36 protein-coding genes, 1 tRNA gene and 3 pseudogenes are annotated in these 41049 nt (G+C 69.7%); 23 read left to right on the top strand and 17 right to left on the bottom strand.

Translation table 11 applies throughout. From position 1 onward, the window contains the following. The 3 genes and pseudogenes from ACWGJB_RS34415 to ACWGJB_RS34405 form a co-directional block, all read left to right on the top strand. Window positions 1-598 (top strand): annotated as a pseudogene (locus tag ACWGJB_RS34415) (hypothetical protein); the annotation flags it as partial. Between the two features lie 152 nt (window positions 599-750). Next, window positions 751-1443 carry a hypothetical protein gene (locus ACWGJB_RS34410; protein WP_453383958.1) on the top strand — a complete coding sequence of 231 codons (693 nt, stop codon included), beginning with the start codon at window positions 751-753 and terminating at the stop codon, window positions 1441-1443. A 783-nt stretch (window positions 1444-2226) separates the two neighbouring features. After that, on the top strand, window positions 2227-2862 hold the full coding sequence (locus ACWGJB_RS34405; protein ID WP_453383957.1) for a hypothetical protein: 636 nt from the start codon (window positions 2227-2229) through the stop codon (window positions 2860-2862). A 392-nt stretch (window positions 2863-3254) separates the two neighbouring features. Here ACWGJB_RS34405 and ACWGJB_RS34400 read toward each other — a convergent pair whose 3' ends face one another. Continuing rightward, complete coding sequence (locus ACWGJB_RS34400) at window positions 3255-3434, bottom strand: hypothetical protein (protein WP_453383956.1); 180 nt, start codon at window positions 3432-3434, stop codon at window positions 3255-3257. A gap of 20 nt (window positions 3435-3454) precedes the next feature. Between ACWGJB_RS34400 and ACWGJB_RS34395 the strand changes: the two are divergent. Next, window positions 3455-3647: pseudogene (locus tag ACWGJB_RS34395) on the top strand (3'-5' exonuclease); the annotation flags it as partial. 34 nt (window positions 3648-3681) lie between these two features. On the opposite strand, the gene ACWGJB_RS34390 reads toward ACWGJB_RS34395, so the two are convergent. Together ACWGJB_RS34390 and ACWGJB_RS34385 are read right to left on the bottom strand one after the other, a co-directional pair. Beyond that, window positions 3682-4581 carry a serine/threonine-protein kinase gene (locus tag ACWGJB_RS34390; protein ID WP_453383967.1) on the bottom strand — a complete coding sequence of 300 codons (900 nt, stop codon included), beginning with the start codon at window positions 4579-4581 and terminating at the stop codon, window positions 3682-3684. A gap of 137 nt (window positions 4582-4718) precedes the next feature. Further along, a complete protein-coding gene (locus ACWGJB_RS34385) occupies window positions 4719-4868 on the bottom strand; it encodes a hypothetical protein (protein WP_453383968.1) in 150 nt (49 codons plus the stop codon). Between the two features lie 47 nt (window positions 4869-4915). Between ACWGJB_RS34385 and ACWGJB_RS34380 the strand changes: the two are divergent. Further along, window positions 4916-5315: pseudogene (locus ACWGJB_RS34380) on the top strand (integrase); the annotation flags it as partial. Here the strand turns inward: ACWGJB_RS34380 and ACWGJB_RS34375 are convergent. Continuing rightward, the gene (locus ACWGJB_RS34375; protein WP_453383955.1) at window positions 5293-5799 is read right to left on the bottom strand and encodes a hypothetical protein; all 507 of its coding nucleotides are present in this window, start codon (window positions 5797-5799) and stop codon (window positions 5293-5295) included. The pseudogene ACWGJB_RS34380 and the gene ACWGJB_RS34375 sit on opposite strands and share 23 nt — an antisense overlap. Window positions 5800-5890: 91 nt before the next feature. Beyond that, the gene (locus ACWGJB_RS34370; RefSeq protein ID WP_453383954.1) at window positions 5891-6133 is read right to left on the bottom strand and encodes a hypothetical protein; all 243 of its coding nucleotides are present in this window, start codon (window positions 6131-6133) and stop codon (window positions 5891-5893) included. A gap of 96 nt (window positions 6134-6229) precedes the next feature. On the opposite strand from ACWGJB_RS34370, the gene ACWGJB_RS34365 reads away from it, so the two are divergent. The 4 genes from ACWGJB_RS34365 to ACWGJB_RS34350 all read left to right on the top strand — a co-directional run bounded on the left by ACWGJB_RS34365 (window position 6230) and on the right by ACWGJB_RS34350 (window position 10319). Then, window positions 6230-6550: a hypothetical protein gene (locus ACWGJB_RS34365; RefSeq protein ID WP_453383953.1), complete on the top strand. Its 321-nt coding sequence runs from the start codon at window positions 6230-6232 to the stop codon at window positions 6548-6550. 109 nt (window positions 6551-6659) lie between these two features. Then, window positions 6660-7136 (top strand): DUF3293 domain-containing protein, encoded by a 477-nt coding sequence (locus ACWGJB_RS34360; protein ID WP_453383952.1) that lies wholly within the window; start codon window positions 6660-6662, stop codon window positions 7134-7136. 97 nt (window positions 7137-7233) lie between these two features. After that, a complete protein-coding gene (locus ACWGJB_RS34355; RefSeq protein WP_453383951.1) occupies window positions 7234-7368 on the top strand; it encodes a hypothetical protein in 135 nt (44 codons plus the stop codon). A gap of 1241 nt (window positions 7369-8609) precedes the next feature. Further along, window positions 8610-10319: a recombinase family protein gene (locus ACWGJB_RS34350; protein WP_453383950.1), complete on the top strand. Its 1710-nt coding sequence runs from the start codon at window positions 8610-8612 to the stop codon at window positions 10317-10319. On the opposite strand, the gene ACWGJB_RS34345 is transcribed toward ACWGJB_RS34350, so the two are convergent. The 4 genes from ACWGJB_RS34345 to sucC all read right to left on the bottom strand — a co-directional run bounded on the left by ACWGJB_RS34345 (window position 10284) and on the right by sucC (window position 14188). Next, window positions 10284-10368: transfer RNA gene (locus ACWGJB_RS34345), tRNA-Leu, on the bottom strand. The genes ACWGJB_RS34350 and ACWGJB_RS34345 overlap by 36 nt on opposite strands. 221 nt (window positions 10369-10589) lie before the next feature. Further along, entirely contained in the window at window positions 10590-12143 is a 1554-nt protein-coding gene (locus ACWGJB_RS34340) for an aldehyde dehydrogenase family protein (protein ID WP_453383949.1), read from the bottom strand. A gap of 3 nt (window positions 12144-12146) precedes the next feature. After that, a complete protein-coding gene (sucD, locus tag ACWGJB_RS34335) occupies window positions 12147-13043 on the bottom strand; it encodes a succinate--CoA ligase subunit alpha (RefSeq protein WP_453383948.1) in 897 nt (298 codons plus the stop codon). Window positions 13044-13057: 14 nt separating this feature from the next. Further along, window positions 13058-14188 carry an ADP-forming succinate--CoA ligase subunit beta gene (sucC, locus tag ACWGJB_RS34330; protein ID WP_453383947.1) on the bottom strand — a complete coding sequence of 377 codons (1131 nt, stop codon included), beginning with the start codon at window positions 14186-14188 and terminating at the stop codon, window positions 13058-13060. A gap of 187 nt (window positions 14189-14375) precedes the next feature. Between sucC and ACWGJB_RS34325 the strand changes: the two genes are divergently transcribed. The 6 genes from ACWGJB_RS34325 to ACWGJB_RS34300 all read left to right on the top strand — a co-directional run bounded on the left by ACWGJB_RS34325 (window position 14376) and on the right by ACWGJB_RS34300 (window position 23436). Next, window positions 14376-16058 carry a thiamine pyrophosphate-binding protein gene (locus tag ACWGJB_RS34325; protein ID WP_453383946.1) on the top strand — a complete coding sequence of 561 codons (1683 nt, stop codon included), beginning with the start codon at window positions 14376-14378 and terminating at the stop codon, window positions 16056-16058. 11 nt (window positions 16059-16069) lie between these two features. Next, window positions 16070-17302 carry a formyl-CoA transferase gene (gene frc, locus ACWGJB_RS34320; RefSeq protein WP_453383945.1) on the top strand — a complete coding sequence of 411 codons (1233 nt, stop codon included), beginning with the start codon at window positions 16070-16072 and terminating at the stop codon, window positions 17300-17302. A gap of 4 nt (window positions 17303-17306) precedes the next feature. Next, a complete protein-coding gene (locus tag ACWGJB_RS34315; RefSeq protein ID WP_453383966.1) occupies window positions 17307-19451 on the top strand; it encodes an acetate--CoA ligase family protein in 2145 nt (714 codons plus the stop codon). A 123-nt stretch (window positions 19452-19574) separates the two neighbouring features. Further along, window positions 19575-20963 (top strand): OFA family MFS transporter, encoded by a 1389-nt coding sequence (locus ACWGJB_RS34310; RefSeq protein WP_453383944.1) that lies wholly within the window; start codon window positions 19575-19577, stop codon window positions 20961-20963. Window position 20964: 1 nt separating this feature from the next. Next, the gene (locus ACWGJB_RS34305) at window positions 20965-22368 is read left to right on the top strand and encodes an OFA family MFS transporter (RefSeq protein ID WP_453383943.1); all 1404 of its coding nucleotides are present in this window, start codon (window positions 20965-20967) and stop codon (window positions 22366-22368) included. Between the two features lie 279 nt (window positions 22369-22647). Then, window positions 22648-23436: an SAM-dependent methyltransferase gene (locus ACWGJB_RS34300; RefSeq protein WP_453383942.1), complete on the top strand. Its 789-nt coding sequence runs from the start codon at window positions 22648-22650 to the stop codon at window positions 23434-23436. 248 nt (window positions 23437-23684) lie between these two features. Here the strand turns inward: ACWGJB_RS34300 and ACWGJB_RS34295 are convergent, their stop codons facing one another. From ACWGJB_RS34295 to ACWGJB_RS34280, 4 genes are all read right to left on the bottom strand, one after another. Continuing rightward, complete coding sequence (locus tag ACWGJB_RS34295) at window positions 23685-24362, bottom strand: GntR family transcriptional regulator (RefSeq protein ID WP_453383941.1); 678 nt, start codon at window positions 24360-24362, stop codon at window positions 23685-23687. A 129-nt stretch (window positions 24363-24491) separates the two neighbouring features. Beyond that, window positions 24492-25439, bottom strand: coding sequence for a beta-ketoacyl-ACP synthase III (locus ACWGJB_RS34290; RefSeq protein WP_453383940.1), 948 nt, complete (start codon window positions 25437-25439; stop codon window positions 24492-24494). A 147-nt stretch (window positions 25440-25586) separates the two neighbouring features. Beyond that, on the bottom strand, window positions 25587-25721 hold the full coding sequence (locus ACWGJB_RS34285) for an MFS transporter small subunit (RefSeq protein ID WP_453383939.1): 135 nt from the start codon (window positions 25719-25721) through the stop codon (window positions 25587-25589). Further along, complete coding sequence (locus ACWGJB_RS34280; protein WP_453383938.1) at window positions 25696-27024, bottom strand: OFA family MFS transporter; 1329 nt, start codon at window positions 27022-27024, stop codon at window positions 25696-25698. Before ACWGJB_RS34280 ends, ACWGJB_RS34285 begins: the two co-directional genes overlap by 26 nt. Window positions 27025-27270: 246 nt before the next feature. Between ACWGJB_RS34280 and ACWGJB_RS34275 the strand changes: the two genes are divergently transcribed. Genes ACWGJB_RS34275 through fdhD form a run of 5 tightly spaced genes read left to right on the top strand, consistent with a single transcriptional unit; the run spans window position 27271 to window position 33694 of the window. Next, window positions 27271-28242: a 2-dehydropantoate 2-reductase gene (locus ACWGJB_RS34275; RefSeq protein WP_453383937.1), complete on the top strand. Its 972-nt coding sequence runs from the start codon at window positions 27271-27273 to the stop codon at window positions 28240-28242. Further along, window positions 28239-30158, top strand: coding sequence for a molybdopterin oxidoreductase family protein (locus ACWGJB_RS34270; protein WP_453383936.1), 1920 nt, complete (start codon window positions 28239-28241; stop codon window positions 30156-30158). Before ACWGJB_RS34275 ends, ACWGJB_RS34270 begins: the two co-directional genes overlap by 4 nt. 5 nt (window positions 30159-30163) lie before the next feature. Then, entirely contained in the window at window positions 30164-31981 is a 1818-nt protein-coding gene (locus tag ACWGJB_RS34265) for an NADH-ubiquinone oxidoreductase-F iron-sulfur binding region domain-containing protein (RefSeq protein ID WP_453383965.1), read from the top strand. Then, complete coding sequence (locus tag ACWGJB_RS34260; RefSeq protein WP_453383935.1) at window positions 31978-32838, top strand: 2Fe-2S iron-sulfur cluster-binding protein; 861 nt, start codon at window positions 31978-31980, stop codon at window positions 32836-32838. Before ACWGJB_RS34265 ends, ACWGJB_RS34260 begins: the two co-directional genes overlap by 4 nt. A 7-nt stretch (window positions 32839-32845) precedes the next feature. Next, window positions 32846-33694 (top strand): formate dehydrogenase accessory sulfurtransferase FdhD, encoded by an 849-nt coding sequence (gene fdhD / locus ACWGJB_RS34255; RefSeq protein ID WP_453383934.1) that lies wholly within the window; start codon window positions 32846-32848, stop codon window positions 33692-33694. Window positions 33695-33765: 71 nt separating this feature from the next. On the opposite strand, the gene ACWGJB_RS34250 is transcribed toward fdhD, so the two are convergent. Further along, window positions 33766-34590, bottom strand: coding sequence for a LysR family transcriptional regulator (locus ACWGJB_RS34250; RefSeq protein WP_453383933.1), 825 nt, complete (start codon window positions 34588-34590; stop codon window positions 33766-33768). A gap of 140 nt (window positions 34591-34730) precedes the next feature. On the opposite strand from ACWGJB_RS34250, the gene ACWGJB_RS34245 reads away from it, so the two are divergent. Continuing rightward, on the top strand, window positions 34731-35450 hold the full coding sequence (locus ACWGJB_RS34245; protein ID WP_453383932.1) for an SDR family oxidoreductase: 720 nt from the start codon (window positions 34731-34733) through the stop codon (window positions 35448-35450). Window positions 35451-35454: 4 nt separating this feature from the next. On the opposite strand, the gene ACWGJB_RS34240 is transcribed toward ACWGJB_RS34245, so the two are convergent. Both ACWGJB_RS34240 and ACWGJB_RS34235 read right to left on the bottom strand, forming a co-directional pair. Further along, on the bottom strand, window positions 35455-35982 hold the full coding sequence (locus tag ACWGJB_RS34240) for an isochorismatase family protein (protein WP_453383931.1): 528 nt from the start codon (window positions 35980-35982) through the stop codon (window positions 35455-35457). A 197-nt stretch (window positions 35983-36179) separates the two neighbouring features. Then, on the bottom strand, window positions 36180-37232 hold the full coding sequence (locus ACWGJB_RS34235; RefSeq protein WP_453383930.1) for a bile acid:sodium symporter family protein: 1053 nt from the start codon (window positions 37230-37232) through the stop codon (window positions 36180-36182). 172 nt (window positions 37233-37404) lie between these two features. Between ACWGJB_RS34235 and ACWGJB_RS34230 the strand changes: the two genes are divergently transcribed. Continuing rightward, window positions 37405-38280, top strand: coding sequence for a LysR substrate-binding domain-containing protein (locus tag ACWGJB_RS34230; RefSeq protein ID WP_453383929.1), 876 nt, complete (start codon window positions 37405-37407; stop codon window positions 38278-38280). A 56-nt stretch (window positions 38281-38336) separates the two neighbouring features. On the opposite strand, the gene ACWGJB_RS34225 is transcribed toward ACWGJB_RS34230, so the two are convergent. Then, the gene (locus ACWGJB_RS34225; protein WP_453383928.1) at window positions 38337-39329 is read right to left on the bottom strand and encodes an Lrp/AsnC family transcriptional regulator; all 993 of its coding nucleotides are present in this window, start codon (window positions 39327-39329) and stop codon (window positions 38337-38339) included. A gap of 97 nt (window positions 39330-39426) precedes the next feature. Between ACWGJB_RS34225 and ACWGJB_RS34220 the strand changes: the two genes are divergently transcribed. After that, window positions 39427-40926 (top strand): MFS transporter, encoded by a 1500-nt coding sequence (locus ACWGJB_RS34220; RefSeq protein ID WP_453383927.1) that lies wholly within the window; start codon window positions 39427-39429, stop codon window positions 40924-40926. Window positions 40927-41049 lie beyond the last annotated feature (123 nt).

Raw genomic sequence — 41049 nt, 5'->3', positions numbered from 1 at the left:
CCGGACACCGCCTCCTCCGCCAGCTCATCCTGCTCAGCTAACACCCCTGTCGCAGCGATCAACGCCTACGAAAATCTTGGAAGAGCCAAGAAAAAAAGACACTCCCGTCCCGGGCATCATCAACGAGCTCGTCCGCCCGGACATCGTCAAGACATTGATGACAATCCATAGCAAGGCGCCGTCCGCGAAGATCGTCCTCATGGGCTACCCGCCTCTCATCTCCGACAGCGGGTCCTGCTTGAGGGTCGGCATCGGCACCGCCCAGCTCGGACTCTCAGCGGACTCCGCGAACTGGCTCAACGACACCGCTGGCACCCTGGCTGCGGCAATGCAGGGCGCCGTCGATGACGTGAACAAACAGGGCGTTCTGGCATGGTTCTCGAACCCGACGAACGACTTCGCAGGCAAGGGGGTGTGCGGAAACCCCGAACAGGTCCATGGCATCGTCAAGACCCTCACCACCTCGGACAACCCAGCCCTGGACTGGTCACTCCTGAACAAGTACGGATTGTCCGCCCAGTCGTTCCACCCCAAGGTCGGTGGAGCACGCCTGTACGCCAACTCGCTTGAGCGCACCATGGCAGGCATGGGCCTGTAGTCCGGTCGGTCATTCGTTCCGGGGCCGCCCGTAAGCACGGCTGCCCCGGAACGATCGTATGTAGGTACGGATACTCATGCACGGCCCGTCCGTCCTGCCGGACAGTTACAGCGAGCGCTCAGCGTGGCCACGGATACAAAAAAGGGGAGAGCATGACAAGAGCTCACAAGACCGTGTGGGGCGCGGTCGCCACCGTCGTCGTCTTAGCCCTCTCCGCCTGCTCGTCCCAGGGCCGCGCCGCGAGCCTGAAAGAAGTCCGCAAACTCGCGGGCAGCACCGAGGCGGTACAGGCTCGGCAGAAGACGGAGAGTCGCCTACGGGACGTGGTCCGCGCGTACGACGACCACACCCCCCTCACCCTCGCCATGGTCGTCGTACGCGACATGTGTGTGGGAGGAAAAGGGAAACAGTGGTTCGACTCGAACGGCGACGACCAGTACAAGATCCGCTGTTCGATGTGGGTCACCGCGTACTACGGAGCCGACCAGAAACGAATCGTCCCCGTCCTCGACGGCGTACTCACCGCCGGCGACCGGACCGGGTCCAACATCCCGTTCACCCATGACACCTACGGGCAGTTCGTCGAGTACTACCGCGGTCACGGCGGCCATGGGGAAGTACCCGAGCTGTCCCTTCCTGATCACACTCTGTCCTGGGACCCCCTACGTGACCGCCGGCCGGACCTGATGGTCAAGGAACCCGACAAGTGCCCAACCGACGATCCACCGCTGACCCGATGTGTGCGGGAGCCGGACGCCGAGACGGCGGCCGCCATCCGCAAGCAGTACGGCATGGTGTTCAAACTCGATCTCGCCTCCCCTGAATACTACAAAGTATCCAAATAAGACACCGTTTCCTTTGGCCGTAGTCACGCCAGGGTGCGGGTTCATGGTGGCAGTACGGTGGGGCCGCCCTGATCCACTACTTCTGCGAGGTTGGCCCCGATCATGCACGAAGACTTGGATAGCACGTCGGCGCTGGCGCTGGCATGCTCAACTGGACTGCGGATCGGAGGGGCCCTGTACATCCTCGCTGAGCGGGCTGGACTCGCTGACCCGTACTAACTTGCCGATGCAGGTCTACGGGCCGGTCTGCGGGCCGCAGCAGGTCGGACGCTCGACCAGGACGTACTGCAACATGCTCGGTCCGGCCTGGATGCTGCTCAGAGCAGCTACTCGCTGGACCGTGCCGCCGCATTCACCCAGGCCACTTCAGGCTGATCGGGCGAATCCTCCAGGCGCTGGAGCAACCTGATGAGCATTACGGTTGGGTGCGGCTTTTGCCGCACCCAACGCAGAAAGCCCGGGCGATTCAGCCCAGTTTTGGCTATGGTCGGGTTTCCTACCTCCGGCGGGTGCCCTTAGCGGCCGCCCCGCCGGAGAGCGCCGGCCCGCCACCATGAGGCTCGATAAGGTAATGACTCGAAAGAACGCCGCCGCTCCCTCTTCTGCGGCGTCGTGCGGCCCCTGACGTACGAGCACGTCTTCCCGGACTGACTACGCAGGGCAGGCCTGCACGGCGAGGGCACACGCGAGTTCATCGGCACCGACGGAGTCTCACGGCTTCAGTCCGGCGGCCCCTTCAGCAAGAAGATCAAGATCGTCTGCTACCACTGCAACAACGAGTGGATGAGCGGCATGGAGACCGACGCGAAGCCGCTGCTGCAGGCCATGTTCGCCGCCACGGAGACCACCCAGGTTGTACTCGCCGGCCAGGCGCAGCTGGTCCTGGCCCGCTGGGCGTTCAAGACGGCGGCTGTACTGACCCAGGTCAACGGGAAGTCTCCGTTCCCCAGTGCCCATCGCCGCGAGTTCCACAAGACCGGCAATCCGCCGCGCAAGGCCTTCGTGCGCGTAGGCTCCGCGCCGGTGACCAACCACGACCTCGGGATCCAGCTGGGCGAGTTCCAGCACCGCCGCCCCCACAGCATGGAGGTCCATATCGACGGTCAGCTCGCATTGACCGCGCCGGCGTACGTGTCGCGGTTCCGGCTGCTGAACGCGGTATTCGAGATCTTCGGTGTGGACTGCCCAGACATGGACATCAACGTTGAGCACTCCGAGGATCTCGCACATGTACTGCTGCCTTTGTGGCAGCAGCAACATGAGCGGATCTGGTGGCCGCCGACCAGCCTGGAAACCCTGGGCGGTATCAACGGCCTGCTCCAGGTACCCATCATCGGCTCCCCCGTCGTGCAGACAGCGCCGCCGTCTTCCTCCGGCGGCCCTCACATCCTCAGCTCTACACCACGTCAGTGGACGTGACCGAACACGGAACCGTCCGGCCTCAACTCCCCGATGGTGGACTGTCGGGACGGTGGCGGGGATAGGTACATCGACCGCTGAACGGGCCGGGTGGGGCGGTGCCGCCGTAGTACTCCGAGCAGGGGAGAGCCCGGAGCTTGGGGAAGGGCGGCAGCGGTATCAAGACGACGGGTGCGGCACCTTCTCCGGCGCACCCGCCTCATTTCGTGCGCCAGCACCGTTCCGCTGGATCAGGGGCGAAGGGGACCTGGACAGGGCCCAGGCAGAGGAGACCGGCAGATGGCGAAGGACTCGACGAGCACGACGGTGAGCGTGGCTGTGGCGCAGCGGCCGGGCCGGGGACGGAGCCGCCGTCCACGGACGAGGTCGACGTCCAGTGGCGCGGCCAGCGCTCACCTGCGGTAGGGGCCGTACGGACTCCAGCCGTGCAGGAAGGGCTCCAGGTCGCTGGGTCCGGGCTTGGGTACCTCGGGCATGCGAAGCGGTCGGGTGAGCGGATCGAGTGATCGTATGTGGTTCGTCGCCCAGGTCAGCCAGGCTTCGGCCGCGGTGCGCTCGGTACCGTGTGGCATGGCGTCGATCCGCGCGCTCGCCACGTGCGAGCGTCCAGCAGCGACGGACCACGGACCCGGCGCGCTACCGGACGGAGATGCAGCGCGCCCGGTCCCTGCTCTTCGTGGCGGCCACGCGCGCCTGCCCGCGACAGCCTCGACGTCTTCTGGCACGGGGAGCCGAGCCCGTTCCTGGAGGAACTGATCCGGGTCCGGCCGCCGGTCGCGGCGTGACCGGCCTCTGGGACCGTGCCGCGGTTCGTTTCGGTCAGCGCGGCATGACCGGCCCCTGAGGCACGAGGAACGGCCGCCGAGGATCCTCCGGCGGCACCCTGCGGGTCGCAAGGGCCGGTTCGGGGTCCGGCAGGTATGGGGCGAGGGCCGCGTACACGTCCGTCGCCCGGCTGGGACGGTCCTCGGGGCGCTTGGCGAGCAGTGCGTGCAGCAGGTCCTGCAGAGCGGCCGGGGCATCGACGCCGCGGTCGGCCAGCCGCGGCGGAGACGCGGTGAGGTGCCGGGTCACGAGTTCGGCGGGGCCCTCACCGTGGAAGGGAGGGTGTCCGGTGAGCATGTGGTGCAAGAGGCACCCCACCGCGTACAGGTCGCTGCGGCCGTCCAGCGGCTTTTCGCCGGCCAGGAGTTCGGGCGAAGCATAGGACACGTTGCCGAGCGTTTCGCCCCTCATGGTGAGTCGCGGGTCGGTGTCCGAGAGGACCTTCACAAGACCGAAGTCGAGGATCTTCACCAGCCCACTGGTGCTTACCATGACGTTCTGCGGCTTGAGGTCGCGGTGCACGAGGCCGGCCGCATGTGCGGCGGACAGACCCGAACACAGCTGCGCGGCTGCCGAGACCGCGGCGGTCACGGGCAGGAGCCCGTCGTCGGCGCCGTCGATGACGTTGTCGAGGGTCGTGCCGTCGACGAGCTGCATCACCAGACAGCAGACGTCCTCGGTGACGGCCGCGTCGTACACGGTCGTGATGTTGGCGTGGTCGAGACGAGCGGCAGCCTTGGCCTCCCTCTCGAAGCGCGCCAGGGCGGTACGGCGCCAGTCGGGCAGGGCCAGAAGATCTGCGGCGACGGTCTTCACCGCGACTGGACGCTCCAGATACACGTCCGTGCCCTGCCAGACGTGCCCCATCGCCCCTCTGCCCAGCATCCGGTCCAGCCGGTACCTGCTGCGCAGAACCTTGCCTGCGACAAACTGCTCCGCGTTCTCTTCCTTCGATGAGCCCCAGCGGTATGTCAGTGCACGGACTGCCTGGCCGGAGGCCCTACCCTTGCCGAAGACCTCATGCTCCCAGTTCAGGCGGCATGTTGGTACTCGTCGGGGATGCCGCCAAGTCGTTGGCGTCGTGGTCTGTCGAGGTGGGTGATCTGTTCGAGGTCGCTGATCGGCGTCGGAAAGGGGTGCAGCGGGCGGGCGTTGGCCATTGCGCCTGCTGAGAATGTCATCCATGCAGCTCAGGGGCTTGTTTGGTGCCGAGGCAGGATGAGTACTCGTGTTGCTTCGTCTCGCCTACCTGACCATCACCAACGCGTTCGCCGCGCTGCGGCTGCTACCGATGAGCGACCGCGACAAGGACGCGGAGATTCTCGCCCTGCGCCACCAGATCATGATCCTCAAGCGGCAGCTCGGGGAGGACCGGGTGAAGTCCACCTCGGAAGACCGAGCCTTCCTCGCAACTTTGCTGGTGCCGCTGCCACGCCAGGTTCTGCGTCGGCTCCGGTTGCCGGTCCAGCCCGACACCTTACTGCGATGACACCGCGACCTGATCAAGCAGCGCCACGCCCACAGCTGCCGACCCAAGAAGCCTGGCCGCCCGCCCACCGTCGTGAAGCTACCGCAGAGTGCACGGCGAACCCGCCGTCCTCGGCATCAAGGTCGCCGCCTCCACCGTCTGAAACCTTCAAGATCGCCGTCCTCGTCGAGCAGACGCTGTTCTTCCTCACGCCACGATTCGAACGTGGCCGGCAGCTCCAGTTCGGCGCCAAGTGGCGGATGGATCTCTCCCCGTACCAGGCGGAGCAGGAACTCTGCCATTCCCATGTCGTACTCGTGGTCCCGACGGCGGTCTCTGGGCCGGAAAACCACTCGCCACTCGTCGGGCTCACCGGCGCACCGCCACAGAAAGTCGTCACCCGCTTCGTTCGACGCCCAGGTCAACGTCCCGTCCACCGGCGGCCGCTGAGCGGCGTAGAGCAGGTGGTCCCCGTACGGACAGCCATCGAAAGGCGGCGTACGGAAGCCGATCAAGTCGCTGATCGAACCCAGTCCGTACACCGCTACGAAGTCGCGGTAGTCAACCGGCAGCTGCCATCCCGTCTCACCGCGCAGTGCATCCCAGTCGACCGTGTCGCCGCCGTCCAGATTACGTAGAGGCACTCCGCCGTGGTGACGGTGGGTGCTCAGGACTCGTCCCGGGCACCCGCTGATCGGCCGGCGTGTCGGGAAGCGCTCGGGCGCGCAACAGCTTTCACTTCTCTCCGGCCACGTAGGGCCGGGCCTTGCTCCGCAACGGAGAGGTCTTGTCCCACACGTGCCAGCGTGCCCCACATACCGGATCGGTTCCGTACGTCGCCTCTCCCGGAAAGTCCGGAACAGCCACCCGCTCGGGGCGCGGACGCTCGCGCAGATTTCGCCCGCACTTCGGGCACTTCTCCGGGTCCGCCATCGGATACACGCCCACCGTCGTCTCCGCTTCCTGCCAGACCGGCATGGATCGTCGTTCCGTCAAGAAATCTCACTGTATCTGCACTTCAATGCCTCATTACCCTGAGGACCACGTATGGGGAAGGACCGGGAGGGAGACGAGTTGAGCGAGATCGAGCGTGAGGTGCATGCGCGGGTACAGGCTGCCGCCGACAAGGAGATCCATGTCAGTACGGTCTGGTTCTCCGACGAGTACCCCGAGGCCGGGTTGTGTGCGGAAGTGCGCGAGTACAACCCGTCCACTGAGGCCTTCGGTCGCGGGATCACGTTCCCGCTGGACAAGCTGCACGGCGTCATGGAGGGCCTGGAGAGCATCTGGTTCAGCCACGGCGCCGGGGCCGAGGGGGAGGCGACGGATCCGGGCCATGAGGTGGACTCATGGCCCTTGGCAGCCTCTGGAATCCGAACAAGGCGTGTGGCATGATCACGAGTGCCGGGTACTCGACACCTGGTAGCCACGATCGTGCCGCACCATCGGCCTCGTAGATCTCCCTGCCGGCAGGTAAGGGGGTCCCCTTTCGAAGGAGACTCCTGTGCCTGCCGTTTCTCGTTCCCCCAAGCCCGCGCAGTGGGCGAACTATCGGCGTGCGGTCGTGGACATCGCCTTTCCCTCGCACAGCATCCGCATCACGCCGGATCCCTCGGGCGGTGCACCGGGCCTTCCGTACCCGCTCAACAGTGCGCACACGATCCACATCGTCACTGCCTTCAACCCCCGTGGACCCAACACCACTGTGCAGACCAACCTCCGGGCGCAACACGAATTGCTGCGGAACCTCGGTCTTCGAGGCCTGCGATGGTGGCCGGCCGTCGGAGGCGATGTGGCCGGTATCCACGCCGAAATCAGCGCGGCCGTCGTCGGTATGGACGACACCCAGGCCAGGGCTCTGGGCCAGCGGTTCGGCCAGGACGCCGTCTTCGCCTGGTCACCGACCTCGTGGCGACTGTTGGGCTGCGCCGAGGCCATCCACGACACGGTCGCCGCCGGCTGGCACGCCACCCTCCTGTAGATCCGCCGGTCTTCCCGGCCGCACGCCTCGCGAGCGACCCCAACGACCAGCCGAGCACACCAGGACAACTACCTCGCATCCCAAAGGAGCCACGCCCATGAATCGCGGCGACTACGAAACCCTTGCTGCCGTCGCCGACAGTGGCGTTGACACCAGCGCACGGCGCATCCTCGCCCTCGACCTGGCCGACGCACTCACCGGCACCCATCAGCGCTTCGCCCCCGTCAGGTAGCAGTGTGACATCGGCCCGGTGAGCCCTGTCGAGGTCGCCCAGTGGACCAACCGACTGTCGCGTGGAGCACATCGACGATCGCCGACGGGCGTGGGAACAGCGCACCGAAGGCCGCTTCGATCCTTGCTCCGCCCGGTAGTCGTTGTGTCACCGCGTCCCATCCGACCCGAGGCGATGGCTGGACCGGACCCCTCTGGAGCCGGCGCCGCTCGCCTGCCGGAGCCCCCTATTGTCTCATTGACGATAAGCAGGATTCCGTGCCGAGCCGACAGGGCGTCAATATGCTGATCATCACTCCTTTTTCAGCACTTCTTCATGTCTGTGCCGCCCTGGCCGCTTCCGTCTCACATCGCCGCCGCGCATCACCGCCCGCCCGACCCGCCCTCCGCGCGCCGCCGCACCTTACGGAGTCCCGATGGCTTCCGCCCACATCCCGCAACCTCGATTGGACACGCATGCCCTCGACCGGGCAGCCGGCATGCTTCTCGGCGCGGCCGTGGGCGACGCGCTGGGAGTGCCCTATGAGTTCAAGGCGACGCTCCGCGATGACCAGCAGCCGCGGATGATCGGCGGCGGGCTGGGACCGTACGAGCCCGGCGAGTTAGGTGACGGTGCGTCAGATCATCCAGCCGAAATCCAGCCATGGGCACGCGAACGGGGTCGGCCCGAATCTACGCCGGCCCCGCCTGGCCTGGTGTTTTGCTAATTCGTCAGATCCACGGTGATGCGTGGCCTATGCATTGAAGTGGAACTCCACCACGCCCCCTCCTGCAACACGCAGTTCTACCCGATCTTCCATCGACGCCTCGCCGTTGACGCAGTCCTCGGCCGCCAAGCTGGCCTCCAACAAGCCCTTGGCCGCCACAGGACGGCAAATCTGTCGTGCGACATCTCTATAGGGGACATGCAAGGACAAACCGGTTCTCGGGCGCCGATGCCCGACTACACGTACCCGCAGTCCCCATCCGAGCAGCACACAGGCCCGGGCACCCCGTGGCAGACCCGGGTTGCCCTCCCCGAGGAGCCACCCGACGTGACCGAGCCCGTCGCTGCCGCCCTCCTGCAGCTCCTTCGCACTCTGATCTCCGATTCGAGCCAGCAGCGGCCCGAGCCCCGCAGCGGCTGACCGAGAGACGCGGGCCGCCGCTGGCTCTTCTCCCCCATTCGAGGTACGACAGAACGACACATAACACCCGCAGCGCGCTCCACGCCGCGCGCCCGCACTGGGAGTGCCACCGCACGTGATCCGCTTCGCCTTCGCCGGACGCTGCTCCACCGAGGACCTCCAAGACCCCGAGGCCTCCAGAAACTGGCAGCTCACCCGCGCCCGAGCCCTGATCGAACCCGCCGGCGGCAACATCGTCACCGAATACTTCGATGTCGGACACAGCCGCTCGCTGCCCTGGCAGCGCCGCCCCCGAGCCAACGAACTCCTTAAGGCCCTGCGCAACCCCAACCGCGGATTCGACGCCGTCGTGATCGGCGAGCCGCAGCGCACCTTCTACGGCAACCAGTTCGGCAACACCTTCCCCGTCTTCGTCCACTTCCGCATCCCCCTGTGGGTCCCGGAGATCGGCGGCCCGATCGACCCGGACAACGAAGCCCACGACCTCGTCATGTCCGTCTTCGGCGGCATGAGCAAGGGCGAACGCAACCGCATCAAGATCCGGGTACGGACCGCCATGAGCTCCCAGGCCCAGCTCCAGGGCCGCTACCTCGGCGGACGACCTCCCTACGGCTACCGGATCGCTGACGCCGGGCCCCACCCCAATCCCTCCAAAGCCGCCGTCGGCCAGCGCATCCACAAACTCGAACCCGATCCCGCCGCCGCACCCGTCGTGCAGCGGATCTTCCGCTTGTACATCGACGGCATGAGCGACAAAGCCATCGCCGCCCAGCTCACCCGCGACGGCATCCCCTGCCCCTCCGCCCACGACTCCGCCCGGAACCCGCACCGCAAGAAGACCGCGTGGCAGCAGGGCGCCGTGCGCGCCATCCTCATCAACCCCCGCTACACCGGTTACGAGATCTGGAACAAGCAACGCAAGGAAGAACGCCTCCTCGACGTCGACGACGTCACCCTCGGCCACCGCACCAGCATGACCCACAACCCGGTCGAAGAATGGATCCGCTCCAACGAACCCGCCCACGAAGCGATCATCAGCCCCAACCGCTTCGACACCGTCCAAACCCTCCGCAGACAGCGCGCCCGCAACCAGGGACGCCAGGAACGAGCCGGAAAACAAGGCGCACGCCCCTACGCCCTGCGCGGACGGGTCCGCTGCACCCTGTGCGGACGCAAGATGCAGCCCGCCACCATCCGCAACCACGTCTACTACCGCTGCGAATTCAAAGACCAGGAACAAGCCCTCTACCCCGACCTCACCCACCCGCGCACCGTCAACCTGCGCGAAGACGTGGTGTGCCGTGCCCTGGACCAGTGGATCGCCCGGGCCTTCGCCCCCGACCGGCTCACTGCCACCCTCACCGCCCTCACCCACGCCAGCGCAGCGGCGAGCACCGCAGAGACCCACACACCCGAGCAGGCCCAGGCACGCCAGACGATCAAGGACTGCGAGCGACGACTCGCCCGCTACCGGGCAGCCCTCGAAGCCGGAGCGGACCCAGCCGTCGTCACCCAGTGGATCAACGCAGCACAGCAAGACAAAGAGGCGGCGCAGAAGAAACTCGACGCACTCCCCACCCTCACCCGGAAGAAGCAATCCCCACTCGACGCCCAGCAGATCCGAGAGATCACTGACAGTCTTGGAGACATTGCACAGCGCATCCGCATGGCCGACACCGACAAGAAAGGCCCTCTCTACGAGGCCCTGGGCATCACCATCAGCTACGAACACGCAAAGAGGACCGCGACCGTAAGGTCGAGGCCCTCATCAGCGTATCGTCAGTGGTTGTGTCCGAGGGGGGACTTGAACCCCCACGCCCGATAAAGGGCACTAGCACCTCAAGCTAGCGCGTCTGCCATTCCGCCACCCGGACTAGGTGTCTGCCACCTGACCGGGGGCGTTCCCCGCGGCGACATGGACAACAATACCAAGCTTTCGGAGTGCCCTTCACCTGCGTTTCCGTGGACATATCCACAGGTCGGCGCCCCCTCACCGTGCGTACCCGACCCGCTACCGGCTCAGGCGGTCCGGGCCCGCCGACGTAGGGAAAGAGCAGGGCCGCCGCACGACACCGTGCCGCGGCCCGTGCGTGCGTCACGGCATGAGCTGGTACTCCGGGAAGTTCCCCGGCAGCCGCTCCCCCGCCGGCCCCTGGGTCACCGCGCGCACCAGCAGTTCGCCGCCGACGAAGGCGCCCCGCCAGGACGCGCCGAAGCCGCCGAACAGTTCGTCCCGGTCGCCGCGGGAGCGTGGCTTGCCGTGGCCGACCTTGAAGGCACGGATCTGCGGCGCCAGCCGCGCGAAGGTGGCCTCGTCGTCGGTGGAGAGCGTGGCGACCAACGCGCCGTTGGACGCGTTCATGGCGGCCAGCAGTTCGGCCTCGGTGTCGACCAGGACGATCGTGTCGACCGGACCGAACGGTTCCGCGTGGTGGAGCGGGGAGGACCGGGGCGGGTTGAGGAGGGTGACCGGGTGGACGTACGACGAGGTGTCCTGGCCGGGCAGGAAGCGCGCGTCTGCCGGGCGCCCGCGGTGCAGTGGGACGGCGCCGCGGTCGACGGCCTCGGACACCTGGTCGGTCAGGTCCTTGGCCTTGGCCGCGTTGATCACCGGCCCGAAGTCCAGCTCGGGCGGCGGGTCGGCGGGGTCGCGGACCGCAAGAGGGTGGCCCACGCGCAGCCCCCGGACCGCCGGGAGGTAGGCGGTGAGGAACTCGTCGAACAGCTCGCGCTGGACGACGAAGCGCGGGTAGGCGGTGCAGCGCTGTTTGCCGTAGTCGAAGAGCTTGGGGACGACGGCGGTGAACGCCTCCCAGCCGGTGAAGTTCCAGATGCCCCAGGTGTTGAGCCCCTCCTGTTCGAGTACGTGCCGCTTGCCGAGGTCGGCGACGGCCGTGGCCACCGCGGCGCCTGTGTCCCGGCCTCCGACGAAGGAGACGCAGCCGATCTCCGGCGCCCGCACCAGCACCTCGGACAGCTCGCCCCCGCTGCCGCTCAGCAGCGTCACCGGCAGGCCCTCCCGGGCGGCCAGCGCGCAGGCCAGGGTGAGACAGGCGACGCCGCCGTCGGTGGGGGTCTTCGCCACCACCGCGTTGCCCGCCAGGGCCTGGACCAGTACCGCGTGGACGAGCACGCTCATGGGGTAGTTCCAGCTGGCGATGTTGGACACCGGCCCGTCCAGCGGGGCGCGCCCCGCGAGCATCGGCTCGATGCCGTCGACGTACCAGCGCACCCCGTCGATCGCCCGGTCCACGTCCGCCTGGGCCAGCCGCCAGGGCTTGCCGATCTCCCAGACCAGGAGCAGGGCGAGCAGTTCGCGGTGTTCGGTCAGGGCGTCCAGGGTGGCGGCCACCCTGGCCCGGCGTTCGTCCAGCGGGACGTGCCGCCAGGCCCGGTGCTGGTCGAGGCAGGCGCGGACGGCCCGGTGGGCGGTGCCGCGGTCGAGCCGTGGGGCACCGGCGATGGGGCTGCCGTCGACGGGGCTGGTCGCGGGCAGCGGCCGGCCGTCGGGCTGCCAGGTGCCGGCCCAGAGGTTGAGGACACGGTCGTCGCGAAAGGCCTCGGGGGCGAGAGCGAGACAGCGCGCCCAGGCGTCGCGCCACCCGGTGCCGGGCTTCTGGACCAAAGGGATCGAAGCGCCGAGGGCCATGGCTCAGCTCCCTTCCGGCTGCCGGGCGTCCAGCAGGTCGAGGACCAGCCGGGCGGTCTCGGTCGGTGTGCTCCCCACCCGCACCCCGACCGCCTCCAGCGCCTCCTGCTTGGCCCGCGCGGTGCCGGCCGAACCGGAGACGATGGCACCCGCGTGGCCCATGGTCCGGCCCTCGGGCGCGGTGAACCCGGCGATGTAGCCAACGACCGGCTTGGTGACGTGGTCCCGGATGTAGGCTGCGGCCCGTTCCTCCGCGTCGCCGCCGATCTCCCCTATGAGCACGACGAGTTCGGTGTCGGGATCGTCCTGGAAGGCGGCCAGGCAGTCGATGTGGTTCGTGCCGACGACCGGGTCACCGCCGATGCCCACACAGGTGGAGAAGCCGATGTCCCTCAGCTCGTACATGAGTTGGTAGGTCAGGGTGCCCGACTTGGAGACGAGACCGATCCGGCCCGGCTTGGTGATGTCGGCGGGGATGATGCCCGCGTTGGACTGGCCGGGGGTGATCAGACCGGGGCAGTTGGGCCCGATGATCCGGGTGCCCTTGCCACGGGCGTACGAGGTGAAGGCGACGGAGTCGTGGACCGGGATGGCCTCGGTGATCACGACCGCGAGGCCGATGCCGGCGTCGGCGGCTTCCAGCACCGCCGCCCTGGCGAAGGCGGGCGGCACGAAGACGACCGTGACGTCGGCGCCGGTCGCGGCCATGCCCTCGGCGACCGTGCCGAAGACCGGGACCGCACGCTCGTCGAAGTCGACGCTCTGACCGGCCTTGCGCGGGTTGACGCCGCCGACGACGTCCGTCCCGGCGGCCAGCATCCGCCGGGTGTGCTTCATGCCCTCGCCGCCGGTCATGCCCTGGACGAGGACCTTGCTCTCCTTGGTGAGGTAGATCGCCATGTCGTCCCGTCTCCTCAGGCAGTGGTGGCGAGTTGGGCCGCGCGGCGGGCGGCGCCGTCCATGGTGGTGGCCTGTTCGACCAGGGGGTGCGCGCGGCCGTCGAGGATCGCCCGGCCGCGGGCCGCGTTGTTGCCGTCGAGTCGGACCACCAGCGGCTTGGCGAGGCGGACGGTCTCCAGGGCCTGCACGATCCCGTCGGCGACCGCGTCGCACGCCGTGATCCCGCCGAAGACGTTGACGAAGACCGACTTCACGGCCGGGTCGGAGAGGATCACCGAGAGTCCGTCGGCCATGATCTGGGCGGAGGCTCCGCCGCCGATGTCGAGGAAGTTGGCGGGCCGGGCGCCACAGCCTGCCACCACGTCCAGGGTGGACATCACCAGGCCGGCGCCGTTGCCGATGATGCCGACCTCGCCGTCCAGCTTGACGTAGTTGAGGCCGCGGGCGGCGGCCACCGCCTCCAGCGGGTCCCGGTGCCCGCTCTCCTCCGCGCCCCAACGGGCCTGCCGGAAGCGGGCGTTGTCGTCAAGGGTGACCTTGCCGTCGAGCGCCAGTATCCGGCCCTGTTCGGTGCGCACGAGCGGGTTCACCTCGACGAGCAGGGCGTCCTCGCGGACCAGCACCTGCCAGAGCCGTACCAGGACGTCGACCGTCTGCGGCGGCAGTCCGGCGGCGCCGGCGATCTCCTGGGCCTTGGCGGAGGTGACGCCGACCGCGGGATCGACGGGCACCCGGGCCACCGCCTCGGGACGGGTCGCGGCCACCTCCTCGATCTCCATGCCGCCCTCGGCGGAGGCGATCGCGAGGAAGGTGCCCGCCGCGCGGTCCAGGGCGTACGAGACGTAGAACTCGCTGTCGATCTCCACGGGTTGGGCCAGCATCACTTTGCCGACCGTGTGCCCCTTGATGTCCATGCCCAGGATCTGCCGGGCCGTCAGTTCCGCGGCGGCCGGGTCGGCGGCGAGCTTGACGCCGCCCGCCTTGCCCCGGCCACCGGTCTTGACCTGCGCCTTCACTACGACTCGGCCGCCGAGTCGGCGGGCGATCTCGCGGGCCTCCTTGGGCGAGTCGGTGACCTCGGCCCTCGGCACCACGATGCCGTGTTCCTCGAAGAGTTCCCTTGCCTGGTGTTCGTACAGGTCCATTCCGGCTCCTGTCTGCGAAGTCATCCAGAAGTCATCGCGAGGCCGAACTCCGATGACTGAAAAGTGCCGCACGCCCCCTGGACACCACCCACCGGATGCGGGATAACAAGCTTCATACAGTATTCGTCGACTGTATGCAATGTACGAAGACGGTATCCCACCCCCTACGAAGGGACAGGACTTCGCCATGCCCGACGACACCCAGGACGTGATTTCCGGTGGTCATCTCGTTGCGAAGGCACTGAAGGCCGAGGGGGTCGACCGCATCTACACCCTCTGCGGCGGCCACATCATCGACATCTACGACGGCTGCGTAGACGAGGGCATAGAAGTCGTCGACGTCCGCCACGAGCAGGTGGCCGCCCACGCCGCCGACGGCTACGCACGCATCACCGGCAAGCCAGGCTGCGCGGTCGTCACCGCGGGGCCGGGGACGACCGACGCCGTCACCGGGGTCGCCAACGCCTTCCGCGCGGAGTCCCCGATGCTGCTGATCGGCGGCCAGGGGGCGCTCACCCAGCACAAGATGGGGTCCCTGCAGGACCTTCCGCACGTCGACATGATGGCGCCGATCACCAAGTTCGCGGCGACCGTCCCGGACACCGCCCGCGCCGCCGACATGGTCTCCATGGCGTTCCGCGAGTGCTACCACGGCGCCCCCGGCCCCTCCTTCCTGGAGATACCGCGCGACGTCCTGGACGCCAAGGTCCCGGCGGAGAAGGCGCGCATCCCGCGGTCCGGCGCCTACCGGGCCTCCACCCGCTCGGCCGGCGACCCCGAGGCGATCGAGAAGCTCGCCGACCTCCTCGTGCACGCGGAGAAGCCGGCCATCCTGCTGGGCAGCCAGGTCTGGACGACCCGGGGCACCGCGGCCGCCATCGAGCTGGTCAGGACCCTCAACGTCCCGGCGTACATGAACGGCGCCGGACGCGGCACCCTGCCGCCCGGCGACCCGCACCACTTCCAGCTCTCCCGGCGGTACGCGTTCTCCAACGCCGACGTCATCGTGATCGTCGGCACGCCCTTCGACTTCCGGATGGGCTACGGCAAGCGCCTCTCCCCCGCCGCCACCGTCGTCCAGATCGACCTCGACTACCGCACGGTCGGCAAGAACCGGGACGTCGACCTCGGGATCGTCGGCGACGCGGGGCTGGTCCTGAAGTCCGTGACCGAGGCCGCCTCGGGCCGCGTCAATGGTGGTGCTTCCCGGCGCAAGGAGTGGCTCGACGAGCTACGGGCCGCCGAACAGACCGCGATCGAGAAGCGGTTGCCGCAGCTGCGCTCGGACGCCTCCCCCATCCACCCGTACCGCCTGGTCAGCGAGATCAACGACTTCCTCACCGAAGACTCGATCTACATCGGCGACGGCGGCGACATCGTCACCTTCTCGGGGCAAGTGGTACAGCCCAAGTCCCCTGGCCACTGGATGGACCCGGGCCCGCTCGGCACCCTCGGCGTCGGCGTCCCCTTCGTGCTCGCCGCCAAGCAGGCGCGGCCCGACAAGGAGGTCGTCGCCCTCTTCGGCGACGGCGCGTTCTCCCTCACCGGCTGGGACTTCGAGACCCTGGTCCGCTACGACCTCCCCTTCGTCGGGATCGTCGGCAACAACTCCTCGATGAACCAGATCCGTTACGGCCAGGCCGCCAAGTACGGCAAGGAGCGCGAGCGGATCGGCAACACCCTCGGGGACGTCCACTACGACAAGTTCGCCCAGATGCTGGGCGGTTACGGCGAGGAGGTCCGCGACCCCGCCGACATCGGCCCCGCCCTGCGCCGGGCCCGGGAGTCGGGCAAGCCGTCGCTGATCAACGTCTGGGTCGACCCGGACGCGTACGCCCCCGGAACCATGAACCAGACCATGTACAAGTGAGGTGAACGCCGATGACCACCAAGGCACTCGAAGGCATCCGCGTCCTCGACATGACGCACGTCCAGTCGGGGCCGTCCGCCACCCAGCTGCTCGCCTGGCTCGGCGCGGACGTCGTCAAGCTGGAGGCGCCGACCGGTGACATCACGCGGGGGCAGCTGCGTGACCTCCCGGACGTCGACTCCCTCTATTTCACGATGCTCAACTGCAACAAGCGGAGCATCACCCTCAACACCAAGACCGAGCGCGGCAAGGAGCTCCTCACCGAGCTGATACGCCGCTCGGACGTGATGGTGGAGAACTTCGGGCCGGGCGCGGTCGACCGGATGGGGTTCACCTGGGACCGCATCAAGGAGATCAACCCCCGGATCGTGTACGCGTCCATCAAGGGGTTCGGGGACGGCCCGTACACCGACTTCAAGGCGTACGAGGTCGTCGCCCAGGCGATGGGCGGCTCGATGGCCACCACCGGCTTCGAGGACGGGCCGCCACTGGCGACGGGCGCGCAGATCGGTGACTCGGGCACGGGGGTGCATACCGTGGCCGGGATACTGGCGGCGCTCTTCCAGCGGGAGCGGACCGGACGCGGCCAGCGGGTCAACGTCGCCATGCAGCACGCCGTGCTCAACCTCTGCCGGGTGAAGCTGCGCGACCAGCAGCGCCTCGTGCACGGGCCGCTCGCCGAGTACCCCAACGAGGACTTCGGCGACCAGGTGCCCCGCTCCGGCAACGCCTCCGGCGGCGGTCAGCCCGGCTGGGCGGTCCAGTGCGCGCCGGGCGGCCCGAACGACTACGTGTACGTCATCGTGCAGCCCGTCGGCTGGCAGCCGATCACCCGGCTGATCGGCCGGCCGGAGCTGGCGGAGGACCCGGAGTGGGCGACCCCGGAGGCCCGCCTGCCCAAGCTCAACAAGATGTTCCAGCTGATCGAGGAGTGGTCCTCGACGCTCCCCAAGTGGGAGGTGCTGGAGCAGCTCAACGCCCACAACATCCCGTGCGGGCCGATCCTCTCCACCAAGGAGATCATCGAGGACGAGTCGCTGGTCGCCAACGAGATGGTGGTCACCGTCCCGCACCCCGAACGCGGTGAGTTCGTCACCGTCGGCAGCCCGCTCAAGCTCTCCGACTCCCCCGTGGACGTGACCAGTTCACCGCTGCTGGGCGAGCACAACGCAGAGGTCTACATCGGCGAACTCGGTCTCGGCGACGAAGAGTTGCGCCTGCTCAAGTCGAACGGAGTGATCTGACGTGATGGCAGAGGACCGGGAGCTGCGGGTCCGCCAACTCCTCGACTCCGTACGCGCGGAGGGCCGTGACGCGCTCACGGCGCCCGAGGGCAAGGTGATCGCCGATGCGTACGGGATCGCCGTACCGGGCGAGGAGCTGGCGAGGGACGTCGACGAGGCGGTGGCGTACGCGGCGCGCTTCGGCGGACCGGTCGTCATGAAGATCGTCTCGCCGGACATCCTGCACAAGACCGACGCCGGCGGGGTGATCGTAGGGGTCGAGGGCGCGGCGGACGTGCGCGCGGCCTTCCACCGGATCGTCGGGAACGCGAAGGCCTACGACGCCGGCGCCCGCATCGAGGGCGTGCAGGTGCAGGAGCTGCTCCCGAAGGGGCAGGAGGTCATCGTCGGCGCGGTGACCGACCCGACGTTCGGGAAGGTCGTGGCGTTCGGGCTCGGCGGAGTGCTGGTCGAGGTCCTGAAGGACGTGACCTTCCGGCTGGCGCCCGTCTCCGCCGACGAGGCGCTGTCCATGCTGGACTCCATCCAGGCCGCCGAAGTGCTGCGCGGGGTGCGCGGGCAGGCCGGTGTGGACCGCTGGGCGGTCGCCGAGCAGATCCGGCGCGTCTCCCAACTGGTCGCGGACTTCCCGGAGATCGCCGAGGTGGACCTCAACCCGGTGATCGCCACCCCACAGGGTGCGGTCGCCGCCGACATCCGGATCATCCTCGCCGAGAAGCAGCCGCCGCCGCGCCGGAAGTACGCGCGCGAGGAGATCCTCACCTCCATGCGCCGGCTGATGCAGCCCCGCTCGGTCGCCGTGATCGGCGCCTCCAACGAGCCGGGCAAGATCGGCAACTCGGTGATGCGCAACCTCGTCGACGGCGGTTTCGCCGGGGAGATCCATCCGGTGAACCCCAGGGCCGATGACATTCTGGGCCGCAAGGCGTACAAGAGTGTCACGGACGTTCCCGGTGAGGTGGACGTGGCAGTCTTCGCCATTCCCGCCAAGTTCGTGGCAGCGGCGCTGGAGGAGGTGGGCCGGAAGAAGATCCCCAACGCCGTCCTGATCCCCTCCGGTTTCGCGGAGACCGGCGAACACGAACTCCAGGAGGAGATCGTCGCGATCGGCGAGCGGTACGGCGTCCGGCTGCTCGGCCCGAACATCTACGGCTACTACTCCACCTGGCAGGACCTGTGCGCCACGTTCTGCACGCCCTACGACGTGAAGGGCGGAGTGGCGCTGACGTCCCAGTCGGGCGGCATCGGGATGGCGATCCTCGGCTTCGCGCGGACCACGAAGACGGGTGTGTCGGCGATCGTGGGCCTCGGCAACAAGTCGGACCTGGACGAGGACGACCTGCTGACCTGGTTCGGCGAGGACCCGCACACCGAGTGCATCGCGATGCACCTGGAGGACCTCAAGGACGGCCGCGCCTTCGTCGACGCGGCGCGGAACACCGTACCGAAGAAGCCTGTCGTGGTCCTCAAGGCGGGGCGTACGGCAGCCGGTGCCAAGGCGGCCGGTTCGCACACGGGGGCCCTCGCGGGTGACGACGCCGTGTACGACGACATCCTGCGGCAGGCGGGTGTGATCCGGGCGCCGGGTCTGAACGACATGCTGGAGTACGCGCGCGGCCTGCCGGTGCTGCCGGCCCCGCAGGGCGACAACGTCGTGATCATCACCGGCGCGGGCGGCAGCGGTGTGCTGCTGTCCGACGCCATCACCGACAACGGCCTGTCCCTGATGGAGATACCGCCGGACCTGGACGAGGCGTTCCGCCGCTTCATCCCGCCCTTCGGAGCCGCGGGCAACCCGGTGGACATCACGGGCGGCGAGCCGCCGTCGACGTACGAGGCGACGATCCGGCTCGGTCTTGAGGACCCGCGCATCCACGCACTGGTCCTCGGCTACTGGCACACCATCGTCACCCCGCCGATGGTGTTCGCGGAGCTGACCGCGCGGGTGGTCGCGGAGTTCCGGGAGCGGGGCATCGAGAAGCCGGTCGTCGCCTCGCTCGCGGGGGACGTCGAGGTCGAGGAGGCCTGCCAGTACCTGTACGAGCGGGGGGTCGTGGCGTACCCGTACACGACCGAACGGCCGGTGGCCGTGCTCGGCGCCAAGTACCGCTGGGCGCGGGCGGCCGGACTGCTGGGGGGCGGCTCATGACCTAGCCGAGGAGGGGGCCGGCCGGCGGTGCGCTGCGGCCGGCCCCGGGACCCGTGCGCGCACGAAAGGCATTGGACAGGGGGCGCTGGCCAGAGCTTTCGACGCAAGGGGTGCTGAACGAACATGTCATCCATCGATCTAACGGCGTCCGTCCCCTTCAGGGAGGTGACGGACCGCAACGGCCGCACATACCGGATCGGCGAGACCGACGTCGATCTGATGGGCCGCACACGCAAGTGGATGGTCATCCTGCCCTGGGTGGGCATGATGGGCATCAGTTCCGCCGAGTACGCGTTCACATCGGCGGAGGACACGCTGCACGAGGCACATCTGTGGAGCAGCGGGCACATCTTCTGGCTGATGGGCGTCTGGGTGTTCTTCCAGGCGGCCGTGGCCTTCCCGGCCGGGCAACTGCGGGAGAGCGGACGGCTCCCCGCGCGTACGGCCATGCTGATCGGCGCGGTCGGCACACTGCTGGGCTACGTGGCGCTGGCGTTCGCGCCGAACGTGGTCGTCGCCTATCTCGGCTTCGGCATGTGCAGCGGTATCGGCGCCGGTCTCGTCTACGCGACCTGCGTGAACATGGTCGGCAAGTGGTATCCGGAGCGCAAGGGCGGCAAGACGGGCTTCGTGAACGGCGGTTTCGCCTACGGGTCCGTGCCGTTCGTGTTCCTGTTCACCTCCGTCCTGGACCTGAGCAACTACAGGGTCCTGCTCACCTCGGTCGGCGTGGGACTGTGTCTGGTGGTGGCGTCGGCGGGCTGGTTCTTCAAGGACCCGCCGAAGAACTGGTGGCCGTCGCACGTCGATCCCCTGAAGGTCACTCAGGACCCGCGCATAAGGCGGGCGTTGGAGAAGAACCCGCCGGCGGTCAAGCAGTACACCCCGAAGGAGGCGGCCCGTACCCCCGTCCTGTGGATGATGTGGTTCTGCCTGCTGTGCACGGCCGGGATCAACATCTTCGGCATCGCCTTCCAGGTGCCGTTCGGCAAGGACATGGGATTCGCGGGCGGCATCGTCGCCACCGCGATGTCCTTGAAGGCGATCGTCAACGGCACCGGGCGCGGGGTGATCGGCTGGATCTCCGACCGGTACGGCCGCCGCAACACCCTGATCATCGTCTGCATCGTGCTCGGCAGCGCGCAGTTCGGTGTGCTGGTCTCCGGCCAGATGGGCAGCATGCCGTTCTTCCTGTTCTGCTCCATGGTCTCCGGGTTCGGCGGCGGGGCGATCTTCCCGCTCTTCGCGGCCATGACGGCGGACTACTTCGGTGAGAACAACAACGCCACCAACTACGGGATGGTCTACAGCTCCAAGCTGATCTCCGGCCTGGTGGGCTCCGGTCTGGGCGCGGTCGTCGTGGGTGAGTGGGACTACCACGGCGCGTTCGTGCTCGCGAGCTCCGTCGGCCTGGCCTCCGCAGTGCTGGCCCTCTTCCTCAAGGCACCGGGCAGGCCCAGCGCCCGGCGCATCGTCCCCAACCCGCATCCGCTCGGCGAGGAGATGGCGTGACATGACGGCAGACCCTGTAGCCACGAACAGCACCGGCGCTCAGCGTCGTCCGTACCGTGAGGTGACGGACGCCCGCGGCCGGGTGTACCGGATCGGGGAGACCGACCGGGACATCCTCGGCCACTCCCGCAACTTCATGGTCTACCTCCCGTGGGTGGCCATGATGGCCATCAGCGTCTTCGAGTACGCGTACGGCTCGGCGGAGGACACCCTGTCCCACGCGCACGGCTGGACGCAGTCCAACACCTTCTGGATCCTGAGCATCTGGGTGTTCTTCCAGGCCGGCATCGCCTTCCCGGCGGGCTGGCTGCGGGAGAAGGGCATCCTGACCGCACGCCGGGCCATGTACACCGGGTCCGTGATGTGCCTGATCGGGTTCCTGGCGCTGTCGCACATCAGCGAGATCTGGCTGGCGATCATCGGCTTCGGTGTGATCGGCGGTCTCGGCTCCGGACTGGTCTACGCGACCTGCATCAACATGGTCGGCAAGTGGTTCCCCGAACGCCGGGGCGCCCGCACGGGATTCGTGAACGGTGGCTTCGCCTACGGCTCACTCCCCTTCATCTTCATCTTCAACTACGCCTTCGACACCGCCAACTACCACCGCGTCCTGGACCTCATCGGCGCCTACGTGATGGTCGTGGTCCTGGTCACCGCGTTCTTCTTCAAGGACCCGCCGAAGAACTGGTGGCCGGCCGACATCGACCCGCTCTACCAGTCGGGCGACGCCAAGAGCGCCACGGCTCTCGCCAAGAACCCGCCCGCGGTACGGCAGTTCACGCCGAAGGAGGCGATCCGCACCGGCATGCTCCCGCTGATGTGGATCTCCATCGTGATGACGGCCGGCGTCTCGATCTTCGGTATCTCCTTCCAGGTGGACTTCGCCAAGGACGTCGGCTTCGGCCCGCTGGTCGCGGCCTCCTCCATGGGCGTGATGGCGGTCATCAACGGCATCGGCCGCGGCGTGGTCGGCTGGCTCTCCGACCGCCTCGGCCGCAAGCCGACGCTGGTCTTCGTCATCGTCGTGCTGGGCCTGGCCCAGTTCGGCGTGATCTGGGCCGGTGACGTCAAGAGCGAGTGGCTGTTCCTGTTCTTCGCCTTCCTCTCCGGCTTCGGCGGCGGCGCCTTCTACCCGCTCTTCGCCGCACTGACCCCGGACTACTTCGGCGAGAACTACAACGCCACCAACTACGGCCTGGTCTACAGCGGCAAGCTCGTCAGCGGCCTGTTCGGCGGCGGCCTCGGCTCCATGGTGGTCGGCGCCTGGGGCTACAACGGCGCGTACGCCCTGGCCGGCGGCATCTCGATGCTGGCGGCGGGGGTGGCCCTGCTGCTCCGGCAGCCGGGCCGGGGCCCGGGCACGACAGCGAAGGTGGGTGCGGTACAGCCGCAGACGGCGACCTGACGGGTCCCACGGAACCTTACGTCGAGGTCTCCCCAGCGGTTGAGTCCCGGACCGATGTCCGGGACTCAACCGTTTCCGGACCCTGCGCACTCGGCAGGTCACGGCGCGAGGTTGAGGGCGCGGCGGGCCGAATCGATGACGTTGTGGGCACACCGAGCGACAACTCCGCGTGAGGGCTTGGCCAATGGCACAATCGCAATGCCCTCCACCGCCTCATCCACGGCGCACGAAGCGACCTCGGTGAGTCGGTCAGCGATCGAGTACACGCTGGAGTCATGCATGACGGCAGACCCCACCCGCGAAAGTCGTATCGACACGAGCCGGCCCCACCCGGCACGCGTCTACGACTGGCTGCTGGGCGGCAAGGACAACTATCCGGTTGATGAGGAGGTGGCGGCGAAACTGCCACCGGAAGCGCGTCTCAACGCCATGCGCAACAGGGCGTTCATGCACCGCGCGGCGGCCTGGCTGGCCGGCAACGGCATCGACCAGTTCCTCGATATCGGTACGGGCATCCCGACCCAGCCGAACCTGCATCAGATCGTGCAAGGCATAGTGCCGTCGGCGCGGATCGCCTACGCCGACAACGACCCCATCGTGCTGCGGCACGCGGAGGCTCTGCTCATCAGCAGTCCCGAGGGAAGCACCGACTACATCGAGGCCGACGTACGGAAGCCGGGAACCATCCTCGACCACGCCCGTACGTTCCTGGACTTCACCCGGCCGGTCGCGTTGTCGATGATCGCGCTGATGCACTTCATCACCGACGACGAAAACCCCTACGGTCTTACGCGGACGCTTCTCGACGCGCTGCCCTCGGGCAGTTACTTCATGTTCTCCCACGGCACCGCGGACGAGCACCCGCACCTCGTCAAGTCGGTGACCACGACCTACCGCAAGGGCGAGATCCCCCTGCGCATGCGTACGCGGGCCGAGATCGAGCCGTTCTTCGAGGGCCTGGAACTGGTGGCTCCAGGGCTGGTCACCGCGACCCAGTGGTACAAGGATTCACCGGCTCCCACCCCGGAGCTGAGCGGCTTCTACGTCGGCGTCGCCCGCGTGCCGTAAGAACGTCCTCGCACCCGAGGGCAGGGGGCGGCCGACGACGGAGGGCCGCGCAGGGCCGTGTGACGCGACAAGGCGAAGCACGCGACCGCACGGTGCCAGAAGGCGGACGCCGTGACGGCGCGCTCGTCCTCCAGGGGGTTTCGGTGCAAGCCGGTCGAGCAGGCCGTTCTCGCCGTGCGCGCCAGCGGGCGTACCACTTGGCCGGGCAGCGGCTCCGGCCCTTGGCTTCGACCTTGCCGGCGGCCTGGTCAGGCCTTCGGCCGCTCGTGGTACGACCGCCGGGTGTGCTCGGTGTGTTCGCGCATCAGCCTGGTCGCCAGCTGTTCGTCGCGGGCCGTGATCGCCGCGATCAGTTCGCGGTGTTCGATCCAGGACTGGTGGCCGCGCTGCCGGGCCACCGGCGTGTAGTACCAGCGGACCCTGCGGTCGACCTGGGCGGCGAGTTCGGCGAGGACCGTGTTGCCGGCCAGGTCCATGATCTTGGCGTGGAACGCGGCGTTCAGCGCGACGGCCCCGTCCACGTCGTCCGCGGCGACGGCCTTCTCGCCCTCGGCGCACAGGGATTCCAGCGCGGCCACTCCCGCGCTGCCCGCCTCGGCCGCCGCCAGCCGCGCCGCCTCCGCCTCCAACAGGGTGCGGACCGTGAGGAGTTGGTCGGCCTCGTCTTCCGTGGGCTCGTGGACGAACGCGCCCTGCGCGGGCCGGAGGTCGAGCCAGCCCTCGGTGTTCAGCCGCTGGAGCGCCTCGCGCACCGGCTGCCGGGAGACGCCCAGGTGGCCGGCGAGTTCGCTCTCGACGAGGTGCTGGCCGGGCTGGAGGGCGCGGGTGGTGATGAGTTCCAGCAGTGCCTCGTAGACGCGGTCACGGAGCGGTCCGGGGCGTTCGAGCTTGGGCACCGCGCCCTGCGGCAGTCCGGCTGACAACATCGGGTCCCCCTTCGGCAGACACCCGTTACGAGCGGACACTCAGTATCGATTGTCTTTCGTCTACAGTCTACGGCGCACAACTGCCAGGGGAAGCGGGAGTTGACCACGTCACACCGCGGAACGCGCCCCTCAGGGACACCGCACGACCTGCCCCGCGTACGACAGATTGCCGCCGAAGCCGAAGAGCAGGACCGGGTCGCCGCTGGTGACGCTCCCCTGCTCGACCAGCTTGGACAGCGCGAGCGGGATGCTCGCGGCCGAGGTGTTGCCCGATTCGGTGACGTCCCTGGCGACCACCGCGTTGACCGCGCCGATCTTCTGCGCGAGCGGCTCGATGATCCGCAGGTTCGCCTGGTGCAGCACGACCGCCGCGAGGTCGGCGGGGGTGACCCCGGCCTTCTCGCAGGCGCGCCGGGCGATGGGCGGCAGCTGGGTGGTGGCCCAGCGGTAGACGCTCTGCCCCTCCTGCGCGAACCGCGGCGGGGTGCCCTCGATCCGTACGGCGTGGCTCATCTCGGGGACGGAACCCCACAGCACCGGCCCGATCCCGGGCTGCTCACCGGGCCCGCAGCCCTCGACCACGGCCGCACCCGCCCCGTCGCCGACCAGGACACACGTCGTGCGGTCGGTCCAGTCCGTCACCTCGGACATCTTGTCGGCGCCGATGACGAGCGCACGGGTGGCGGCGCCCGCCCGGACGGTGTGGTCGGCGGTGGCGAGCGCGTGGGTGAAACCGGCGCACACGACATTGACGTCCATCGCGGCGGGCTGCGGGATCCCGAGCCGGGCGGCGACGCGAGCGGCCATGTTCGGGGAGCGGTCGATCGCGGTGGAGGTGGCGACCAGGACCAGGTCGATGTCGGCGGGGGTGAGGCCGGCCGCGGCGAGGGCCTTGGCCGCGGCGTGCGCGGCCAGCTCGTCGACGGGTTCGTCGGGCCCTGCGATGTGCCGGGTGCGGATGCCCACCCGGCTGCGGATCCACTCGTCACTGGTGTCCACCAGACCCGCCAGGTCCTCGTTGGTGAGCACCTTGGCGGGCTGGTAGTGGCCGACGGCGGCGATGCGCGAGCCGTTCATGGGTGGTGGGTCCCCCTCGTTGCCTCGGTGTGGGCCCACCAGTCTGTTCAGTGACTCACGGGTACGACGGCACGTAAGGCCACAGGAAACGGGCGCCCGAGTTGTCGGCTTCTTGCAGACCCTCGGACGCCCGAGCATTCTCCCGGTTCACCCGTTGAACAGCTGAGTCGCTTTCTGCACGAGTTCATACACTCCGTAGGCGAAGGGCGCGCCCACCCAGAGCCAGGCGACGGCGATCAGCCAGCGACGGTCGGTCTCAGGCCCGCTGCTCTCGTTCGACATCGACGGCCTCCCTGGGGGCGGGGATGTGGTGGCGGACGTTGACGGGCCGGATCAGCTCGTTGGCGACGAACCCGATGACGAGCAGTCCGATCATGATGCCGAAGGACAGCGTGTACAGGTCGGCGCCGTGCTTGCCCGCGTCCTTCTGGTGGTCGGCGATCCGGTTGACGATCAGCGGCCCGAGCACACCGGCCAGGGACCAGGCGGTGAGCAGCCGGCCGTGGATCGCGCCGACCTGGTAGGTGCCGAAGAGGTCCTTCAGATAGGCGGGGACGGTGGCGAAGCCGCCGCCGTAGAAGGAGAGGATCACCAGGGCGCAGAGGATGAACAGCGGCTTGGAGGAGTCCCCGAACAACGTGATGAGCAGGTACATCAGCGCGCCGACACCGAGGTAGACGCGGTAGATGTTCTTGCGGCCGATCAGGTCGGAGGTGGACGACCAGCCGATGCGGCCCGCCATGTTGGCGGCGGACAGCAGGGCGACGAACCCGGCCGCCGCGGACACCGTCACCGGAGTGGAGCTGTCGGCGAAGAAGTCCGTGATCATCGGGGCGGCCTTCTCCAGGATGCCGATGCCCGCGGTCACGTTCATGCAGAGCACGACCCACAGGCACCAGAACTGCGGGGTGCGGATCGCGGTGTTCGCCGAGACCTGCACGCCCTCGAAGGCGCTCGGTGCGTCCGCGACCGGCTTCTCGCTGCGTGGCACCCGGATCAGCAGCACGCCGAGGGTCATGAAGACGGCGTACGCCAGTCCGTGCACCAGGAAGGCGAGGGCGATGCCATCGTTGTCACTGCCGAAGGACGAGAGCATCTGCGCGGACCAGGGCGAGGCGATCAGCGCGCCGCCGCCGAAGCCCATGATGGCGATGCCGGTGGCCATGCCGGGCCGGTCCGGGAACCACTTGATCAGGGTGGAGACGGGCGAGATGTAGCCGATGCCGAGGCCGATGCCGCCGACGAATCCGTAGCCGAGGACGATCAGCCAGTACTGCTTGGTCTCGGCGCCGAGCGCGGAGATCAGGAAGCCGGTGGAGAAGCAGACCAGGGCGACCGTCATGGCCCAGCGCGGTCCGTTGCGCTCGACGAGGGTGCCGCCGAACGCGGCCGACAGGCCGAGCATCACGATCGCGAGCTGGAAGGGCAGCGCGCTCTGGGTGCCGCTGAGGTTCAGCGCGGATTCGAGCGGCGGTTTGAAGACGCTCCAGGCGTAGGCCTGGCCGATGGAGAGGTGGACGGAGAGGGCGGCGGGCGGGACGAGCCAGCGGCTCCAGCCCGGCGGTGCTACAGGGGGGCTGCTCATGAGTCCCGAACGGTAGGGCCGGGTCAGGGTAGTTGAGAACCCAACGGCTCGATCGTATGCGATGAGCGGTATCCAGAATGCGCCGAACGGTCGCTGTCGGAACCCTTGTCGGGCCCGACTCCATACTGTAGACAATATTTCGTCGACATGATTCGGCCGACGGCCGGACCGCTTCGCACGACGACCCACGACCCGGTCTCCCCGAGGCCACCTCCGCGGTATCCCTCAAACCGAACGGAGTGTTCCGTGAAAGTCGCAGTCCTCGGCGCCGGTGCGATCGGCGCCTATGTCGGTGCCGCACTCCACCGCGCGGGCGCCGATGTGCATCTCGTCGCCCGTGGACCGCATCTGGCGGCCATGAGGCAGTACGGAGTACGGGTGCTCAGCCCGCGCGGCGACTTCACCGCGCATGCCCACGCCACCGACGACCCGGCCGAGATCGGCCCGGTCGACTACGTCTTCCTGGGGCTGAAGGCCAACTCGTACGCGGCGTGCGGGCCGCTGATCGAGCCGCTGCTGCACGAGCGCACGGCGGTGGTCGCGGCCCAGAACGGCATCCCCTGGTGGTACTTCCACCGGCACGGCGGCCCCTACGACGGCCACCGCGTCGAGAGCGTCGACCCGGGCGGCGCGGTCAGCGCCGTACTCGCCCCCGAACGCGCCGTCGGCTGTGTGGTCTACGCGGCAACCGAGCTCGAAGCCCCGGGCGTGGTAAGGCACCTGGAAGGCACCCGGTTCTCGATCGGCGAGCCCGACCGCAGCGCGTCCGAGCGCTGTCTGCGGTTCAGCGAGGCGATGCAGAGCGGCGGGCTGAAGTGCCCGGTGGAGCCGGAGCTGCGCAACGACATCTGGCTCAAGCTGCTCGGCAACATCTCCTTCAACCCGATCAGCGCGCTGGCCCGGGCCACCATGCGGCAGATGTGCCTGCACGGCGGCACCCGCCGGGTCATCGAGGACATGATGCGCGAGACGCTCTCGGTCGCCGAGGCGCTCGGCTGCGAGGTCGGTGTCTCCATCGAACGCCGGCTCGCGGGCGCCGAGAAGGTCGGCGACCACCGCACCTCCACGCTCCAGGACCTGGAGCGCGGCAAGCCGCTGGAACTCGACGTGCTCCTCGCGGCCGTCGTCGAGCTGGCGGGGATCACCGGCGTGGAGGTGCCCACCCTGCGCACCGTGCACGCCATCTCGGACCTGCTCGCGCTGAGGAGCGCCGCATGAGGAAACGGCAGCAGAAGACCTACACCCGGCTCACCCACCCCCTGGTACGGGACTCCCGTGACGAGCCGTTCCGGCGGGCGAGCTGGCAGGAGGCCCTGGACCGCGCGGCTCGCGGCCTGGACCGCAACCGGGGGGCGTTCGGGCTGTTCTCCTGCGCCCGCGCCACCAACGAGATGAACTACGTGGCCCAGAAGTTCGCCCGGGTGGTGATGGGCACCAACAACGTCGACTCCTGCAACCGGACCTGTCACGCCCCGAGCGTGGCCGGCCTGAGCGCCGCCTTCGGCTCCGGCGGCGGCACGTCCTCGTACGAGGAGATCGAGCACACCGACGTCATCGTGATGTGGGGATCCAACGCCCGCTTCGCGCACCCGATCTTCTTCCAGCACGTACTGAAGGGCATCAGGAACGGCGCCCGGATGTACGCCGTCGACCCGCGCCGCACCTCCACCGCCGAGTGGGCGGAGAGCTGGCTCGGACTGAACGTCGGCACGGACATCCCGATGGCGCACGCGATCGGCCGGGAGATCATCCACGCGGGGCTGGCCAACGAGGCGTTCGTCGAGCGGGCGACGAGCGGCTTCGAGGAGTACCGGGCGCTCGTCGAACCGTGGACGCTGTCGCTGGCCGAGAAGGTGACGGGCGTCCCGGCCGCCGCGATACGGGAGTTGGCGCACGCCTACGCCCGCGCCGAGCGCGCCCAGCTGTGCTGGACCCTCGGCATCACCGAGCACCACAACGGAACCGACAACGTCCGCGCCCTGATCAACCTCTCCCTGCTCACCGGCCAGGTGGGTCGCTACGGTGCCGGGTTGCAGCCGCTGCGCGGCCAGAACAACGTGCAGGGCGGCGGCGACATGGGCGCGATCCCCAACCGCCTCCCCGGCTTCCAGGACATCCTCGACCCGGACGCCCGGCTGAAGTTCGAGTCGGCCTGGGACACGGTCATCCAGCCGCACTACGGGCTGAACCTGACCGAGATGTTCGAGGCCATGGAGGAGGGCACGCTCAGGGCGGTCTACTGCATCGGCGAGAACCCGGCCCAGTCGGAGGCCGACAGCGAGCAGGCGATCCGCCGGCTGAGCGCCCTCGACTTCCTGGTCGTCCAGGACATCTTCCTCACCAGGACGGCGGAGCTGGCGGACGTGGTGCTGCCCGCGACCGCCGGCTGGGCGGAGACCGAGGGCACGACCACCAACAGCGAACGGCGGGTGCAGCGGGTGCGCCGGGCCGTGACCCCGCCCGGCGAGGCCCGCGAGGACATCGACATCCTCTGCGACCTCGCCACCCGCCTCGGCCACGACTGGAAGTACGCCGACGCCCAGGCCGTCTGGAACGAGCTGAGGTCGGTCTCCCCTGACCACTACGGGATGACGTACGACCGGCTCGCCGAGCACCAGGGCATCCAGTGGCCGTGCCCGAGCACCGAGCGTCTCGAACCGGCCTATCTGCACGGCAGGTTGTGGGAGAAGGACCCGGCGCGGCGCGGCCTGCCGGCCCCCTTCGGGCTGGTCCGGCACGATCCGCCGGTCGACCTCACCGACGAGGAGTACCCCGTCCGGCTCACCACCGGGCGGCGGCTGGACTCCTACAACACCGGCGTGCAGAGCGGCGGTTACGCCTCCCCGCTGCGGCGCGGCGAGTACATCGAGCTGTGCCCGGAGGACGCCGAGCGGTACGGGGTCGTCGTCGGCGAGGAGGTCCAGGTGTCCTCGCGGCGGGGCTCGGTCGTGGCCCCGGTCTGGATCGACACCGCCCTGCGCCCCGGTCTCGCCTTCATGACCATGCACTTTCCCGACGAGGTGGACACCAACCAGCTGACGATCGAGGCGAACTGCCCGATCGCGGGGACGGCGGAGTTCAAGGCGTCGGCGATCCGTATCGAGAAGCTCCCGGTCGCGACCATCGTGAGGTGACCCAGGTGGACCTGCACTTCGGCGACAGCAAACCGACGGACGAGGAACGGGCCGCCGTCGACGCCCTGCTCGGCCCTCCGGAGTCCTCCTGGGAGGGCGCCGACCGCTCCGACGCGGATCTGCGCTGGGCACGCGGCGGGCGCCCCGCCCGGGACCGGCGCGACCTGCTGTTGCCGGGGCTGCACGCGGTCAACGACCGGATCGGCTGGATCAGCGAAGGGGCCCTCGGCTATCTCTGCCGCCGCCTCACGGTCCCCCCGGCCGAGGCCTACGGCGTCGCCACCTTCTACGCGATGTTCTCCGTCGAGCCCCGCCCGGCGACCGTCCTGCACGTCTGCACGGACCTGGCGTGCACGGCGGCCGGGGCGCCGGAACTGTGCGCCGGGGTCGAGGAGGGTCTCGGTCCCGGGGTGCACGTCGAGCGCAGTCCCTGTCTGGGCCTGTGCGAGCGGGCTCCGGCCGCCCTTGCCATCCGGGCCGGGGACCCGGCACGTACCGCGGTGTCGGCGCCGGCGACGGTCAGGACGGCCGTCCTCGCGGCCACCGCGCCCGACTCGGCCCCCGAGGAGCCGTCGGCCGCGACGGCCGTACCGCAGTCGGGACAGGAAGGTCTGACCCTGTTGAAGCGGGTGGGCGTGGTCGACCCGTCCTCGCTCGACGACTACCGGGCGCACGGCGGCTACACCGCCCTGCGGCACGCCTTCGGTCTCGGTCCCGCCGGAGTCATCCGCGAGGTCACCGACTCCGGTCTGGTAGGGCGCGGGGGCGCCGCCTTCCCCACCGGCCGCAAGTGGCAGGCCACCGCGTCCCAGCCGGACCACCCGCACTACCTCGTCTGCAACGCCGACGAATCCGAGCCGGGCACCTTCAAGGACCGCGTCCTCATGGAGGGCGACCCGTACGCGCTGGTGGAGGCGATGACCGTCGCGGCGTACGCGATCGGCGCGCACCGGGGCTTCCTGTACATCCGCGGTGAGTATCCGCGCGCGACACGGCGGATACAGCACGCGGTCGACCAGGCGCGTGCCCGTGGCCTCCTCGGCGAGGACATCCTCGGCCAGGGCTTCGCCTTCGACATCGAGATCCGGCGCGGGGCGGGGGCGTACATCTGCGGTGAGGAGACGGCCCTGTTCAACTCTATCGAGGGGTACCGGGGCGAGCCGCGCTCGAAGCCGCCGTTCCCGGTGGAGAAGGGGCTGTTCGGCAGGCCGACGGTCGAGAACAACGTGGAGACGCTGGTCAACGTCCTGCCGATCCTGACCATGGGCGCCCCGGCCTACGCGGCGATCGGGACCGCCAGGTCCACCGGACCCAAACTGTTCTGCGTGTCGGGGAGCGTGGCCCGCCCCGGTGTCTACGAGCTCCCCTTCGGAGCCACGCTCGGCGAGCTGCTGCAACTCGCCGGAGTCCGGGACGACTTGCGGGCGGTGCTGCTCGGCGGGGCCGCCGGCGGCTTCGTACGGCCGGACGAACTCGGCATCCCGCTCACCTTCGAGGGCACCAGGGAGGCGGGCACCACGCTCGGCTCGGGTGTGGTCACGGCCTTCGACGGCACCGTGCCGCTGCCTCGGCTCCTGCTCCGCATCGCCGAGTTCTTCCGGGACGAGTCCTGCGGGCAGTGCGTGCCGTGCCGGGTGGGGACGGTCCGCCAGCAGGAGGCGCTGCACCGGATCGTCGAACGCACCGGACCCGGCGCGGCCGACGACATCGCGCTGCTGCGCGAGGTCGGCCGGGCGATGCGGGACGCCTCGATCTGCGGTCTGGGCCAGACCGCCTGGAACGCCGTGGAATCCGCCATCGACCGTCTGGGGGCGTACCGATGACCGTCACACCGCTGGGAATCCCGCGCCGGCTGCTGGAGTTCACGATCGACGGCGAGGAGGCCCGGGTCCCGGAGGGCTCGACGATCCTGGACGCCTGCCGGGCGGCCGGGACGGACGTCCCGACGCTGTGCGAGGGCGACACCCTGCGCCCGAAGAACGCCTGCCGGGTCTGCGTGGTCGAGGTGGAGGGTTCGCGGACCCTCGTGCCCGCCTGCTCCCGGAAGGCCGAGCCGGGGATGGTGGTACGCACCGGCACCGAGCACGTCCGGCACAGCCGCAGGATCGTCCTGGAGCTGCTGGCCTCCTCGGTGGACCTGTCAACGACCCCGCGGGTCGCCGAGTGGATCAAGGAGTACGAGGCGAAACCGGACCGCTTCGGCCCCGACGCGGCCCGCCTGGACGAGGAACCCAGGGTCGACAACGATCTGTATGTGCGCGACTACGACAAGTGCATCCTCTGCTACAAGTGCGTGGACGCCTGTGGCGACCAGTGGCAGAACAGCTTCGCGATCTCGGTCGCCGGGCGCGGCTTCGACGCCCGGATCGCCGTGGAGCACGACGCCCCGCTGACCGACTCGGCCTGTGTCTACTGCGGGAACTGCGTCGAGGTGTGCCCCACCGGGGCGCTGTCGTTCAAGTCGGAGTTCGACATGCGGGCGGCGGGCACCTGGGACGAGTCGCGGCAGACGGAGACGACCACCGTGTGCGCGTACTGCGGTGTGGGCTGCAACCTCACGCTCCACGTGCAGGACAATGAGATAGTCAAGGTCACCTCGCCGCACGACAATCCGGTGACCCACGGCAACCTCTGCATCAAGGGCCGTTTCGGCTACCAGCACGTACAGAACCGGGGCTGATCAGACCATGGGACGAGTCACGGAACGACGCAAGGTCCTCCGCATCCGCGACGGAGCGGTCTCCGCCCGGCCGGACACGCTCGTCGCCGAGGAACCGCTGGAGATCAGACTCAACGGCAAACCCCTGGCCATCACGATGCGCACACCCGGCGACGACTTCGCGCTGGCGGCCGGATTCCTGGTGAGCGAAGGCGTCCTGGCGACCGCCGACGACCTGCAGAACATCGTCTACTGCGCGGGAGCGACGGTGGACGGCTCCAACACCTACAACGTGGTCGACGTACGGACCACGCCGGGCGTCAGGCTCCCCGACTTCACCCTGGAACGGAACGTCTACACCTCCTCGTCCTGCGGGCTGTGCGGCAAGGCGAGCCTCGACGCGGTGCGTACGACGGCGCGCTGGCCGATAGCCGACACTCCCCCGGTCCGGGTCGAACCCCAGCTGCTCGCGAGCCTCCCCGACCGGCTCCGCGCTTCCCAGCAGGTGTTCGACCGGACCGGGGGGCTGCACGCGGCGGCCCTGTTCTCCGAGGACGGCGAGCTGCTGGACATCCGGGAGGACGTGGGCCGGCACAACGCGGTCGACAAACTGGTCGGGCGGGCGCTGCAGAACGGCAGCCTGCCGCTGTCCCGGGCGATCCTGCTGGTCTCCGGGCGGGCCTCCTTCGAGCTGGCGCAGAAGGCGGTGATGGCGGGCATCCCGCTGCTGGCGGCGGTCTCCGCGCCGTCCTCGCTGGCGGTGGACCTGGCGGCGGAGACCGGGCTGACCCTGGTCGGCTTCCTGCGGGGCCCCAACATGAACGTGTACGCGGGCGAGGACCGCATCGCCCTGCGGGCCGCGGCCGCCCAGGGCTGACCGGCTCCCCGCGGCACGGCGGCGGGGCCCCGACCGGCGGGGAGCGCCCCCTGCGCCGCAGGGGCCCCGCCTCAGCCGGGCACCGCGACGCCCGTCGCGGCCTCGGCGAACGCTGCGATCAGCGGGGAGCGGCGGCCGGCCGCCCAGGCCAGCAGCACCCGGTCGGGATCGGCGTCGGAGACCGGGACGTAGGCGATGTCCGGGCGGGAGTACTGCTCGGCGACCGAGTGCGGCACCAGGGTGATGCCGGTGCCGGCGGCCACCCGCTCGAACTTCTCCTCGATGGTGCGCAGCGGCAGGTCGCCGGGGAGGGGATCGTTGTAGCGCAGCCATCGCTCGCCGTCGAGGTCGGCGAGCGTGATCTCCGGTTTCCCGGCCAGCCGGTGCTCGGCGGGGAGCATGGCCACGCGGGTCTCGCCGTACAGGGGGCGCAGTTCGAGTCCGTCCTCGCGGACCGGCCGCCGTACGTAGGCGATGTCGACCGTGCCGTCGAGGATGAGCCGCTCCTGGTCGTCCCACTCGACCCGGCGGGCGCCCGTCTCGACATCCGGGTGGGTCGCGGCGAAGGCGCGCAGCGCGGGGGTGACGACGACACCGGCGCGGAAGCCGACGACGAGCCGCTGCCGGCCGCGGGCGGCCTGCAGGACACGGCGCCGGGTGCCGTCGGCGGTGGCCAGCAACTGGCGCGCGTCGTCGAGGAGCTGGTGACCGGCGTCGGTCAGGGTCACGCCGTGGCTGTCCCGTACGAACAGGTCGGCGCCCAGGTCCTTCTCCAGCGCGCGGATCTGACGGCTGAGCACCGGTTGGGCGATGTGCAGCAGCTCGGCCGCCCGGCCGAAGTGGAGGAGCTCGGCGACCGCCACGAAGTAGCGGACCTTGCGCAGATCCAGGTCCATGCCCGCACCTCCTGGCCAGAGACGGCGATGCCTTCAGGGCATCGCCACCGCCGGAAGAGGTCTTGGACGGCCGATGCCGCCGGGCCGCAGGCTGGAAGCGTCCGAACGGGACGGAACAGCAGCTCGGAGAGGAGCCGGCCATGGGTCTGCAGGGACAGCGTGTCGTCGTCATCGGAGGTACGTCGGGCATCGGGCTCGCGGTCGCGGAGGGCGCGGCGCGGGAGGGCGCGCGGGTCGTCGTCGCCTCGCGCCGGCAGGAGAGCGTGGACGCGGCACTGAAGGTGCTGCCCGAGGACGCCGAGGGCCAGGTGCTGGACGCCACGGACGAGGAGGCGGTGCGCGGCTTCTTCGCGCGGCTCGGCGGATACGACCACCTGGTGTTCACGGCGGGTGAGTCGCTGCTGCTGGAGACCGTGGCCCGAACAAGCGTCGAGGAGGCCCGGCGTTTTCTGGACACCCGGCTGTTCGGCGCGTACACGGCGGTGAAGTACGGCGTCGGGTCGATCCGCCCCGGGGGTTCGGTGGTGCTGACCACGGGTACGGCGGGACAGCGGCCGATGCCCGGTTCGAGCGTCGCGTCGGCGCTGTGCGGGGCGATGGAGTCGCTGACCCGGGCGCTGGCCGTGGAGCTGGCGCCGGTGCGGTTCAACGTGGTCTCGCCGGGAGTGGTGCGGACCGAGCTGTGGCGGGAGCTGCCGGAGGCGGACCGGGACGGTCTGTTCCGGTCGTCCGCCGAGTCGCTGCCGGTGGGGCGGGTCGGCGAGCCGGCGGATGTGGCGGAGGCGTACCTGTACCTGATGCGTGGGGGGTACAGCACCGGGTCGGTGGTGGTCGTGGACGGGGGCGGGTCGCTGGTCTGAGCGGTCAGGCGGGGGTGAGGCGTACGTCGGCGGCGGTCACGACCGTGCCCAGGCGCGGGAAGTCGAGCCTGACGGACGCCTCGTGCTCGGCGGCCGTGAAGGCGGCCATGGCGTCCGACACGAAGACGAGGTCGTAGCCGAGGTCGGCGGCGGCGCGGGCGGTGGATTCGACGCCGAGGTTGGTGGCGATGCCGCCGAACACCAGACGGGTGACGCCGAGCCGGCGCAGCCGGGCGTCGAGTTCCGTGCCCTGGAAGCCGCCGATCGTGCGCTTGACGATCTCCACGTCTCCTTCTCCGCGGAGTCCGGCCACCAGCCCGCTGCCCGGCGGCTGCTCGGCGAGCGCGGGCCGTTCCACGCGGAGCAGCACCACGGGTGCGCCGGCCGCGCGGAAGGAGTGGGCCAGCTGCTCGGCGGTGTGCAGGACTTCGGTGCCCTTGCGGGGCTCCAGGGGCAGCGCGACGATGCGGTCCATCAGGTCGACGAGGACGAGAGCGGTGCGCGCCGGGTCGAGCGCCAGGGGTGCGGTCATGACGGAACGTTAGCCGTCATCAGCCGTCCGTACCGGAAATCCGGATCAACAGGCCCGTGAACTGGTCGCGTTCGGCAGCCGACAACACCGGCGATCGGGTCCCGGGCCGACCTCGGAAAGGCCGCGCCCCCTCGCCGCCCGCAAGCCGCCCCCTCGCCGACCGCTCGCCGGCCGCTCGCCGCCCCCTCGCCGGCCTCTCAGCGGCCGGAGGTCCCGGTGCCGACGGCCGACCGTGACTCCGCCGCGGGGGCGGCCGGGGGCACGGCGTCCTCCTCCTGGGCCTCCGGGTCGTGGGCACGGCGCTTGGCGATGACCGCGCACACCATGAGCTGCATCTGGTGGAAGAGCATCAGCGGCAGCACGGCCAGCGAGGCATGGGCGCCGAACAGGACGCTGGCCATGGGCAGTCCGGAGGCGAGGGACTTCTTCGATCCGGCGAACTGGATGGCGATGCGGTCCCCGCGGCCGAAGCCGAGCGCCTTGGCGCCGTACCAGGTCAGGAGGAGCATCACGGCGAGCAGCACGGCCTCGACGGCGAGCAGGCCGGCCAGCCGGACGGCGCTGACCTGGTGCCAGATGCCCCGGACCATGCCCTCGCTGAACGCGGTGTAGACGACCAGCAGGATCGAGCCGCGGTCGACCAGGCCGAGGATCTTCTTGTGCCGGGCGATGAACTCCCCGATCCACCGGCGCAGCAGCTGTCCGGCGACGAACGGCACCAGCAGCTGGAGGACGATCTTGACGATCGAGTCGGCGGAGAAGCCGCCCCCGTTGCTGCCGAGCAGTGCGGCGGCGAGCAGCGGGGTGAGGACGATGCCGATCAGCGAGGAGAAGGACCCGGCGCAGATCGCGGCGGGCACATTGCCCCGGGCGATCGAGGTGAAGGCGATCGACGACTGGATGGTCGAGGGCACCAGGGTGAGAAAGAGGAAGCCTTGGTAGAGCGGATGGGTGAGCAGCACGGGCACCAGGCCGCGGGCGGCCAGGCCGAGCACCGGGAAGACCACGAACGTGCAGACCAGGACCGTGGCATGGAGCCGCCAGTGCCGCAGTCCGTCGACGGCCTCGCGGGTGGACAGGCGGGCGCCGTAGAGGAAGAAGAGGAAGGCGATCGCGGCCGTGGAGGCGCCGGAGGCCACGTCGGCGGCGGTGCCACGGGCCGGGAGGAGCGCGGCGATGCATACCGTCCCGAGCAACAGCAGGACGTACGGGTCGATCGGCATCCAACTGGGCCAGCTCAGGCGTTTCACGGTGCTCCACTTGCGGTCGGTCCATGGTGTCGGGCCGGCGCGTACGCCGGGCTCTCGCGGGGGCTCTCGCCGGCGGCCCGGAAGGCCCCTCTCCATCGTCCTCCTCCGGCAGGCGATCGGGAATCCGGTATACCGTTCTGACTGCCATCGCGTTCCGCGATAACATGTTCGAGTGTATGACCCTTCGCAGCTGCGGACCTTCCTCGCGGTGGCCCAGACCCTCAGCTTCACCCAGGCGGCCCGCCGCCTGGGACTGCGCCAGTCGACCGTCAGCCAGCACGTGCGGCGTCTGGAGGACGCGGCCGGCCGCCAGCTGTTCTCCCGGGACACCCACTCGGTGGAACTGACCGAGGACGGCGAGGCGATGCTCGGCTTCGCCCGCCGGATCCTGGAGGTGCACGAGCAGGCGGCGGCCTTCTTCACCGGGACCAGGGTGCGCGGCCGGCTCCGGTTCGGCGCGTCGGAGGACTTCGTCCTCACCCGGCTGCCGGAGATCCTGGAGGGGTTCCGCTACGACCATCCCGAGGTCGACCTGGAGCTGACCGTGGAGCTGTCGGGCACCCTGCACGAGCAGCTGGCCGCCGGGAAGCTGGACCTGGTGCTGGCCAAGCGACGCGTGGAGGATCCGCTCGGCGAGCTGGTCTGGCACGACGACCTGGTGTGGATCGGCGCGGAGCGGCTCCGTCTGGACCCCGACCGTCCGGTCCCGCTCATCGTCTATCCCCCGCCGGGCATCACCCGCGCACTGGCCCTGGAGGCGCTGGAACGCCAGGGCCGCGAATGGCGCATCGTGTGCACCAGCGGCAGCCTCAACGGGCTGATCGCGGCGGCCCGGGCGGGCCTGGGCGTGATGGCCCACTCGAAGGGCCTGGTCCCCCCGGGTCTGTTCCGCGTCCCGGACCGGGCGGGACTACCGGAACTGGGCAAGGTCGACTTCGTCGTCGTACACGGCCCGAGACGCACACCGGCACAGGCGGCGGCGGACGCACTGGCGGCCGCGATCCTGAAAGGAGGCGCGCGGTTGCGGCCCGCACGGGCGCGGGGCTGAATCGGAGGTGCGGCTGCCGCCGCGTGGGCGCGACCGGCCGCCACCGCCCCGCGAACTCACCACGGCCCCTGATACGTCAACTGCTTCACCCTCCGCAAAAACGGCATGGCCTCCACATGCTGCACCCCCTCCAGTTGCCCCACCGGGCCGCTCAGATACGCGTACAGATGCGCCGTATCTCGCAGCACCGCCGTCACCACGACGTGCGACGGCCCGGCGGTGGCCGCGGCGAACGCCACCTCGTCATGCCCTGCCAGCGCCTGGCCGACGGAGGGCATCGCGGCCGGCGTGGTGGTGATCCACAGCACCGCGGACTTCGAGAACCCCAGCACCTCGCACCGGTACTCGACGTCGATGTACACCGCCCCGGAGGCGAGCAGCGCGGCCAGCCGGCGCTTCACCGACGACTCGGACCGTCCCGTCGCCCGTTGCAACTCCGGGTAGGTCGCGCGCCCGTCCCGCTCCAGCGCGGCGAGCAGCGGAGCGTCCTCGGGTTCCAGCCACACCGGCCCGTCGGACTCCGGCGCCGCCGGGCGCAACGCGGCGACCTGGTCGTCCGTCAGCGCCCGGAACTTCAGCACCCACCCGGACGGGCCGCCGTAGAACCGGTGCAGGAGCTGCTGGGCGCGGATCTCCACCACGCTGGGGGTGCGTGGCAGTTTCCCGAGCAGCAGGTCGTCGTGGTCGCCGGGGTGGCGCGGCCGGGTCATGCAAACGATCTCGGTGCCGCCGGCGGCCAGCCCGATCCAGGCGGTGTCGGGGCGCTTGGCGAGGGCCTCGGCGATGACGGTGGCGCCGTCGGGCGCGCAGCGCAGCCGGAGCATCCACTGGTCCTGGCCGAGCCGTTCGGCGTCCCGGACGGCGACCACCCGCAGCCCGGCCTCGGCGCACAGTCTGCGGTAGCGGCGGGCGATCGTCTGGTCGGAGACGCCGACTACCGCCCCGATCCGGCTGAAGGAGGCCCGGCCGTCGACCTCCAGCGCGCTGAGCAGCCGCAGGTCCAGCTCGTCGAACGTGTCGGATTCCAGTGCCAGCACGGTCTCTCCCATCGGATTCCGCCGAACATCCCGGTTCCACCGCCCTGATCGGCCGGACTGACCCCATGGTACGGAGTGACAGCAAGCCGTTCGGCCGAGGAGTGAAGCGATGCGCAGGTGGGGGCCGCTGACCGCGGTGTGTCTGGGAACGTTCATGTTGTTGCTCGACGTGACGATCGTGGTGGTGGCGCTGCCGGACATGGCGGCGGCACTGCACGCGTCACTGAGCGACCTGCAGTGGGTGGTGGACGGGTACGCCCTGGCGCTCGCCGCGCTGCTGCTGGGGGCGGGGGCGGCGGCCGACATCCTCGGCCGGCGCCGGGTGCATGTGGCCGGTGTCGTGCTGTTCGCCGCGGCGAGCCTGCTGTGCGGGCTGGCGCCGGGGCCGGGGACGCTGGTGGCGGCGCGGGCCGTGCAGGGGGTGGGCGCGGCCGCGATGTTCGCGACGACACTGCCGCTGCTCGGCTCGGTCTACCAGGGGCGGCAGCGGTCGGCGGCGCTCGGCGTGTGGGGTGCGGTGAGCGGCGGGGCCGCGGCGGTCGGTCCTGTGGTCGGCGGGCTGCTGACGGCGGGGCCCGGCTGGCGGTGGATCTTCCTGGTGAACCTGCCGGTCAGTGTGGTCGCGGTGTGGCTGACGCTGCGGGTCGTACCGGAGTCGCGGGGACCGCGCGGGATGCGCGTGGACTGGGCGGGTACGGTCGCGTTCGCGCTGTTCGCCGGTGGCGTGACCTACGGGGTCGTACGGGCCGGGGAGGACGGCTGGACGGCGGCGGCGGCGCTCGGCGCGTTCGCCGCGGCGACCCTCGGGCTGCTGGTGTTCGTGCTGGTGGAGCGGCGGGCCGCGCATCCGCTGCTGGAGCTGTCGCTGCTGCGCGGACGGTCGTTCACCGGAGTCATGGTGGGGGCGTTCGCGTTCAGCGGGGTCGCGTTCGGGGCGCTGCCGTACGTGTCGATCTGGATGCAGACCCTGCTCGGGATGACCCCGGTGCGGGGCGGGCTGACACTGCTGCCGATGACGGTGGCGGCGATGGTGGTCGCGGTGCTGGTGGGGCGGCTGCTGCACGGGGCGCCAGCCCGGCTGACGGTCGACGGCGGGCTGCTGCTGATCGGCGCGGGCGACCTCTGCCAGGCGGTGCTGGGCGCGGGCTCCTCCTGGACCGCGCTGATACCGGGGTTCGTGCTGGTGGGTATCGGCACCGGGCTCGTGTCGCCGACGGTCGCGGGCGCGGCACTGGCCGCGGTGCCCGCGGAGCGGGCCGGGATGGCGGGCGGTGCGGTGAACACGGTCCGGCAGCTGGGGTACGCGCTCGGGGTCGCCGTCTCCGGGACCGTGGTGACCTCCCGGATGACCGGCACGCTGCCGCACGACGCGGCGCACACGCTGGCGGGCGGCGGCGCCGGAGCGCTGCGCGGCACCTTCGCCGAGCACACCCTGCGCACGGCCTTCGCCTCCGGGCTGAACGGCGCCCTGCTGGTGCTGGGCGGCGCCTCGGTGGTGGCGGGCGCCCTGGTCCTGGTGCTGGTCCGGGCCCCGCGCACGGACGGCCCGGTGACGAAAACGGCGCCGGCGGCGCAGTCCTCGGAGGGGACGGCACTGCCGCGTGCCTGACCGGCCGGTAACCGGCCGGGGGCGGTAATCGGGTCGTACAGATTCAGTGGAGATTACGGAGGCGGAACTTACTCAACCGTAAGGATTCTGTCCGACCCTTCCCCATGTGAGGGTATTTTCCAG

The organism is Streptomyces sp. NPDC054813, from assembly GCF_053611365.1.
The sequence above is the reverse complement of the archived record's forward strand: the minus strand, read 5'-3'. Positions and strand labels throughout refer to the sequence as shown.

Excerpts from the sequence above, each read along its gene's own strand:
- ACWGJB_RS34225 (WP_453383928.1), bottom strand. The coding sequence starts at position 39,329 with ATGGGAGAGACCGTGCTGGCACTGGAATCCGACACGTTCGACGAGCTG.
- ACWGJB_RS34370 (WP_453383954.1), bottom strand. The coding sequence starts at position 6,133 with ATGCCGGTCTGGCAGGAAGCGGAGACGACGGTGGGCGTGTATCCGATG.
- ACWGJB_RS34250 (WP_453383933.1), bottom strand. The coding sequence starts at position 34,590 with ATGGACCTGGATCTGCGCAAGGTCCGCTACTTCGTGGCGGTCGCCGAG.
- fdhD (WP_453383934.1), top strand. The coding sequence starts at position 32,846 with ATGGGACGAGTCACGGAACGACGCAAGGTCCTCCGCATCCGCGACGGA.
- ACWGJB_RS34245 (WP_453383932.1), top strand. The coding sequence starts at position 34,731 with ATGGGTCTGCAGGGACAGCGTGTCGTCGTCATCGGAGGTACGTCGGGC.
- ACWGJB_RS34410 (WP_453383958.1), top strand. The coding sequence starts at position 751 with ATGACAAGAGCTCACAAGACCGTGTGGGGCGCGGTCGCCACCGTCGTC.
- ACWGJB_RS34340 (WP_453383949.1), bottom strand. The coding sequence starts at position 12,143 with ATGGCCCTCGGCGCTTCGATCCCTTTGGTCCAGAAGCCCGGCACCGGG.
- ACWGJB_RS34305 (WP_453383943.1), top strand. The coding sequence starts at position 20,965 with ATGACGGCAGACCCTGTAGCCACGAACAGCACCGGCGCTCAGCGTCGT.
- ACWGJB_RS34405 (WP_453383957.1), top strand. The coding sequence starts at position 2,227 with ATGAGCGGCATGGAGACCGACGCGAAGCCGCTGCTGCAGGCCATGTTC.
- ACWGJB_RS34290 (WP_453383940.1), bottom strand. The coding sequence starts at position 25,439 with ATGAACGGCTCGCGCATCGCCGCCGTCGGCCACTACCAGCCCGCCAAG.
- ACWGJB_RS34355 (WP_453383951.1), top strand. The coding sequence starts at position 7,234 with ATGAATCGCGGCGACTACGAAACCCTTGCTGCCGTCGCCGACAGTGGC.
- sucC (WP_453383947.1), bottom strand. The coding sequence starts at position 14,188 with ATGGACCTGTACGAACACCAGGCAAGGGAACTCTTCGAGGAACACGGC.
- ACWGJB_RS34240 (WP_453383931.1), bottom strand. The coding sequence starts at position 35,982 with ATGACCGCACCCCTGGCGCTCGACCCGGCGCGCACCGCTCTCGTCCTC.
- ACWGJB_RS34260 (WP_453383935.1), top strand. The coding sequence starts at position 31,978 with ATGACCGTCACACCGCTGGGAATCCCGCGCCGGCTGCTGGAGTTCACG.
- ACWGJB_RS34220 (WP_453383927.1), top strand. The coding sequence starts at position 39,427 with ATGCGCAGGTGGGGGCCGCTGACCGCGGTGTGTCTGGGAACGTTCATG.
- frc (WP_453383945.1), top strand. The coding sequence starts at position 16,070 with ATGACCACCAAGGCACTCGAAGGCATCCGCGTCCTCGACATGACGCAC.
- ACWGJB_RS34285 (WP_453383939.1), bottom strand. The coding sequence starts at position 25,721 with ATGTCGAACGAGAGCAGCGGGCCTGAGACCGACCGTCGCTGGCTGATC.
- ACWGJB_RS34385 (WP_453383968.1), bottom strand. The coding sequence starts at position 4,868 with ATGACATTCTCAGCAGGCGCAATGGCCAACGCCCGCCCGCTGCACCCC.
- ACWGJB_RS34280 (WP_453383938.1), bottom strand. The coding sequence starts at position 27,024 with ATGAGCAGCCCCCCTGTAGCACCGCCGGGCTGGAGCCGCTGGCTCGTC.
- ACWGJB_RS34310 (WP_453383944.1), top strand. The coding sequence starts at position 19,575 with ATGTCATCCATCGATCTAACGGCGTCCGTCCCCTTCAGGGAGGTGACG.
- ACWGJB_RS34295 (WP_453383941.1), bottom strand. The coding sequence starts at position 24,362 with ATGTTGTCAGCCGGACTGCCGCAGGGCGCGGTGCCCAAGCTCGAACGC.
- ACWGJB_RS34270 (WP_453383936.1), top strand. The coding sequence starts at position 28,239 with ATGAGGAAACGGCAGCAGAAGACCTACACCCGGCTCACCCACCCCCTG.
- ACWGJB_RS34400 (WP_453383956.1), bottom strand. The coding sequence starts at position 3,434 with ATGCCACACGGTACCGAGCGCACCGCGGCCGAAGCCTGGCTGACCTGG.
- ACWGJB_RS34315 (WP_453383966.1), top strand. The coding sequence starts at position 17,307 with ATGGCAGAGGACCGGGAGCTGCGGGTCCGCCAACTCCTCGACTCCGTA.
- ACWGJB_RS34325 (WP_453383946.1), top strand. The coding sequence starts at position 14,376 with ATGCCCGACGACACCCAGGACGTGATTTCCGGTGGTCATCTCGTTGCG.
- ACWGJB_RS34300 (WP_453383942.1), top strand. The coding sequence starts at position 22,648 with ATGACGGCAGACCCCACCCGCGAAAGTCGTATCGACACGAGCCGGCCC.
- sucD (WP_453383948.1), bottom strand. The coding sequence starts at position 13,043 with ATGGCGATCTACCTCACCAAGGAGAGCAAGGTCCTCGTCCAGGGCATG.